The organism is Staphylococcus sp. SUC_1.2 (assembly GCF_026222585.1).
The window spans coordinates 1-48,455 of record NZ_JANJPM010000020.1 but is presented as its reverse complement, the minus strand read 5'-3'; the positions used below and the strand labels follow the sequence as shown (position 1 = coordinate 48,455).

The 48,455-nt window shown below is 30.5% G+C and carries 51 protein-coding genes and 1 other RNA gene; 4 read left to right on the top strand and 48 right to left on the bottom strand.

Annotated elements, in window-relative coordinates:
- The 17 genes from NR218_RS08180 to NR218_RS08100 all read right to left on the bottom strand — a co-directional run.
- The coding region (locus NR218_RS08180) for a HAMP domain-containing sensor histidine kinase (protein ID WP_017176328.1) at nt 1-1,357 on the bottom strand (1,357 nt) is incomplete at its 3' end.
- The gene (locus NR218_RS08175; RefSeq protein ID WP_019835254.1) at nt 1,357-2,016 is read right to left on the bottom strand and encodes a response regulator transcription factor; all 660 of its coding nucleotides are present in this window, start codon (nt 2,014-2,016) and stop codon (nt 1,357-1,359) included. The genes NR218_RS08175 and NR218_RS08180, both read right to left, overlap by 1 nt.
- Nucleotides 2,017-2,340: 324 nt before the next feature.
- Entirely contained in the window at nt 2,341-2,964 is a 624-nt protein-coding gene (locus tag NR218_RS08170; protein WP_049434837.1) for a phosphatase PAP2 family protein, read from the bottom strand.
- A 17-nt stretch (nt 2,965-2,981) separates the two neighbouring features.
- Nucleotides 2,982-4,049, bottom strand: coding sequence for an undecaprenyldiphospho-muramoylpentapeptide beta-N-acetylglucosaminyltransferase (locus NR218_RS08165; RefSeq protein ID WP_017176325.1), 1,068 nt, complete (start codon nt 4,047-4,049; stop codon nt 2,982-2,984).
- Nucleotides 4,050-4,067: 18 nt separating this feature from the next.
- On the bottom strand, nt 4,068-4,571 hold the full coding sequence (locus NR218_RS08160) for a GNAT family N-acetyltransferase (RefSeq protein ID WP_145449207.1): 504 nt from the start codon (nt 4,569-4,571) through the stop codon (nt 4,068-4,070).
- A gap of 17 nt (nt 4,572-4,588) precedes the next feature.
- On the bottom strand, nt 4,589-6,058 hold the full coding sequence (locus tag NR218_RS08155) for a S41 family peptidase (RefSeq protein ID WP_017176323.1): 1,470 nt from the start codon (nt 6,056-6,058) through the stop codon (nt 4,589-4,591).
- 201 nt (nt 6,059-6,259) lie between these two features.
- Nucleotides 6,260-6,481, bottom strand: a complete 222-nt coding sequence (locus NR218_RS08150) for a YozE family protein (protein WP_145428839.1) — start codon at nt 6,479-6,481, stop codon at nt 6,260-6,262.
- Nucleotides 6,481-6,981 (bottom strand): PTS sugar transporter subunit IIA, encoded by a 501-nt coding sequence (locus NR218_RS08145; protein WP_002449797.1) that lies wholly within the window; start codon nt 6,979-6,981, stop codon nt 6,481-6,483. The genes NR218_RS08150 and NR218_RS08145 overlap by 1 nt, the downstream gene beginning before the upstream one ends.
- Before the next feature lie 12 nt (nt 6,982-6,993).
- Entirely contained in the window at nt 6,994-7,422 is a 429-nt protein-coding gene (gene msrB / locus NR218_RS08140) for a peptide-methionine (R)-S-oxide reductase MsrB (protein ID WP_101804154.1), read from the bottom strand.
- Nucleotides 7,415-7,942, bottom strand: a complete 528-nt coding sequence (msrA, locus tag NR218_RS08135) for a peptide-methionine (S)-S-oxide reductase MsrA (protein WP_017176321.1) — start codon at nt 7,940-7,942, stop codon at nt 7,415-7,417. Before msrA ends, msrB begins: the two co-directional genes overlap by 8 nt.
- A 101-nt stretch (nt 7,943-8,043) precedes the next feature.
- Nucleotides 8,044-8,889 (bottom strand): DegV family protein, encoded by an 846-nt coding sequence (locus tag NR218_RS08130; RefSeq protein ID WP_049382036.1) that lies wholly within the window; start codon nt 8,887-8,889, stop codon nt 8,044-8,046.
- Nucleotides 8,890-8,910: 21 nt separating this feature from the next.
- Entirely contained in the window at nt 8,911-9,387 is a 477-nt protein-coding gene (locus NR218_RS08125) for a dihydrofolate reductase (RefSeq protein ID WP_048679885.1), read from the bottom strand.
- Nucleotides 9,388-9,428: 41 nt separating this feature from the next.
- A complete protein-coding gene (locus tag NR218_RS08120) occupies nt 9,429-10,385 on the bottom strand; it encodes a thymidylate synthase (RefSeq protein ID WP_017176318.1) in 957 nt (318 codons plus the stop codon).
- Between the two features lie 181 nt (nt 10,386-10,566).
- Nucleotides 10,567-11,001, bottom strand: a complete 435-nt coding sequence (gene brxA, locus NR218_RS08115) for a bacilliredoxin BrxA (protein WP_017176317.1) — start codon at nt 10,999-11,001, stop codon at nt 10,567-10,569.
- Nucleotides 11,002-11,014: 13 nt separating this feature from the next.
- Nucleotides 11,015-12,130 carry a conserved virulence factor C family protein gene (locus NR218_RS08110; RefSeq protein ID WP_207025517.1) on the bottom strand — a complete coding sequence of 372 codons (1,116 nt, stop codon included), beginning with the start codon at nt 12,128-12,130 and terminating at the stop codon, nt 11,015-11,017.
- A 17-nt stretch (nt 12,131-12,147) separates the two neighbouring features.
- Nucleotides 12,148-12,396, bottom strand: a complete 249-nt coding sequence (locus NR218_RS08105; protein WP_002449746.1) for a NifU N-terminal domain-containing protein — start codon at nt 12,394-12,396, stop codon at nt 12,148-12,150.
- Between the two features lie 11 nt (nt 12,397-12,407).
- Nucleotides 12,408-12,602, bottom strand: coding sequence for a zinc-finger domain-containing protein (locus NR218_RS08100; protein ID WP_002449911.1), 195 nt, complete (start codon nt 12,600-12,602; stop codon nt 12,408-12,410).
- 198 nt (nt 12,603-12,800) lie between these two features.
- Between NR218_RS08100 and NR218_RS08095 the strand changes: the two genes are divergently transcribed.
- Nucleotides 12,801-13,505: a queuosine precursor transporter gene (locus NR218_RS08095; protein WP_049382033.1), complete on the top strand. Its 705-nt coding sequence runs from the start codon at nt 12,801-12,803 to the stop codon at nt 13,503-13,505.
- A gap of 99 nt (nt 13,506-13,604) precedes the next feature.
- On the top strand, nt 13,605-14,006 hold the full coding sequence (locus tag NR218_RS08090) for a ribonuclease HI family protein (RefSeq protein WP_002449811.1): 402 nt from the start codon (nt 13,605-13,607) through the stop codon (nt 14,004-14,006).
- A 63-nt stretch (nt 14,007-14,069) separates the two neighbouring features.
- On the opposite strand, the gene NR218_RS08085 is transcribed toward NR218_RS08090, so the two are convergent.
- From NR218_RS08085 to NR218_RS08050, 8 genes are all read right to left on the bottom strand, one after another.
- The gene (locus NR218_RS08085; RefSeq protein ID WP_048762443.1) at nt 14,070-14,954 is read right to left on the bottom strand and encodes a 5'-3' exonuclease; all 885 of its coding nucleotides are present in this window, start codon (nt 14,952-14,954) and stop codon (nt 14,070-14,072) included.
- A 14-nt stretch (nt 14,955-14,968) separates the two neighbouring features.
- Nucleotides 14,969-18,412: a dynamin family protein gene (locus tag NR218_RS08080; protein WP_049415971.1), complete on the bottom strand. Its 3,444-nt coding sequence runs from the start codon at nt 18,410-18,412 to the stop codon at nt 14,969-14,971.
- A 163-nt stretch (nt 18,413-18,575) separates the two neighbouring features.
- Entirely contained in the window at nt 18,576-19,214 is a 639-nt protein-coding gene (locus NR218_RS08075) for an SDR family oxidoreductase (RefSeq protein WP_002455331.1), read from the bottom strand.
- A 178-nt stretch (nt 19,215-19,392) separates the two neighbouring features.
- Nucleotides 19,393-20,529: a THUMP domain-containing class I SAM-dependent RNA methyltransferase gene (locus tag NR218_RS08070; protein WP_017176312.1), complete on the bottom strand. Its 1,137-nt coding sequence runs from the start codon at nt 20,527-20,529 to the stop codon at nt 19,393-19,395.
- A gap of 117 nt (nt 20,530-20,646) precedes the next feature.
- An RNA gene (gene rnpB / locus NR218_RS08065) (RNase P RNA component class B) lies at nt 20,647-21,033 on the bottom strand.
- 136 nt (nt 21,034-21,169) lie between these two features.
- Nucleotides 21,170-21,508, bottom strand: a complete 339-nt coding sequence (gene gpsB / locus NR218_RS08060; RefSeq protein WP_002449866.1) for a cell division regulator GpsB — start codon at nt 21,506-21,508, stop codon at nt 21,170-21,172.
- 11 nt (nt 21,509-21,519) lie between these two features.
- Complete coding sequence (locus NR218_RS08055; RefSeq protein ID WP_017176310.1) at nt 21,520-22,083, bottom strand: DUF1273 domain-containing protein; 564 nt, start codon at nt 22,081-22,083, stop codon at nt 21,520-21,522.
- Complete coding sequence (locus NR218_RS08050) at nt 22,080-22,433, bottom strand: DUF1798 family protein (RefSeq protein ID WP_017176309.1); 354 nt, start codon at nt 22,431-22,433, stop codon at nt 22,080-22,082. The genes NR218_RS08055 and NR218_RS08050 overlap by 4 nt, the downstream gene beginning before the upstream one ends.
- Before the next feature lie 261 nt (nt 22,434-22,694).
- On the opposite strand from NR218_RS08050, the gene recU reads away from it, so the two are divergent.
- On the top strand, nt 22,695-23,321 hold the full coding sequence (recU, locus tag NR218_RS08045) for a Holliday junction resolvase RecU (RefSeq protein WP_048762475.1): 627 nt from the start codon (nt 22,695-22,697) through the stop codon (nt 23,319-23,321).
- Nucleotides 23,318-25,684 (top strand): transglycosylase domain-containing protein, encoded by a 2,367-nt coding sequence (locus NR218_RS08040; protein WP_265883321.1) that lies wholly within the window; start codon nt 23,318-23,320, stop codon nt 25,682-25,684. The genes recU and NR218_RS08040 overlap by 4 nt, the downstream gene beginning before the upstream one ends.
- 93 nt (nt 25,685-25,777) lie before the next feature.
- Here NR218_RS08040 and NR218_RS08035 read toward each other — a convergent pair whose 3' ends face one another.
- The 23 genes from NR218_RS08035 to der form a co-directional block, all read right to left on the bottom strand.
- Complete coding sequence (locus NR218_RS08035) at nt 25,778-26,113, bottom strand: YpoC family protein (protein WP_019835242.1); 336 nt, start codon at nt 26,111-26,113, stop codon at nt 25,778-25,780.
- Nucleotides 26,106-26,777, bottom strand: a complete 672-nt coding sequence (nth, locus tag NR218_RS08030; protein ID WP_002455326.1) for an endonuclease III — start codon at nt 26,775-26,777, stop codon at nt 26,106-26,108. Before nth ends, NR218_RS08035 begins: the two co-directional genes overlap by 8 nt.
- Nucleotides 26,767-27,453 carry a DnaD domain-containing protein gene (locus NR218_RS08025; RefSeq protein WP_002449719.1) on the bottom strand — a complete coding sequence of 229 codons (687 nt, stop codon included), beginning with the start codon at nt 27,451-27,453 and terminating at the stop codon, nt 26,767-26,769. The genes nth and NR218_RS08025 overlap by 11 nt, the downstream gene beginning before the upstream one ends.
- Before the next feature lie 96 nt (nt 27,454-27,549).
- Nucleotides 27,550-28,842, bottom strand: coding sequence for an asparagine--tRNA ligase (gene asnS / locus NR218_RS08020; protein WP_017176306.1), 1,293 nt, complete (start codon nt 28,840-28,842; stop codon nt 27,550-27,552).
- A gap of 106 nt (nt 28,843-28,948) precedes the next feature.
- Nucleotides 28,949-31,657, bottom strand: a complete 2,709-nt coding sequence (locus NR218_RS08015; protein WP_019835241.1) for a helicase C-terminal domain-containing protein — start codon at nt 31,655-31,657, stop codon at nt 28,949-28,951.
- A gap of 29 nt (nt 31,658-31,686) precedes the next feature.
- Complete coding sequence (locus NR218_RS08010) at nt 31,687-32,658, bottom strand: biotin--[acetyl-CoA-carboxylase] ligase (protein WP_002449737.1); 972 nt, start codon at nt 32,656-32,658, stop codon at nt 31,687-31,689.
- Entirely contained in the window at nt 32,645-33,847 is a 1,203-nt protein-coding gene (locus NR218_RS08005) for a CCA tRNA nucleotidyltransferase (RefSeq protein WP_002449841.1), read from the bottom strand. The genes NR218_RS08010 and NR218_RS08005 overlap by 14 nt, the downstream gene beginning before the upstream one ends.
- Nucleotides 33,848-33,861: 14 nt before the next feature.
- On the bottom strand, nt 33,862-34,980 hold the full coding sequence (gene bshA / locus NR218_RS08000) for an N-acetyl-alpha-D-glucosaminyl L-malate synthase BshA (protein ID WP_019835240.1): 1,119 nt from the start codon (nt 34,978-34,980) through the stop codon (nt 33,862-33,864).
- 22 nt (nt 34,981-35,002) lie between these two features.
- A complete protein-coding gene (locus NR218_RS07995) occupies nt 35,003-35,320 on the bottom strand; it encodes a nucleotide pyrophosphohydrolase (RefSeq protein ID WP_002449913.1) in 318 nt (105 codons plus the stop codon).
- Between the two features lie 201 nt (nt 35,321-35,521).
- Nucleotides 35,522-36,220 carry a zinc metallopeptidase gene (locus tag NR218_RS07990; RefSeq protein ID WP_002449792.1) on the bottom strand — a complete coding sequence of 233 codons (699 nt, stop codon included), beginning with the start codon at nt 36,218-36,220 and terminating at the stop codon, nt 35,522-35,524.
- A 27-nt stretch (nt 36,221-36,247) separates the two neighbouring features.
- Nucleotides 36,248-36,865: a DUF1405 domain-containing protein gene (locus NR218_RS07985; protein ID WP_207025519.1), complete on the bottom strand. Its 618-nt coding sequence runs from the start codon at nt 36,863-36,865 to the stop codon at nt 36,248-36,250.
- A gap of 25 nt (nt 36,866-36,890) precedes the next feature.
- Nucleotides 36,891-37,430: a YpiB family protein gene (locus tag NR218_RS07980; RefSeq protein ID WP_002449704.1), complete on the bottom strand. Its 540-nt coding sequence runs from the start codon at nt 37,428-37,430 to the stop codon at nt 36,891-36,893.
- A 14-nt stretch (nt 37,431-37,444) separates the two neighbouring features.
- Nucleotides 37,445-38,689 (bottom strand): tetratricopeptide repeat protein, encoded by a 1,245-nt coding sequence (locus NR218_RS07975; protein ID WP_019835239.1) that lies wholly within the window; start codon nt 38,687-38,689, stop codon nt 37,445-37,447.
- Nucleotides 38,690-38,695: 6 nt separating this feature from the next.
- The gene (gene aroA / locus NR218_RS07970; protein WP_002449768.1) at nt 38,696-39,994 is read right to left on the bottom strand and encodes a 3-phosphoshikimate 1-carboxyvinyltransferase; all 1,299 of its coding nucleotides are present in this window, start codon (nt 39,992-39,994) and stop codon (nt 38,696-38,698) included.
- Nucleotides 39,995-40,004: 10 nt separating this feature from the next.
- Nucleotides 40,005-41,069 carry a 3-dehydroquinate synthase gene (gene aroB / locus NR218_RS07965; RefSeq protein WP_019835238.1) on the bottom strand — a complete coding sequence of 355 codons (1,065 nt, stop codon included), beginning with the start codon at nt 41,067-41,069 and terminating at the stop codon, nt 40,005-40,007.
- A 35-nt stretch (nt 41,070-41,104) separates the two neighbouring features.
- A complete protein-coding gene (gene aroC, locus NR218_RS07960; protein WP_002449816.1) occupies nt 41,105-42,271 on the bottom strand; it encodes a chorismate synthase in 1,167 nt (388 codons plus the stop codon).
- 229 nt (nt 42,272-42,500) lie between these two features.
- Nucleotides 42,501-42,953, bottom strand: coding sequence for a nucleoside-diphosphate kinase (gene ndk, locus NR218_RS07955; protein ID WP_019835237.1), 453 nt, complete (start codon nt 42,951-42,953; stop codon nt 42,501-42,503).
- Between the two features lie 119 nt (nt 42,954-43,072).
- Nucleotides 43,073-44,029 carry a polyprenyl synthetase family protein gene (locus NR218_RS07950; protein WP_019835236.1) on the bottom strand — a complete coding sequence of 319 codons (957 nt, stop codon included), beginning with the start codon at nt 44,027-44,029 and terminating at the stop codon, nt 43,073-43,075.
- Nucleotides 44,030-44,058: 29 nt separating this feature from the next.
- On the bottom strand, nt 44,059-44,760 hold the full coding sequence (locus tag NR218_RS07945; protein ID WP_002449836.1) for a demethylmenaquinone methyltransferase: 702 nt from the start codon (nt 44,758-44,760) through the stop codon (nt 44,059-44,061).
- Nucleotides 44,760-45,341 (bottom strand): hypothetical protein, encoded by a 582-nt coding sequence (locus NR218_RS07940; RefSeq protein WP_002449710.1) that lies wholly within the window; start codon nt 45,339-45,341, stop codon nt 44,760-44,762. Before NR218_RS07940 ends, NR218_RS07945 begins: the two co-directional genes overlap by 1 nt.
- Nucleotides 45,342-45,529: 188 nt before the next feature.
- Entirely contained in the window at nt 45,530-45,802 is a 273-nt protein-coding gene (locus NR218_RS07935) for an HU family DNA-binding protein (RefSeq protein ID WP_002449794.1), read from the bottom strand.
- A 168-nt stretch (nt 45,803-45,970) separates the two neighbouring features.
- Nucleotides 45,971-46,969, bottom strand: coding sequence for an NAD(P)H-dependent glycerol-3-phosphate dehydrogenase (locus NR218_RS07930; protein WP_019835235.1), 999 nt, complete (start codon nt 46,967-46,969; stop codon nt 45,971-45,973).
- Between the two features lie 14 nt (nt 46,970-46,983).
- Entirely contained in the window at nt 46,984-48,294 is a 1,311-nt protein-coding gene (gene der / locus NR218_RS07925) for a ribosome biogenesis GTPase Der (RefSeq protein WP_019835234.1), read from the bottom strand.
- Nucleotides 48,295-48,455: the final 161 nt, after the last annotated feature.

The window sequence follows — 48,455 nt, the reverse complement described above, 5'->3', positions numbered from 1 at the left end:
ATTTAAAATTGATTTTAAATGTTGTGAATTTATTAAGTTCACTATCTACAGAAATGTAACCTCCATATTGACTCACAATCTTTTCGGCAATTGAAAGCCCTAAGCCATTACCACCTTGGCTTCTTGCTCTAGATTTATCTACTCTATAGAAACGATCGAAAATAAATTCTTGATCTTCTTTTGGTATGCCTAAGCCATGATCGGTAATTTCAATACTTATTTGTTTATTACGCAATTGTGTTTTAATACATATATGCTTTCTCTCTTTATCATATTTCATAGCATTGTCTATAAAAATTAAGATTAATTGTTCAAATTGATGACGATTAATTTGTAAAACTAAAGGTTTTTGTTCTAATTCAATCTCAAATAGATAATCTGGATGCAATTGTTGAAGTGCCTTAATTCGTGATTGAATTTCTTCATTGATATCAACGTCCTCTTTTTCTAAGGATTGCATATTTACTTTATCTTTGGTTAATAATAATAATTCTTCTACTAGCTTTGTAATTCGATTCATTTCTTCTAGTGAAATATTTAAAGACTCTTCTAAAATAGCAGGATCTTTCTTACCCCAGCGTTTAATTAAATTTAAATGGCCTTGAATGATTTGAAGTGGTGTTCTTAACTCATGAGAAGCATCTTCAACAAATTGTCTTTGTTGATTAAAAGAGGCTTCAATTTGATACATCATTTCGTTGAAAGTTTCTATTAAATTGTCTGTTTCTTCATAACTTGTATCAAGTTCTAATTTATTTTGAAAACCATCGCGTCGTATTTGATTCATTTTATTAGACATTGTTACTAGCGGTTTTGTAATATTTTTAGAAATGAAATAGCTAATACATGCAGTAATCACTGTAGCAAGTAGACCAAAAACAACAGCAATAATATAAAGTGATTTTACTAAGTTGTTATAATGCTCAAGAGAATGAATGAGTACGCTATAACCTTTAAAGTTTGGACTATGAAGTGGTTCAGTAATAACTAAATACTCTTTTCCATTATTTCGCATTACTTGAATTCGATCGGTCTTTTGTAAATTATTATTAGGTATAAACTGAATCGTACTTTCATTAGATGATTTCATTATTCTTTGACCTGTATGATTGTAAATAATGACTTCTTCATAATTTTCTAATGAAGCACTTAAATCTAATATCGATATATTATTAATCGGACGCGTTTGAATTAAATTGACAATATCACTTAAACTATGTTCTGCTTCATCCACTTCTCCTTCTCTTAAAGTATCTTTTAAGAAGAATATAATAATAAGACAAAATAAAATAATTGTCGTAAACATAATCAATGTAGTGATAGTCATCCATTTATATTGTAATGTATGATTTTTCATTATCGAATCACGTATCCTACACCACGAACAGTTTCAATGACTTTTTCTTTATTGAAAGGTTTCAATTTATTTCTTAAATATCTGATGTATACATCAACCACATTCGTTTCTACTTCACTATTATATCCCCATACATGATTTAAAATTTGTTCACGTTGTAGTACGTGATTGCGATTCGTTGCTAATAGATACAATAAATCATATTCAGTTTTAGTAAAATCTAATTGCTTACCATCAACAGTTACTTTAAATGCATCAATATCTATTCTGATACCATTAATATCGATAATATCCTTATGAGGCTGACGACGTAATACAGCACGAATTCTTGCAAAAAGCTCCTCAATTTCAAAGGGCTTTACTATATAGTCATCTGCACCATAATCTAATCCAGTCACTTTATCGTAAGTATCACTTTTAGCAGTGATGATAATAATTGGTGTTGATTGCACTTGGCGTACACGTCTACAAATTTCTAGGCCATTTATATTTGGTAACATTAAATCTAAAATAATCAAATCAAAATCGTTATTTAATGCTTTTTCTAAACCAGGTTCCCCATCATATTCGATGTCCACCTTATAACCCTCATGTGTTAATTCTAATTCAAGAAATCTGGCTAAATTTTGTTCATCTTCGACGATTAAAATATTAGTCATTTTTTCAGACACCTCTTTTTTAATAAACGTATGACTTCTCATAACATAACCAATATTCTATCACAAAAATTATTTGTTAATAGAATGAATAAAATAAAAGTAAGATTTTAATTGACAATCGTTATCAATAAGTTATAATATTAATTGAAAATGATTATCAATTAAATCTAAGTTTCCCCCATAATTTAAAATACTTAGAATTATAATCATTTTCAAGCCATTCCCCCCTTAATTTATATGTCCGTAAATACTAATAAACGTTCGTTTTAAAACGAGACGTAAATAATAAATAAGTGCGCCAAATAAGGCGCACTTATTTATTATTTATAAGGTTGTAGGCTCATGTAATCCTTTTAATACTAAAGTTGAAAGAACGATACAGAAAGCACCTCCAATGATTCCTGCAATAATATCAGTTGGATAATGCACGCCTAAATAAACTCTTGAAATAGAAATGAGTAAAATAAGTGCCGCACATAGTCCAATAATGACGCCTTTTGTACTTCCTGATGCTCTACGCTGAGCAATATACATTGCACTTCCAAAAAATGAAGTCGAACCCATTGCATGTCCACTAGGAAAACTAAATCCAGAAATATCAATTAAACGTAGTAATGTTGGACGTTCACGATCAAAAATATTTTTTAGTAAGGGATTTAATATACTTGATAGTGACATTGTGATAACAAAAAATAAAGCTTCAATTTTGTAACGTTTAAGCATTAAATAAGCAACAAGCATTAATGACAAACAAACCATTGCCCATACTTCTCCAATTTTTGTTGCACCTAATAAAATAGATGTAGTAATAAAACTCTCCGATGCATAAATAAATTCATATACTTCATTATCAATCCATTTGCCTAAACGTGATTCATGGAAAAATGCAATGATGCCAAAGATTAATGTAAAAACAATGAGCAATGTAATGTGTTTCGTTCTATTCATCAATTGGTCCTCCTATATTAAAGCGCGTCGTTCAAGATTTTATTAAATAAGTCTTCTTTAGTATAACTTTCTTTATAAGATTCCATTTGATGAGTAATATCAGTACGGTGAGATTCAATTTGTTTTAATTGTTCGAGTAATTTGAATTGTGTAAGTTGATCTTCTGGAATCATTTTTCCATATCCTTTGGATTCAAAATATTTAGCATTGTCAATTTGATCCCCTCTAGATTGATCAAGTCCTAGTGGTATGAGCAACATTGGGATTCTTAAAGTCAAGAATTCATAGATAGCATTAGAACCTGCACGACTTACGACTGTGTCTGTAATAGATAATAAATGCGTTAATTCTTCTTTAACAAATTCATATTGAATATATCCTTTTTGTTTATAAGACTCATCTACTAATCCATGCCCTGTTAAATGAATGATTTGATAATCATGTAGTAAAGCTTCAAGATTTTCTCTAATAATATCATTTAATTTTTTACTACCTAGGCTACCACCCATAACAAGTAATACTTTTTTATCTGAATCAAACCCTGTTATTTCATAACCTTTTTGTTGATTACCTTCTTTTAAATCTTCTCTAATGGTTGCCCCTACAAAATCAGCTTTATCTTTAGGTAGATATTTAAGTGTATCTTCAAATGTTGTATATATTTTTTTTGAAAATTTTAAAGATATTTTGTTTGCTAAACCAGGAGTTAAATCTGATTCATGAATAATAGTAGGAATATTCAATGAACGTGCTGCTATAACAACAGGAACAGAAACAAATCCCCCCTTAGAAAATAATAAATCAGGCTTTTCTTTTTTTAGAACGCGACGGGCATCTAAGATACCTTTTAATACTTTAAAAACATCTTTTGCATTTTCAAATGATAAATAACGACGTAATTTACCACTTGAAATTGGGTAATATTTAATATTCGAAAGTTGTGATTCAATCATTTCTCGTTCAATTCCGTTTTTAGAACCAATATAAAAAACTTGATGTCCTTTTTCTAATGCAGTTGGAATTAAACTTAAGTTCACAGACACATGGCCTACTGTGCCGCCTCCGGTAAACGCAATTTTAGACATGATTATTAACCTCTATTCTTATATGTTTTTATAATATGCATAGAATGGTGCGCCTCTATCGAATGGATGATAGTCAATTTCTGTTTCTCCTACTTTTTGGAAACCAAATTTCTCGAATAAACCTTGAGCGGGTTTATTTAATGCAAAAGTATCTGTCAGAATCACATGGATATGATGTTCTTCTGCTAATTTAACTGCAAAATCAAATAATTGAGTTGCTGCACCTTTATAATCTTTAGAACCAGCTAATCTATGAATAACATAAGCGTTATTTCTATTAACTGGCCATTCTAAATCATCATACCACTCTGATTGTTGTTGGTCGACAACAATAAATCCATAAATAGTGTTATTTTCTTCTAAAACATATAACGTCTCTGTATCAATATCTTCCTTAAAATGTTCAGTAGCTGGGTATTTATCGTCCCACTGATTATTCCCAAATGATTTCATTAAATCTTTTGCTTCTGACACTAATGTTTCGATTTGATTAATATCTTCATGTTTACCTAGTCTAATCATATAATAGTTATTCCTTTCTATTTTATTAATTTTAATAATTTGTCTAAGACTGTGTCTTCTTTATTTGATTTTTCAACTAATAATTGAGTGAATTTTTCATTTGTTTTGGTGTCAAATTTTCCCGTTTCAGATAGTTGATTATCTGATTGGAATAGTTTAATAGCATTAGCTAATTGATTATCAAATTGGTTTGATTCATCTCCGTTATAATAACCTAAAGCATCTAAACCAATTTTTATCGATTTAACGTTTTTATTATTATCGCCAACAGAATATGTTTTATCAGACGGAATAACACTTAATGATTGATACTTAGGAGAATCAATTGTAACATCTGGTCTAATACCTTTTCCATGAATATAATGATCATCAGGTGTTAACCATTTCATTTGTGTATATTTTAATAATGACCCATCTTTAAGTTCTCGTGTGGTTTGAACGATTCCTTTACCAAATGTTTTTGAACCATACACTTTAGCTTTATGGTGATCTTTCATTGCCCCTGTAAAGACCTCTGACGCACTTGCGGAACCTTCATTTACTAAAATACTCACTTTCATATCTTTAACATCTTTTAAAGCATCATTTGAAGTTTTAATTGCTTCTTTATCATTGCCTTTTTCAAGTTGAACAACAGTTTGACCTTTATCAATAAAAATATTAGCCATTTTAACTGCTTCATCTAATAATCCCCCTGGATTATTACGCAAGTCTAAGATGATATTTCGAACACCAGCATCATGAGCTTTTATAATTGCAGATTTTAATTCACCCGCAGTATTTTGTTGGAATTTAGTAATCGTAAATACAGCTATGTTACCTTTTTTCTTATACTCCACACTTTTGACATGAATTTTACCACGTTTAATATTAATATCTTTTTCTTCAGAACCGCGTTTAATAGTTAACCTAACATTTGTGCCTTCTTTACCTCTTACCACTTTAACAACTTGATCTAAAGGTTTACCTACTACAGACTTACCATTAACTTTTGTGACAACATCTTTAGGTTGAAGGCCAGCTTTTTCAGCAGGAGAATCTTTCATAGGACTTGTAATCATAATATCTTTATTTTTCTTTTGCATTTCTGCACCAATACCTACAAAATCTCCAGATACATCTTCATTAAAGCTCTTTGTTTCAGACTTTGTCATGTATTCAGAATATGGGTCTTTTAATTCTTTTACCATACCATTAATTGCAGCTTCAGAAAGTTTACTTGAGTTTTGTTTTTTGTAATAGTCTGTATCTAACGTTTTATATGCAAATTCTATTTTTTTCATTTCTTGACGCTCTTCTTTAGTTAAACCACTTAACTTATGACTGATTCCTATCGTTGCAAATACAGCTATAATTGTTGTAATGATAATAACACTTAATAAAATTAAGATAAACTGCCATATTTTCAAATGCATCTTTTTTTTAGGAGATGCATGTCTTTTTTCATCTGATTGTCCGTCATGGTGCTCCTCAGAATGATTATTCATAAAATCACTTCCTCTAATTACATCTTGTCTCTTATCATTTTATATAAAGACATACCTAGTATGTCTTTATTTTTAAGCAAACGCAAATTATAAGAAATTGTATTCTTAATTAGATAAAAATAAAAAGAGTGGCATATAAATCTAAAATTAAGATTTTATAACACCACTCCATATCATATTTAGACATAAAATGAATTTAAATTAGAATTTTAACCATTCTGTATATTCTTCATATAAATCATCAAATACGGACATAGGTAACGTAATGTCACTTTGCATTTCGATATAGTCTGATAATACGTTGAAGTCACTTTCATGTTTTGGAAACGATAAGTCATTGAAAATGTCTTTGGCTAATTCACCTTTATCATCTTTACGTCCTCTAGCCGTTAAGGCAAATTGATAAAATGAATGATCTTTCATTAGCTCATTGTCACATCGACAACTTTAGTTTCGCCTTTAATAACAGCTTTAACATCATCGAGTGAAATAGATTCTGTTTGATCAGAATTTGTAATAATAATAGGTGAAATAACTGATTTGGCATTATTTCTAATAAATTCTAAATCGAATTTGAGTAAAGGGTCGCCTACTTGTACTGTGTCACCACTGCTAACCAGTACATTAAATCCTTCTCCGTCTAACTGAACAGTATCTAATCCAATGTGTACTAAAATTTCAAGACCATTTTTAGTTTTTAAACCAATTGCATGTTTTGTTGGAAAAACATTATCAACTTTTCCAGCAACTGGGGAAACCACCTCACCTTCAGTAGGATTAATACCGAAACCTTCACCCATCATTTTTTGGGCAAATACAGGATCTGGTATATCTTCAATTTTGACATATTCACCTGTTAATGGTGCATATAGTTGAGTTTCCTTATTGACTTCTTTATCTTTACCAAATAATTTTTTAAACATTATTCATCGCTCCTATTTATTAAAATGTTGTATCAAATCGCCATATCCTAATTCTTCTAATTTTTCGTATGGAATAAATTGAATAGCTGCAGAATTAATACAATAACGCAATCCGCCACTTTCTTTTGGGCCATCATTGAATACGTGACCTAAATGACTGTTAGCATCTTCTGATCTAACTTCAGTTCGAATCATACCAAATGATTTATCTACGAGTTCAACAATTTCATCATCGTCTAATGCTTTTGAGAAACTTGGCCAACCACAATCAGATTCAAATTTCTCTTCAGAAGTAAATAAAGGCTTACCAGAAATTTTATCTACGTATATTCCTTTGTCAAAATGATTCCAATATTTATTTTGAAAAGGAGGTTCTGTACCATTTTCTTGAGTAACGAGATACTCCATATCATTTAATTCGCTTTTATCTTTTTTAATCATTTTGAGACCCCCAATGTGATTCTATAAATGCTTTTCTACCAGAACCGCGTTGATATTGCTCATAATGCATAGGATTTTTTTTATAATAGTCTTGATGGTAATCTTCCGCTGGATAAAAGTTTTTGTAAGGAAGAACTGGTGTGATGATTGGTTTTTTAAAAATACCTTCTTCATTTAGTTGTTGGATTTTTAATTCAGCAGCTTTTTTTTGTTGTTCATCGTGATAAAATATTGCTGGTTCATAGCTTTCGCCTCTATCAAAAAATTGCCCTTTATTATCTGTCGGGTCAAATAGTTTAAAGTAAACATCCAAAATATTTTCAAATGACGTAATATCTGGATTATAAGTAATTTGAACTGCTTCTCTATGACCAGTTTGATTTGAACATACTTGTTCATACGTTGGATTTTCTATATTTCCGCCACTATAACCTGATACGACATCTTCAATACCTGGGTAAGATGTAAAGGGTTTAACCATACACCAGAAACATCCTCCTGCTAAAGTTGCATATGCCATTATATTACCTCCTCTATCTTTCTTTAAATTTACGATATAATGATATGAAATTAAAGTAATTAACTCAGAGGTCAATAACTTAAGTCACCTATTATTATCCATTATCCTCTAACTACGACAAGACCGATAGCGCCTTGACCAGTGTGTGTAGAAATGACTGGTGTCGTTACATTAACATCATAATTTTGTTGTCTAAATGCTTCATTAAATTGATGTTTTACTTTTTCAACGAATTCAATCGTATTTGCATGTGCAATACCAATCGATTGAATAGTATGATTTTCAATAAATTTAGCAATTTCTTTTTTTAGATATTGAATACTAGAGTTTTGTGTACGAGAATTATGTACGATTTCTAAATATCCCTCTCTAAGTGTTCCTATCGGTTTTATTTTCATAATATTTCCGATTAAACCTTTTGTTTTACTGATGCGTCCACCTTTAATTAATTGATTGAGTTGGCCAATAACAACAAATAGTTTAATATTTTTCTGCAATTCTGAAATATGTTTAATAATTTCTGCACTTGAAAGATTAGTGTTTACAAGTTCTACTAAACGTTGAATTTGGTATGCTAATCCAAAAGAAATTGATTTTGAATCAATCACATTTACTTTTGCTTCAATCATATTGCTCGCTTGTAAAGCAGTCTGATATGTTCCACTTAATCCTGAAGACATATGAATGCTAAAGATTTCTACATCGTCATTGTCTTTATCAAGTTGTTCATATAATTCAATAAATTTACCAATTGATGGCTGACTCGTTTTAACGTCAGCGTCTTCTTCAATACGTTTAATGTACTCCTCGGATGAGATATCTACTTGATCTACAAATGATTCTTTATCAATGGTTAAATTTAATGGAACAACATGGATGTTATGTTGATTTAAATATTCAGCTGATAAATCTGAGGTAGAGTCTGTAACGATTACTTGTTTAGTCATAATTTCTCCTGTTAATTTATTTTATTTTCGTACTAAATGTAAAAAGGTATGTGGAATAGTATTTTTTCCATCAAGTTGACCCTCTTCAGAAGATACAACCGTCCAATCTTCAAATGTATAGGGAGGGAAAAATGTATCACCTTGATGTTTTCCATCTACTACAGTGATATACATATCGTCAACTTTATCAATCATTACTTCAAATAATGTTTGGCCACCGAAAATAAATACATGACCCTCTAAGTTGTAGATATCATCAATTGTGTGAATCACTTCAACGCCATCAGGTTTAAAATTGTTATCACGAGTTAAAACTACATTTTTTCTATTTGGTAATGGTTTGCCAATGGACTCAAATGTTTTTCTACCCATTACAAGTGTATGGCCAGTTGAGAGTTGTTTTACATGTTTTAAATCATTTGGAATATGCCATGGTAGAGCATTTTTATAACCAATGACACGTTGTTGATCATGTGCCACTAAAATTGATAAGGTCATTTATCATATCCCCTTTTAGTTTATTTTTAATTAAAGATAGATTACACAGCAATGGGCGCTTTAATTGCTGGATGAGATTGATAGTCTACAAGTTCTAAATCTTCATAATTAATATCAAAGATTGAGTGTTCAGAATTTATTTTTAATGTAGGAGGTGCAAAACCTTCTCTAGAAAGTTGAGTCTTAATTGCCTCTATGTGATTAGAATAAATATGTGCATCTCCAAAAGTATGAATGAATTCTCCAACTTCTAAGTTACATTCTTTAGCAATTAAATGCGTAAGTAATGCATAACTTGCAATATTAAAAGGCACACCTAGGAAAATATCTGCACTACGTTGATAAAGTTGACAACTTAATTTGCCATCTTGTACGTAGAACTGAAACATTGTATGACATGGTGGTAATGCCATAGTATCAATTTCAGTGGGATTCCATGCTGAAACTATGTGTCTTCTCGAATTAGGGTTTGTCTTAATTTGCTGAATAACTGTTTTAAGCTGATCGAAATGATTACCATATTGATCTACCCAATCACGCCATTGCTTTCCATAGACATTTCCTAAATCACCATATTTTTTAGCAAAAGTATCATCATTCAACACTTTCTCTTTAAATTTTTTCATTTCCTGTTGATACATTTTATTGAAATTTTCATCTTCTTGAGAACGATGTCCAAAATTTGTCATATCTGGACCATGATAATCTTCAGATTGAATATATTTTTCAAAAGCCCATTCATTCCAAATATTATTATTATATTTTAATAAATACTGAATATTAGTATCTCCTTTTATAAACCACAATAACTCAGTAGCAATAAGTTTGAAAGATATTTTTTTTGTAGTGAGTAAAGGGAATCCCTTCGTTAAATCGAAGCGGATTTGATGTCCAAATTTAGAAATGGTACCTGTATGTGTTCTATCATCACGTTGATTACCAATTTCTAAAATGTCATTACATAAATCGTGATACGCCGAATCAAAAGGATTGAGCATATGTACATCTCTCCTAAATTTTATATTAATTATCATTATACTAGAAAATAGAAAGATATTGAATGAATTATATTATTTCAAAACATTTTTATATTTAAAAATCTCCAATAATAAATTATCAAACTGAGATAATTTATTATTGGAGATGCATATTAAGATAGATTAATTTAATATAATCATATTAACAATTTTCGTCGAAAGCATCTTTAATATCCATACAAATATCTTGAATATCTCTACCTTCAATATGTTCACGCGGAATAAAATGCTTTAATTCTGTACCTTTAAATAAAGCATACGAAGGGCTTGAAGGTACTTGTTGGATATAATCGCGCATTGTTTGCGTTGCTTCTTTATCTTGTCCAGCGAATACTGTGACTTTATGTGTTGGCTTTTTATCATTTTGATCAGCAACTGCTACAGCAGCAGGTCTCGCTAAACCAGCAGCACAACCACATGTAGAATTAATAACAACAAATGTTGTTTCGTCATCTTTAACATTGTTCATATAGTTTGATACATCTTCACTTGATTCTAAACTTGTAAAACCATTATCAGTTAATTCAGAACGCATTTGTTGTGCTAGTTCATGCATATATTGTTCATACGGATTCATATAAAAAACTCCTTTAATGTTTATTACGATTAGCAATTTGTTTCCATACGGAACCTAATGCTTCATCGCCATTTTCAATTCTAGAAATTGCCATTTTCACTTGAAGTTTTACTTCGTAAGCATTGTCGTTTGCATGCGCTCTTAGAGATGCTAGTTGCGCTTCGCCACCTTCTTCAAATAAAAACATTGCAGCTCTCCAACGAACAATTTTTTGTGGATCATCAAGTGCTTTTTCCATTTCTGGCAAAGCTTCTTTATAACCTAAATCACTGATACAGTCTCCAGCTGTACGTCGAATAGCTGGATGCTGATCATTTAATCCTTTATACAAATATGGCAATGTTTCTTTACTTTCAATCATACCAAATAAAACAATCGCTTGACGTCTTAATGGTAACTTATTTTCATTTAGGGCTTGCTCTAAGAGTGGAATATCCTCAAGTGTTGGTGTTGGAAATTCTGTTAACATTCTGAGGCGTACTTTCCAGTCTGATTCATTCAAGTACTCCTCATATGAAACATGTTGATAAAAATGAGATGTACTTTTCGTTTGTGTAGATAAAGCTTGAACGACTAATTGTTCCAATCGACTTTTTGGATATAATGCAATGATTTCTTCATAAACTTCTCCCATAACTAGAGAAAGTTCTCCATAACGTAAACCAAGCTCTTTCCATTTTCTAAGAAAAATAACATTATCATCATCTTCTTGTGCTTTAAGCATACTATTAACAAAGATATCAGGTAGTTGTTTACGTACTTCTTCATGAGCATTTGTTAATTTAATTTGATATGGGATATTTTTAAAAGTGAGTATCTCTGCTTTCACTTCTCCATAGTGTTCATCAAACTGAGATGATTGACTGATAGTTTCCTCTTTTTGAAGTGACGCAGTAATTTGAGGTAATACCTCTTCCCAATGTGCTTTCGGATACTTATCAATAGCTAAAAAGTCAATTACATGAAATATAGATTTAACATCTTTAATTTGTAATAAGTCATTAATAAAATCAAGTTGAGATGTTTTGACTTCTGTATATGTGTTCGACTGATTATCAGCACGCTTTTCACTTAAAACGATTTTCATTGTATTTGGGCTTGGTGTTGGTTCAATTTTTAATATTTCCACTACTGTTCCTCCTAAAATTAAAATGTGTCTTCAATTTTAGGTACAAGATCATCCCAATTGGCATATTCCTCTTTATCTACTGAAATAAAATCCATGACATAAAAAACTGACTTTACTCCTTCGATATCAAATAATCGATTAATAAAATCAGGTTGACCATCTTGAGCAGATGTATACGTATTTGATTGATTATCTTTACGTTTTTCACTTAAATTAATTTTAATCGTATTATAATTTGGTGTGTCTTCAATTGACTTTATATGCATAAAATTCCCTCCTATTGAAGTTCATTGCCTAATTGCTTAATTTGCTTACCTATTGAACATTCAGAAATACAAAAATGATGTGCTTGTGTTTTTCCTTCTGTTTTTCTAATGTGTGTTTTCAGTAAACATTTATCACAATAAGTATTCATTAATTCATCAATTTTTTCTATTGCATTTTGTTCGGAATGTGTAAGTATAACTTTCACTCCTTATACTTAATTTTATAAATATGGAGTTATTATAACTTATATGATGATCATTTTAAAATAATCGATTTTATTTTTTATTATTTATAATATGAATTGATTAATGAGTATTGAATTTGAATTACTTTTACTATAAAATATTAAAGTTGCTTAGCGGTTTCTAAACACCCGCATTATCAAAATTTAGGAGGATAAATGATGTATAATGAATTTTTTGGCATTGCTACTTTTTTTGTAACATTTATTGTAATGGTTTTAATGTATCGTTGTTTTGGTAAACAAGGTCTTATCGCTTGGGTAGCTATCGGTACAATTATTGCTAATATCCAAGTCATCAAAACGGTTGATATTTTTGGTATCTCAGCAACTTTAGGTAATGTAATGTTTGCCTCTATCTACCTAGCTACAGATATTTTAAATGATATTTATGGACGAAAAGTTGCTAAACGTGCTGTATGGTTAGGCTTCTCATCAACTCTTGTTATGATAATTGTAATGCAAATGTCATTACATTTTATACCCGCACCAGAAGATATATCTCAAAAAGCATTATCTACGATTTTTGATTTAGTGCCGAGAATTGCTTTAGGTTCAATTATTGCTTATATTATAGGGCAACATGTAGATGTGTTCATCTTTTCAATGATAAAAAAAGTTTTCCAATCAGATAAAACATTTATTATTAGAGCTTATGGAAGTACGGTATTAAGTTCAATTATTGATACTGCATTATTTGTAACTATCGCATTTATCGGTACATTGCCTGCAAGTGTTGTATTTGAAATCTTTATTACTACGTATGTTTTAAAATTAGTCTCAACGATTTTCAATGTTCCATTTGGTTATATTGCGAAGTCTTTCTATCGAAAAGGAAAAATTCAAAAATTAGACGAAGGTTATTAAAACAATCATACATGCATATTGTTTAGGTTTACTAAGCAATATGCTATTTTTAAATAGACAAATAGTGTTTAATTAATGCTTAAACTAGAGGTGTTTTTAATGGCTAAAATATTTTTTGATGCTGCAACGAGTGGCAATCCGGGACGTAGTACGTGTGGGATAGTAATTAAAGAAAATGATATTAAATATACGTATACACATGATTTAGGAGAATTGGACAACCATAGTGCTGAATGGTCTGCATTCATTCATGCATTAGAACATGCTCGTGAATTAAATGTTTCAAATGCTTTATTGCATACAGATTCTAAATTGATAGAAGATAGCGTGAATCAAGGTTATGTAAAAAATGCGCGTTTCAAACCATTTTTTGAAAATATGGAGATTTTAGAAGCAAGTTTTGATTTGCTATTTGTAAAATGGGTTCCAAGAGATAAAAATAAAGAAGCAAATCAATTAGCACAACAAGCTCTATACAAATTAATTAAGAATAAACAATAATAATGTAAAAAAGAAGATAAAAGAATTTATGTTGAATTCTTTTATCTTCTTTTTTTATCTGTTTTACATTAAAATTTTTGAAGCAAGATATTTACCAGAGACATAAAGTTCGTGTTCATTACAAATTGAAAGAATATGATTCAATGAATGTGTATATTCCATTTCTTTATATAATGCAGTTGTATCGATAGGCACATCCGTATAGATTTCCGCTAATTGTTTGGATAAAATCAAATTTTCTTTATCAGTTGCAATTTTTTTCTGTTGACCAGGTGTAAGTGATTCGATATGGTCTAGTACGTTTTCAACGCTACCATAAGATTGTATTAATTTAATGGCGGTTTTTTCCCCAATACCTTTAACACCAGGATACCCATCTGCTGAATCTCCCATAAATGCTTTAATATCAATAAGTTGAAGTGGATGTAATGCATACTCTTCATTAAAACGATTAAGAGTATAATGATGATAAATATTAAAACCTTTTCTGATTAACCAGACTTCTACTTGTTCATTGATACATTGTAAAATATCTCTATCTCCAGTTACAATATGTACTTCATTATCTTTTGAATATATTTTAGCGAGTGTTCCTATGACATCGTCTGCCTCATAATTTGCAACACCGATATTCACAAAACCAAATTGTTCTGAAATGTCTTTTACGTAATCGAATTGAGGTATCAATTCTTCTGGTGGCGCAGGTCTATTTTGTTTATAAGAAGTATACATAGCATTTCTAAAGGTCGCTTGCCCCATATCCCAACATATCGCAACATGGCTTGGTTTAATATCCTTAATTGCCGTAAAGATATGTCTAACAAAACCTTGAATCCCATTGGTTGGCATACCTTTAGAATTATACATAAATTGATTGTGTAGACTTGTAGCATAAAAATGTCTAAATAAGAGTGCCATTCCATCTACAAGTAAGACACGTTGAGTCATATTAATCCTTCTTTCTAATTTAAAAGTGGTTCCAATTGTTGATTTACTGTTTCTAATTGTTCAATGAGTGAATTATCGATACGTTTAGATAATAAGTCATTGATTTGCTCTAAAACATTATTATTTAACTGATTAAGTTCGATGTTCGCGTCGTGAGTTAAGTTAGATACATAATAATTTAATTGTTGTTTTAATACGTTTAGTGATGGTTGTAGCAGTTCTAGTGTATTTGTACAAATCATTTCTTGCAGTTCTCTTTGCGCATTTGCATTTAAAATTTTACGTTTAGACAACTGTTTAGGTAAAACTGAAAGCATCTCTTCTAAACTAATACGTAATAGTGCATCATCAGTAAACGGCGCTGTTATTTTAAAATGAGGTTGGATAAGTACATGAACTGAGTTTAATTTTTGAATTGTTGGTGCTATTTGTTGATCTAATTGAGAAGTAAAGTATGTTTTTATTCTTTCGACTAATAAAGTTTGTTCTAAATATAATCGTTGATGAACTTGATCTAAGTACATTTTCGTAGCACGTTTCTTTTCATCATTAAAATCATTATTTTGTGTCATTTGACTATTATATACTTTTTTAACCTCATCTAATAATTGAAGCTGTAATCGTTTATTTAAATGATAGATTTGTTCTTCAACCTCATTTTTAGTATGCTGCTCACTTGTATGAATAATTTGGTTAGTTAATGGTGTTTTATTTTTATAAGTTTCAAGTTGTTGTTGTTGTTCTAACATACGTGTTTGATTTGTTTTAAATTCATAGATGATTTGATTAAAGTTATCGCGCATTTGCTCGATTTGATGAATCATTTGCTTCTCTAAAATCGTTTTCGATTCAGTTTCGACAAAATGATTAATACTTTCTTTTAATTTAAGAATGCCTTCATCTTTAGTCTCCAATGCACGTTTACTTGATACACCGAATAATTCAGATGGCAGATTCACTTGAGATAGAGCATCTTTTACATACTGCTCCACTGCTATTAAATCTTCATTAGTTTCAGCTAAATCTATCGCATTAATAATCATTTTAAATGTCTGTGCTTCATTTAATTGGTTAATATCTTTCATATGTTCAATAAATGCTTTGTCATTATCAGTAAATGAGTGATTAAAATAGCTCACATATAAAATTAGGTCTGAAGAAGTTAAGATGCGTTCAGTTTCATTTGTATGTCGTTGATTATTAGAATGTAACCCTAATGAATCAACGATAATTTTGTCTTTTAACCAATCCAGTGGAAGTTGTATATGAACGGTTTTAACAAATGTAGCGTATTCGTCTTCAGCACTCCATTGCTTAATTTCATTTTGTGAAATAGTATGTGTTATACCTTCTGTTAGCATATCTTGGTACATTGAAAAGTGCTTCTCTACTGATGTTATAAAAGCCAATTGATTTTTTTCTAATTGTTGTTTTAAAGACTCAATATTACTATTCATAAATTTTTCTAACGAGTTAAAAGAAACGTTTTGATATTCAAGTAATTGGTTTAATTCATTTAACAATTGCGTATTTGTTTTCAAAGTAATTTGACTATCATGACCATATGAGATTTCAGTCGTAGCTGCTGTTGTTGGATTAGGTGAGCTTACAAGATAATGATCTCCAAGTAAAGCATTAATCAAGCTACTTTTTCCTGCACTAAATGTACCAAAGACGCCTATTTTTACAATTTTATTATCTATGCGTTGCAATGTTGCTTTGATGTCTTGCTTAGTTTTATTGAATAAAGGAACAGGCTCAATGATAGCCAGAGCTTTCTGAATATCAAAGTGATGAGTTGTCGTATCCTTAGTTGATGTAATATCTTCGTCTAAATCATTTGTTGAAGATATGGTTGATTGATTAAGTTTATAATGTGTTTCTGTTCGATCAATTAATTTATCGAGTGAGTCATTTATATGAATATAATAATGTTTATAATTTTCAGTTGTTAATGACTGTTTTAAATTCTTGAACTCAAGATACTGTTCATATAAATGTGCATCATTATCTTCTATGTTAGATAATTCCGTTGCTTCAGTATGTTCAATAATGTCTTTAAATAATGAATCTGATTGTTTTTCGATAGCACGTGCAATTGCTTTTAAAACGTCATCACTAAATGTGAGCACATAGGTATTATTAATGCTTGTTTGTACTTGATATAAATTAGAAATTAAAGTAGGTTCAATTTCATAATGTTGATTTAAAATTCGTTGATTTACTTCAGAATGATGAATAAAGCGAGTTACAAAAGATAAATCTTCACGCATTGGTTGACGAATGTGTCGATTCACTTTTTCTTGTAAACGGTCTACAACAATTTGTAAACGTTTTGCTCTCTCTTCTTCCGTTTTCTTTTTTTTATTTAGAAGACCGCCCACTTTGAAGTCTAAAGCCATGCTTTCAAGATAATAACGAATATCTTCTCGCATATCATGAGTCATAATATAAGCATTATCTAATATATTTTTCCGTTTTTCTTTTAAGTACGTTAATAATTGAGAAGAATGATTTAATAATTGTGCTTCTTCACTTATAGCTTGATTCTGTTGAAATTGTTTATAGGATTCTTCAAATTCGGATTCATTGATATTTAAAGCGTCAAGTATATTTTGCATATGCTCTTGAATATATGAAAGCTGAGTACGATGTATAAATTCAATGATACGTGTTACAAAATCTTCAATAGGTTCACGTAGTTTATCTTGTTCTACTAAAAACTCTGAGAATAAATGAAGTTGATTGTTTGGATGATCAAATTTACTAACATAAAATAGTTGAGCGACTTTAATATCCCAATCTTGTATAGATTGTTCTACTTTTTGTTTAAATGTATCAAAAGAAATTTCATTCTCATTATGCTTATCAATTTGATTGATAACAAAAATAATAGGTATGCCTACTTGATTCATGCGTTTCATAAATTGGAAATTGAGCGCAGACTGAACATGATTATAATCAACTATATACACAATCATATTGCTTGTATATAAAAATTGTTCAGTAGTGGATTGGTGTGTAGAAACATTTGAATCTACTCCTGGAGTGTCTTGTAATGTAAAACCAAGATTAAACTTATTTGAAGGAAACTTTATTTCAATAGATTCCACATCAATATTTAATCGGTTCATTATTTTTACATCATCATACGTTTTTAACTTAGCATATTTTTGATATTCTAAATTAGCAATAATTTCTTCTTCTTTTGAAACAGAAACTATAGCCGTATTACTCGTTGTTGGTACAGGTGAGCTAGGCAATATATCTTGTTCTAATAATAAATTGATTAATGTTGACTTACCAGCTGAAAAATGTCCAACAAATGATAAAGTATATTGATTTAAATATACTTTTTTAATCACTTGATTTATTGTATGTACTAATGCTTCGTTATTCGATTTTTCTATTTCTTTTTTTAATTTGTATAATACATCTAATTGTTCATTATTTTGCATAATGCTATCCCCTTTATTTCACTCACTCTAAAATATAAAAAAATTAAGGTTATAAAACTAAAAAGAATTATAACCTCACTTTTAGGGTGATAAAACTAAAATATCTTTAGCTATGTTTATTAAATTTTATCATAAGAAATAATAAAAACCTATATAGAATGAATTAGTTAAACCAAGCTGGTTTATCGCCATCAGTATTTGGTTTATTTACTCCAATATTTTGTCTAGAATAAAGTTCAGGTTGTTTCGCTATACGCACTGCTAAATTGGCTACACTTCTTCTAGAAACTTCTGTTCCTTTAAAGGTATCACCTTTTTGAGTAATTTCATAATCTGATTCATTTTTAAATGTTAACCAAGCAGGACGAATAATTGTATAATCTAAATCAGACGCTTCAATTAAATCAGCTGCTTTACGATATTTAGTTAATTTTTCACCAAATTGTTCTTTGTTAAATGTATTGAATTTATCTGGTAATTCGTCATAAATACCAGGAGCTGCCACAAATATTAAACGTTTAACATTCTTTTTGTTCATGGCATCTATAATGGCTTGTGCTTCTCTATCTAGTGATCCTGATAAACTTGCAAAAACAATATCTACTTGATCTAATGCTTTTTCTAAATCTTCAACATTTTTAGCATCACCTTCAAAGACAGTGATACGATTAGATGCGTAATCAGGAATACGGTGGGCATTTCTTAAAAATAAATCAACGTTAAAACTAGAATTCTCTAAGAAAATTTTAGTTGCTTCAATTGATACTTTTCCGTTAGCCCCTACAATTAAAACTGTTTGCATAACTTATTCTCCTTACTATACTGTTTAAATGTGCTATGTTTTTAACACGCTTACTAATAACTTTACAATAGTCACTATTATAGTGCTAATAAATACATAAATTTTAAATAAATATTATCCAATTTATTAAGAAAAATTTACAAAATTAATTATTTTCAAATAAATCTTCAAGTCAAATTTATTTATCAATATTAGGCTTTTTTCCCCAGTATTGATAATACGTACATTCGATATAACCGTTAAAAAGTTTTCGACGTTTAGTTGCTTTACGATCTACTAAATACTCAAATTCTTTATTACTTGTAAGGATATATGTTGATAAATAAGGATGTTGTTTCATTAGTTTACCTACATATCGATACATTTCTTCAACTTCAGCTCTACCTCCAATACGCTCGCCGTAGGGCGGGTTACCAACTAACGCTACAGGTCCTTCTTGGTCGATAGTTAATGTATTAACATCCTTAACACTAAATTGAATAATATCACCTAGGCCTACTTCTTCAGCATTACGTTTAGCAATTTCAACCATTTCTGGATCGATATCAGACGCATACACTTGAATGTCTTTATCATAGTCAGCTTGTTGATCAGCTTCGTCACGCATGACGTCATAAATATTAGGAGGCATAATATTCCATTCCTCTGATACAAATTCTCTATTAAAACCTGGCGCAATATTTTGAGCAATTAAACATGCTTCAATAGCAATGGTTCCAGAACCACAAAATGGATCAATAAAGGGTGTATCACCCTTCCAATTTGCTAAACGTACTAAGCTAGCTGCTAATGTTTCTTTAATAGGTGCTTCACCTTGTGCAATACGATACCCTCTACGATTTAGTCCTGAACCTGACGTATCAATGGTAAGTAGGACATTATCTTTAAGAATAGCTACTTCAACAGGATATTTCGCACCACTTTCGTTTAACCATCCTTTTTCATTATAAGCTTTTTTAAGACGTTCAACGATAGCTTTTTTAGTAATGGCTTGACAGTCAGGAACGCTATGAAGTGTAGATTTTACACTACGACCTTGGACAGGAAATTGTCCTTCTTTATCGATAATTGTTTCCCAAGGTAATGCTTTTGTCTTTTCAAAAAGTTCATCGAATGTTTTAGCATTGAAGCGTCCTACTACTATTTTTAATCGGTCAGCTGTACGTAGCCATAAATTACATTTTACAATGGCATTAGCATCACCTTCAAAGAAAATGCGTCCATTTTCAACTTGAGTATTATAACCAAGTTCTTGTATTTCTTTAGCAACTACGGCTTCAAGACCCATTGGACACACGGCTAATAATTGATACATTATTTCATCTCCTTTGTCTCATATCATATTAGTATATTAACAAATATTAAAATAATTATGTATACAAAATAAAAAAAGCTCTCCATAAAAAGGGAGAGCTAAACTAGTCTGTGATATCTCTATAAGCCATGTTCTGTACCATTGTACTCATAACGTACACTAGTTGTACTGGTACTTTGGTGGTAATCATCTGTCTACAGATCTTTACTATGCGAGTAAAGATGTCTCGTTTATACGTTGAATTCCGCTAAACAAGTGCTCCTACCAAATTTGGATTGCTCACTCGAGGGGTTTACCGCGTTCCACCTTTTATATTTCTATAAAAGCTACGTCACTGTGGCACTTTCAAACTATTTTAACCATATCAATGAATGACTTAGGTTATTTCATTGCCGTCAAATTAATGCCTTGACTTATTGTTTCATCAAGCACGAACACTACAATCATCTCAGATTGTGTGAGCATGGACTTTCCTCTATATTTCTATAGCGATTACCCAAAATATCACTTTTGTGAGTATAACATAATTTTAAAATATTTAATAGAATTTTAAATAGATAAATAATTAGCTATCAAAATCAAACATAATAGCAATCAAACATGCTTCGTAACAAGCTTATATCTTTAAGATATCAATGTATTATTTGCCAAAAACAGCTTTTTCAAGATTAGAAATTCTTTTTAAAATGTCTACGTTGTTATTCGCTGATTTCGAATTGCTTGAAGCAAATGACTTATTATCAGAAGGACGTGAAGTTGCAACTCTGATTCTCAATTCTTCAACTTCTTTTTTAAGTTTATTATTTTCTTCAGATAGTCTGACTACTTCATTATTCATATCAGCCATTTTCTGATAATCAGTAATGATATCATCTAAAAAAGCATCAACTTCTTCACGACGATAACCGCGAGCCATCGTTTTTTCAAAGTCTTTTTCATAGATATCTTTTGCTGAAAGCTTTAAAGAAACATCTGCCATTAATTTCCACCTCATTCAAAACTTTGGTCTTGTTGCCATTGTAAATCGTTAATAAAGTCAGTAAGTTCATCAAATGTCACAATATCACAATTATAAGTCGTTTTTTCCATAAAATCAACTAACATCCTCTTAAAATATTTTGGACTTCCCTCTTGTTCATCATCATAAATTAATAACGTCATATCTGTATGATCTAATATAAATTGGTCTGTTTGTTTAAATTGAAAAGGTCCTTGATATTCAGAATGAAATACACTCTCTAGAAATTGTGCATTACTAGCAATAGATTCATACTTTGCTATATTGTGTTCATTCCATTTGGAGGTATGACCATAAAATGGTGTGATAATACCTAATTTTAACTCAGGATATGTGTCTTGTAATTTTAATACTACTTCAGCTGCCCATAATTCAATACCAATTTGTCCTTGAATGAGTACCCATTCTAGCCCTTCGTCAATATACTGTAATAATTTATGTTCTATAAATTGTTTAAGATAATCCACTTCTTTCATATCATCTTTAAATATATTTAACTCAAATGATTTATATCCAGTCACATATACTGTTTTCAATGTATTGATTCCTCTTTATCTTTTATATGTTTAAGCAAATTGGTAAGATCATAATTAGCAGATTTCAATTTTTCATTAAATAACTTCTTACTTGTTTTATTGTAGTGACACTCTACAGATAATTCCTTAATATGTTTAACTAAAATTTCTAATTTTTCCTTATTCATATAAGGAAATTGAATTAGTTCATCATGATAATGAGATAATTCTTCAGTTAAACCATCAATTTTTTTTACATAAGGAACAACATCTCGATGAAATTGCTTCTCTGACTGTGTCAATTTTATTTCATTATAGCTTGACGCCATGTACTGTAGTTCTTTAAGTATTTCATTAATTAATGTGTACATAACGAGGCCTCCTATATTCTTACAATTTATTACAATTATTTTATAGTATTGTTTAGATATAAATTTTACATTATTACAAATTTTTAAACATATTGTTTTCACTGTTAAAGCACGTTAAAATAGAATAGATAATTAATGAATATATTTAATTATGTGTAGTATAATATAAATATTATGCTCATTTCATTATTATCGTATTATAGTTTAATATTATTCTCTGAGAAATTGAAAGTGTAATATTAAATTTGTGTGGTGAGTATGATAAATTATCCAAATGGAAAACCATTCAAACTAAATCCTACTAAGGTTGGAAGTAATCAAAGTGATGCTTCTAGTAACATTAAATATGGTGGACGAGGTATGACTCTCGAAAAAGATATTGAACAATCTAACAATTACTATTTTAAGCATGGTGTGGCTGTTATACATAAGAAACCTACTCCTATTCAAATTGTAAATGTTCATTATCCTAAAAGAAGTAAAGCTGTAATTAATGAAGCATACTTTCGAACACCTTCTACAACTGATTATAATGGCGTTTATCGAGGCTATTACATTGATTTTGAAGCGAAAGAAACGAAAAATAAAACGTCTTTCCCTTTAAATAATATCCATGATCATCAAGTAGAACATATGAAAAGTTGTTTTCTACAAAAGGGACTCGTCTTTTTACTGATTAGATTTAAAATGCTTGATGAGGTATATCTATTACCTTTTTCGAAGTTTGAACCTTTTTGGGAAAGATATAAAAAGGAAATAAAAAAATCAATAACAGTTGAAGAAATCAAAAAAAATAGTTACTATATTCCTTATCAGTATCAACCTAGATTGAACTATCTCAAGGCTGTTGATAAGTTGATATTAGATGAAAGTGAGGACCGCGTATGACGGAAAATAAAGGATCTTCCCAACCAAATAAAGGTAAAAATGGGAAATCCAAATCAAAAAAGAATAAGAATGTAAAAAGAACGATTATTAAGATTATAGGCTTTTTATTCATTGCCTTTATCGTGTTACTTCTACTCGGTATACTTCTATTTGCATATTATGCTTGGAAAGCTCCAGCATTTAATGAGTCTAAATTACAAGATCCAAAGCCTGCTGAAATTTATGATAAGAACGGTGACTTGGTTAAGAAATTAGACAATGGTGCACGTAGAGAACATGTTGATTTGAAAGATGTTCCTAAAAATATGAAAAATGCCGTGTTAGCAACTGAGGATAATCGCTTCTATGAACATGGTGCTTTAGACTATAAACGTTTATTTGGTGCTATTGGTAAGAACTTGACTGGCGGTTTTGGTTCCCAAGGGGCATCTACTCTAACACAACAAGTAGTTAAGCGTTCGTTCCTTTCAGAAAAGAAATCTATTGAACGTAAAGCGCAAGAAGCTTATCTATCTTACCGTTTAGAGCAAGAGTACAGTAAAGATGATATTTTCCAAATGTACTTAAATAAAATTTATTACTCAGACGGTGTATATGGCGTTAGAGCTGCAGCTAAATATTACTTTAATAAAAATTTAAATCAACTTAATTTAGCTGAAGAAGCCTATCTAGCTGGGTTACCACAAGTTCCTAATCTTTATAACATTTATGATAACCCGAAAGAAGCTGAAAATCGTAAAGAAACTGTTTTATACTTAATGCACTACCATCATAGAATCTCTGATAAACAGTGGAAAGAAGCTAAAGCTACTTCATTAGAAGATAATTTAGTGAAACGTACAACAAAAGAACGTCAAATATCTAATAATGATTCTGATACTGAGTATGATTCTTACGTTAATTTTGTTAAAGCTGAATTAATAGGTAATAAACACTTTAAAAATAAAAATTATAGTGATTTAATGCAAAGTGGTATTAAGATTTATACGAATATGGATAAAGACGTTCAAAAAACGCTTCAAGATCGTATTGATAATGGTAATTACTATAAAAATGATGACCAACAAGTAGGCTCAACCATTCTTGATAGTAAAACTGGAGGCATTGTAGCCATTTCCGGTGGACGAAATTATAGAGATGTCGTTGATCGTAATGCTGCTACAGATACTCACTTGACTGGTTCATCACTTAAACCATTCTTATCATACGGTCCAGCAATTGAAAATATGCAATGGGCTACAAACCACGCAATGCAAGATGAATCAAGTTATTCCATTGATGGTGGTACATTCCGTAACTATGATGGGCAAGGTCATGGTACAGTATCTGCATATGATGCATTAAGACAAAGTTTTAATATTCCTGCCCTAAAAGCTTGGCAGCAAGTATCATCAAGTGCAGGTAAAAATGCTCCAAAAGATTTTGCGTCTAAAGTTGGTTTAGATTATGAAATTGATTTAGGGCCATCTGAAATTTTAGGTGGCGGTGCTTCTGAATTCTCACCTACTCAATTAGCATCAGCATTCGCATCAATAGCTAATGGTGGTACTTACAATAATGCGCATTCAATTCGCAAAGTTGTAACATCTGATGATGAAACTATCGAATTTGATCATACAAGTCATAAAGCGATGGAGGATTATACTGCTTATATGCTTGCAGAAATGTTAACTGGTACATTTAAACCATATGGGTCTGCTTACGGTCATGGTGTTGCTGGCGTTAATATGGGCGCTAAAACAGGTACAAGTACTTATGGTACAGAAGTTAATAATCAATATAACTTACCTGACAATGCAGCAAAAGATATTTGGATGAATGGTTTCACACCTAAATATACAATGTCAATTTGGATGGGCTTCAACCAAATTAAACAAGGCGGTGAAGATTCATTCTTAGGACATTCTGAACAAGAATATGCACAATATCTATATAAAGATGTGATGTCAGATATTACTTCAAGTAATGATGGGGACTTCAAAAAACCTGATTCAGTTACTGGTTCAGGTGCAAGTACACTATCTGTTAAAGATCATCCAGATAATAATACAACATCAGGAAGTAAATATGATAACATGTCTACTAACAATTCAGATAGTAGCTCATCAAGTAATTCTAGTAGTACAGGAAATAGTTCAAGCAATTCTAATTCTACCAGTGATAACAACTCAAATACTACATCAACAACGAACACAGGTAATACAACTGATAACTCAGCAAATAATTCAACTACGAACAACAGTGCTAACAATAGTACCACATCAACTCAACAAAATAATAATAATGATAATACAAATAACAATAGTAGTTTATCTAACATATTTAAAGCAAACACGATTTTTAATTTTAGAAAAGCGTCGTAATAGCTTTAAAAACGACATAGTCTTTTATAAGGCTATGTCGTTTTTTTAATTAAAAAAAGCCTAGAACAACTTTGCTCTAGACTATCTTTCATATTAATTATTATTTTGATTTTTTCTTCTAATTTGATATGAAGCGTTCATTTTAATAAGCTCATTTTTTAATGTTTTCATTTGACTATACCCCATAAAGTGGTATTTTCTTTTTAACATATATTGATATCGTTCTAAAAAATTCATAGGAACAACTGGATATTGGTCTAAATGATTTAAATCAATAGACTCTATTTCATTAATTTGTTTAAAGAACAAAAGAAGCAGTTCAAAATAATCATCGATATATTGTTTTGCTAAATCAGAATTTAGTTGTCTTTTCTTAGCATAGACATCAAGTTCATTTTCTAGCGATTTAAATTGTGATTTATTAATCATTTGTTCCGACTTCCTTTTTCATTGCTTTCATGCGTTTTTGCCCTTCTCTACAATCCTCAAGTAATGGACAAATATCACATTTTGGTTTTCGAGCAATACAATGATAACGTCCAAAAAAGATAAGTTGATGATGACTTTTACTCCATCTTTCTTTTGGAATAATATCACACAAACGTTCTTCTACTTGTTTAACATTATCTTTCCACTTATTAATACCTAGACGCTTTGAAACACGTTCAACGTGTGTGTCTACTGCCAAAGAAGGCTCATCAAAAGCTACACTCATGACAACGTTCGCTGTTTTTCGTCCGACTCCAGCTAAGCTTTCTAAATCTTTATGTGTATGAGGAACTTGTCCACCGTACTGGTCGAGTAAAGATTGGCATAATTTTTTAATATTTTTTGCTTTATTACGATATAAACCTATTGATTTTATATCATTCTGCAATTCTTCTATATCTACTTTTAAATAATCTTCAGGAGTTTTATATTTTTTAAAAAGTGAACGTGTCACTTTATTAACTAAATTATCTGTACATTGAGCAGATAATAATACAGCTATTGTTAATTCAAAGGGATTATCATGTTTTAATTCACATTCTGCATCAGGAAACATATCTGCAATAACGTCAATCATTTCTAATGCTTTTTTCTTACTTACCATCTAGATTCTCTCCATTTAACCAGTCAAATTTAGGTATATGTTTTACAGTATGAGTTAATTTAGGTTTATTGAATTTTTCTCTCACTTTGTTAGATTCTTCTAAAGTTGTTACATTGTTTTTCTTCCAATTTAATAAGATACGATCAACATATTTAAAACTTAATTTATCATGACTATATGCTTCATCTAATGCAGCACGTATTAAAGTGTAATCATGTTGGTCTACATCAATCCATTGGTTGAGCGTTTCGATTTCATATGGTGATAATGGTCTCGAAAACAACTGTTCAATATATTGAAATAATTCCTTAAAGTTTTGTTGCGTTTGATGATGTGTAGTTTCATTTTTTTCTTGAGTTAAAATATCACTTAACTTTTCGTAAAAACGATTTAAATTCATATATTCAGTAAATTTTCCTTCCTCATCTTTACTTACATGTAGTGCAAGTAAATCACGCTGAATTAAATTTTGAATAATTGATGTTATTTCTCTCGGCTCCATATTTGAACCTTTTTGCAAAAATTCTATTGAGGGTTGTTTATTAGAAACTTCAGCGGCATAAATCAACTTAATCAAAATGACTAAATCTTTTTCATTTAAACCTAATTCATTGTAATGATCGAAAAGTTCCCTTCTAACTACAACAGGACGAGTTTTAAGTTGATGTGTGTCCATGATACCCCTCTCTTTCTTATTTTAAAAAGTGGGAGTGAGACATGAATAACATCATTTAGTCTCACTCCCCATGTATGATTTATAAAACGTGATATTTTATGGATATAAACGATTTAATAAACGTGGGAATGGTGATGTTTCTCTCACGTGTTCAACGCCTGAAATCCATGCAACTGTGCGTTCTAAACCTAAACCAAAACCACTGTGTGGCACACTACCATAACGACGTAAGTCTAAATAGTAGTTATAACTTTCTGTATCAAGTTGATGTTCATCGATACGTTGTTCTAATAATTCTAAATCATTAATACGTTCAGAACCACCAATAATTTCACCATAACCTTCTGGTGCAATTAAATCTGCACATAAAACTGTGTCTTCGTTGTTAGGGTTTGGCTGCATATAGAATGGTTTAATTTTAGTTGGATAATTTGTAATAAATACTGGTAAATCATAATGATTGGCTATAGCTGTTTCATGTGGCGCACCAAAGTCTTCACCCCATTCAATGTCATCAAATCCTTCTTCTTTTAAGAACTTGATAGCATCATCATAAGAGATGCGTGGGAATGGCGCAGATACTTTTTCTAATTTACTCGTATCTCTATCTAGCGCTTTTAATTCTAATTTACAATGTTCTAATACAGATTTTACGATATGAGATACATATTGTTCTTGAACTTGTAAACTTTCTTCGTGATTTGTGAATGCCATTTCAGGTTCAATCATCCAGAACTCAATTAAATGACGTCTTGTTTTAGATTTTTCAGCTCTAAATGTTGGTCCAAATGAGAAGACACGTCCATGTGCCATAGCTGCAGCTTCCATATATAATTGACCACTTTGAGATAAAAATGCATCTTGATCAAAGTATTTAGTATGGAATAATTCACTAGTACCTTCTGGTGCACTTGCAGTTAAGATAGGCGGATCAATTTTAGTAAAGCCATTTTCATTAAAAAATTCATATGTTGCTCTAATGATTTCATTTCTAATTTTCATTACTGCATGTTGCTTTTTAGATCTTAACCATAAGTGACGATGATCCATTAAGAATTCTGTACCATGGTTTTTAGGTGTGATTGGATAATCGTGAGCTTCATGAATGACATCAATTGATTTTACTTGCATTTCATAGCCTAAATCAGAACGATTATCTTCTGTAATCGTACCTGTGACATAAAGTGATGATTCTTGTGTAATGTCTTTAGCAAGTTTAAATGTTTCTTCATCGACTTCTGATTTAACGACAACACCTTGCATAAATCCACTACCATCACGTAATTGTAAAAATGCGATTTTACCGCTTGAACGTTTATTTGTTAACCAAGCGCCAATTGTGACTTCTTGATTAATGTATTGTTTTGCTTGTTTAATTGTTGTTTTCATAATCAAACTCCTACTTTATTTTCTTTTTATACAATACTTATTTATTTTATCAAAATAGAAAGTGAACTTCTAGCACCTGAATAGTGTTCTCATTATTTAAAATAAACTATTTTTTTCTGTTTTTCAGTTTACTTGCCTGCATGCGGTAAAGTAATTTACTAAATTGTTGAATATCCCCTTTTTTTTGGGAATAAGATTCTAACGATTGTTCAAAAAAATGCTTATAGTTACTATTTGTTAAACGATCGTCAAAGGAAACAATGAGCCCCTTGTCATCTTCGTTACGAATCAATCTACCTAGACCTTGTCTAAAACGCGTTACAGCATCAGGTAAGACATAATCTTTAAATGTAGATTCAAATTCTGAATCCATTAACCAATGCTTTGTATTATATTTATTCATGAATGGTAATTTAGCAATCATCACACATTTAATACCATTAGATTGATAGTCAAATCCTTCAAAGAATGTTGATGTACCTAACAAAATAGCTTTATCAAAATGATTAAATTGTTGAACAATTTTATAGTTTTGATTTTGTTGTTGGGTCAAAATAACATAATCGTCAAATATCGGTAATTCATTTAATAGCTCTTGTATCATATGCATCATTCGATAACTTGTGAAAAGTACGAGACATTTAGATTGTGTTACAGTGACGTACTCTTGAATATAGTCTACAATAGATGCTACATAATCTTCTGTATTTTTAAAATCATAAGAAACAACATCGCTTGGAATGTAAATATTTGTTGATTTATGATTTTGAAGTGATGACTGTACTTCATAAGTATTAAATTCTACATCTTCTTTAAACCAGTTTTTAAATGCCTCAAACGAATGGTTGAATGTAAGTGTGCCTGAAATAAATGTTAATGATTTAAATTTCTCGAGCACTTGCTTTGTTAAAATATCACGGACTTCATAATCTTTTACAATTAGACGTATGGTCGATTTTTGATTCAAATTTTTGATAGATATGAAGGCAGTATGATTTTGTTTTAAACTTAGTTCTATATGTCTGTAATTATCGTTAATGTAAAGTAATTGCTTACGTATAGATTTGATTGTTTTATGGTTAATACCATTAAAAAATTCTAAAGTTTTGTTGATTTTGTCTACAATTGCATGCAAATCTTTTAGAATACGTGTAGCATCAAAGTCGAATACATAATGATATCGATGTACATCATCATCATGTACGTCTGAGTGTTGAACAATATCAAAAATATGATTAAATAGGGTTTCATTTAGTTCGTGTAAATCAGAAATATTAGATTTTAGACCAAACACGTCAATAGGTGGAATATCTAATCGTTCTAAAATACGTTGTTGCTCTAAATGATCTACTAATTTAAGAAGCTTTTCATTTTCATTTTTCCCTATTAAACCTAACTGATATTTGATATCAGAATAGTTTAATTCATTGGTCACTTGATTAAGAGCATAATCAGGTAAACGATGTGCTTCATCAATGATACAATCATCAAATAACTGATAGATTGAATTCTCTTGATCTGAATGAATAAGATGCGCATGATTAGTAATACCAATTTGAATATTTTGAGCATTACGTTTTATATAATTATAGTAATGAATATCGTGCCTTACTGGAACATAAGTTTCTAATTTTTGGTCAAAATACATTTTCTGACCACCTTTTAAATTTAACTCTTGTATATCTCCAGTATTTGTTTCTAATATCCATATAAGTAATTGCATTTTTAAAATATTCACTTCATAGTTAGCTGTATCATCTTTTAAAATTTGACTTATCAATCCTAGTGAAATATAGTCTGTTTTACTTTTAATAAGTGCAGCATTAATTTTGAAATCTAGCGCGCGATTAATACTAGGAATATCTTTTTGAAGTAATTGATGTTGAAGTAATTTCGTGTTTGTTGAAATCATTACATGTCTGCCTGTTTCAATGTTATACATCAATGCAGCTAATAAGTATGCTAATGATTTACCACTTCCTAAAGGTGCTTCAATAAGTGCCTTATCATTATGCATTAACTGCTCTAAAATAATTTCTGACAAATAGAGTTGTTGTGGGCGATAAGTAAGTTCAAGTGCTGTTGTAACTTCTAGATATAAATCTTTTAATGAACCTTTAAATTCAATTTGTGGCACTTTTAAGTCTTGTTGTTTTTTATAGATAATCTGTTCAAATTGAGCATACTGATAATCTATATCATGATTATGATGTTGTCTGACCATTTCAAATAAAATGTTAAATAAATCATATTTTAAATGCTTACTTAAATAATATAATTGTTTTAAGGTATCTATAGGTAATGACTCAAACTTTTTAAAAGCTTTAATCATTAAATAGGCCGTTGTTGTTGCATCCTCATCTGCTCGATGTGCATTTGTCAGAGGTATATTATGAGCATTTGCTAATTCACTTAATTGGTAACTTTTTTCAGTAGGAAATGCAATTTTAAATAATTCTAGGGTATCAAGCACCTTTTTAGGTTTAAAATGAATATTACTTTTTTCAAATGCTTTTTTAATGAAATTCAAATCAAAGTCAACATTGTGGGCTACAAATATACAATCTTTGAGTTGTTCATATATATCATCAGCAATTTCATGAAAATACGGTGCTTGTTCTAGCATAGTTTCTTCGATAGAAGTCAAAGCTTGGATAAATGGTGGGATTTCCAAATCAGTACGAATCATTGAATGATAAGTTCCTGATATTTTATTATCACGTACAAATGTAATACCAATTTGTATAATTTCATCATGTTCAAGTTGGTTTCCGGTTGTTTCTAAATCTACTACCGCAAAACTTGTATATGCCATATCTATCTCTCCTAATTCTATCCGTATGCTTATATATCTATATCTGCGCTTATAAGTCGTCTCGTTTGATTATCTTCATCTTTGACAATTAAAAAGCCGTCATTATTAATATCAATAGCTTCACCTATAAATTGTTCTCCATTTTCAGTAAATGTTAACTTACGATGCCAAATATTAGATGTACGAATGTATTCATCTCTAATCGTTTCAAATGAAGAGTTAAGAAATTGATGGTAACGCTTTTCAATTTCCTCAATTAAACGTTTCAAAAATTGATATCGATTGATTTCTTCTGAATGGTGCAAGCGAATGCTTGTAGCACGATGACGTATCATATCAGAAAAATCTTCTTCTTGATGGTTTAAATTAATACCAATACCACATATTATGGCCTCAACTGCATCAGCATTTGCTACCATTTCTGTTAAAAATCCACATACTTTTTTATCATTAATATAAATATCATTTGGCCATTTAATCTCTACTTTGTCTCTAGAAAATGCTTGGATAGCATCTCTAATTCCTAAAGCTATAAAAAGATTAAATTTTGGAATCATTGCAAATGAGACATTAGGTCTTAAAACAACAGACATCCATAACCCTTTTCCTTTTGAAGAAGACCAATTACGATTGAAACGACCACGACCTTTTGTTTGTTCATCACTTAAAATTAACATGGTATGCTGATTATCAACAAGACCTTGTTTAGCAATAGTTTGAGTAGATTCAACACTATCATATACTTCAATTTTGGATACTAAATGATTAGACTCTAGTACTTTATTGATAATGCCTCTATACCAACGATTTGGCGATGCATTAAGCTTATGTCCTTTATGATTAATTGAGTCAATATCACATCCATCTGCTTTTAATTGATCAATTACTTTTTTCACAGCAGCTCTCGATATATTAAGCTGATTTGCAATGTATTGACCAGAAATATATTCTGATTGATGCTCATATAACATTTTAACGACATCTTGACTATATTTTGACATTTTCATTCACCCATTTCAAAATTTCTTCTTTGTTATTTTTGATTTTATCAGTAACTATCGCACATTCTATTTCTCTCAATACATTTTTTAACCAAGGGCCACCATTTTTATTAAAATGTGCAAGTAAATCTTTTCCATTCACATCCATTTCTTTACGTTCATGTAATTGAAGGTGTTGAACGACTTGTTTAATAGAAAGAGAATTGATAATAAGTTCTGAAGCGGTAGGAATTTGATTATTTTGAAGTACAGAATAAATATTTAAAACCTTTAAGATATAATAGTCACTATAATCATAAACAAATAATTTCAAAGCATCTTTAGTAGTAATTTGAGGTAATGTTTCAATGATAGCAATATATGTATGTATATCTGATTTTTCTTTATTACTAATTTTTAATTGCTTTAAAGAAGGAAGATTATTATTTTTTATAAGTAAGATGGCTAACCATTGTTCAAATTCAAGAGGTTCATTGATGTAAACACATGTCATATCTAATTCATTAAAAAATGGAATATAATTAAAAATTTTTAAAGATAATAAATTATGATAACTCTGTTTAACATTACTTCCTAAGATTAATTTTTTAAATTCTACAACAATTCGCTCGATTGATAAATATTTAACGTCCGAACAAGTTAATTGCATTGCTTCAAAGGTTTCAGTATGAATATCAAATGTAAGTTGTGACTGAAATCTAAGGCCACGAATAATTCTTAATGCATCTTCTTTAAATCGTTCACTTGGATTCCCTACCGTACGTATCAATTTTGATTGTATATCCTTTTGACCACCAAAGTAATCAAATATTTTATAATTTTTATCCATAGCAATAGCATTGATAGTGAAATCTCTACGTTGTACATCTTCATAGAGATTTCTCACAAAATTAACTTCACTTGGACGACGGTGATCTAAATAATCACCTTCTGATCTAAATGTTGTCACTTCGTAATTTTCATTGTTGAAAACAACATTGATTGTGCCATGCTCTTTTCCAATTGGAATAGTGTGTTCAAATATATCTTCAATTTCGTCTGGCATCGCACTTGTAGTGATATCAATATCATGAATTGTACGATGCATAATGTAATCTCTGACTGCCCCGCCTACAAAATAAGCTTCGAAATGATGTTTTTCTATTTGATTTAGAATTGGCAAAGCTGTTTCAAATAATTCATTACCCATATTAATCCTCTTTTTTAATTCAACATTTTTTTATAGTAATATTCATATTGATCGACGATAAGTTCAGAACTAAATCGTTGTTTAATATCTTTAAGCATATTACTTTGTAATTTTTGATAAAGTTGCTCATCTGTTAATAATTTTAGTGCATAATGACTTGCTTGTTCACTATCTCCTACATCTACAATATAACCTGTTTCACCATGTTTGATGACTTCTTTGATACCACCAGCATTTGAACCTATAGGTACGACTCCTGTAGTCATTGCCTCTAATAGTGTAAGGCCAAAACTTTCTTTTTCACTTAACAGCAAAACTAAATCAGCCATTTGATAGAATTTACTAACTTGATCTTGTTTACCTAAAAATAATACATCATCTTCGATATGTAATGACCTTGCTATTTTACGCATATCTAAAAGTTCTGGACCATCACCTAATAAGATCAACTTGCTTGGTATATGTTTATGAACTTTAGCGAAAGTTTCTAAAATAGTGTCAATACGTTTGACTTTTCTAAAGTTTGATACATGTATAAGAACTTTTTCCTCAGGCTTTATATCGTAAAGCGCTTTATATTGATTTTCATGTTGTGTAGGAAATTCTTTTTCTCGAACAAAATTATAAATAGGAATAATCTCTTTATCTGTTTCAATAATTGACTGTGTTTGTTTAGCTAATGAATGACTGACACTAGTCACGAGGTCACTTTGTTCAATGCCAAATTTAATAGCGCCTTTAAGTGAATGATCATAGCCTAACACTGTGATATCAGTACCATGTAATGTTGTCATAATTTTTATATCTTTTCCAGACATTTGACGTGCTAAAATACCACATACAGCGTGTGGTACAGCATAATGCATATGCAAGATATCTAAATCATATTCTTTAATAACTTCAGATATTTTTGTGCTCAATGTAATATCATATGGTGGATATTGAAATACTGCATATTGATTTACTTCGACTTGATGGATAGTAATGTTAGGCAAAGGCTTACGAATTCTAAAAGGAATATTTGACGTAATAAAGTGAACTTCATGTCCCCTTTCTGCCATTTTTATACCTAATTCAGTTGCTATGATACCTGAGCCACCCATTGACGGATAACATGTAATACCTATTTTCATAAAATAACCCCCTTTCTATCCATTATTTACGTTCAAATCGATTTTTATCTCTAGTATTAAATTTATCCATTGTATCATTAAAACTTTCTGTCATATCAATACCAAGTGAATTAGCAATGCAAAGTAAAACAAATAAATTATCTCCTAATTCAGCTTTAACAGAGTTTTCTTCTTCCGTTGGTTTCTTTTGCTTTTCACCGTAATAATGATTGATTTCTCTTGCAAGTTCGCCCACTTCTTCTGTTAGACGGGCTAAATTAGCTAATGGAGAAAAATAACCCGCTTTAAATTGACTAATATAGTCATCTACTTCTTTTTGCATTTGATTTAAAGATTTCATCATCATTCTCCTTTTTTCCGTTTCTTTCTAAGTATATCTCAAATTAGTTGTTAATGCATTTTATCAATTCTATTCTATGAGATATAAAAAAAGAGCGAAACAGAATTCATTTTTGAATTCATATTTCGCTCGATATAACTCCTTGAAAATCTTAAATGTTGTTACACAAGATTTAAGATTAAGTTAGTTTATAAAGGTAGTTTAGTTATCACTTGCACGTGCCAGTAAAATAATTCTAACAAGTTCGGCTACAGCTGTAGCTGTTGCTGCTACATAAGTCATAGCTGCTGCTGATAATACCTTTCTCGCATGTTTATATTCTTTTTCATTCACAATATTAAGTGCAGTAATTTGTTTCATCGCTCTTGAGCTTGCATCAAATTCAACTGGTAATGTCACGATTGAGAATAAAACTGCTAATGACATTAACCCAGCACCAATCCATAATGCAGTTGAGCCAAAAGCACTACCTAATGCTGTTAAAAAGATACCAGCCATAATAATGATATAGCTTAATGAACTACCAATATTTGCTAAAGGTACTAAAGCAGTTCTAAAACGTAAAAACGCATAACCTTGTTGGTGTTGAATAGCGTGTCCAACTTCGTGTGCCGCAATAGCTGTACCAGCTACTGAAGGACGATCAAAGTTTGCAGGAGATAAACAAACTACTTTCTTATTTGGATCATAATGGTCTGTTAAAAAGCCTTCGCCCTTAACTACATCTACATCGTAAATTCCATTAGCATGAAGAATTTCTTCTGCTACTTCACGACCCGTCTTACCACTTGTTGATCTTACCTGTGAATATTTTTCATAATTTGATTTTACTTTGTGTTGAGCCCACATTGGAATGAGCATAATAATGACGATATATATAATATAAGACACTATAGACAATCAATTTCACTCTCCTTTAATCATATTCTACTGACTATCGAATTTTTTATCAAATAATTTAACCTTTATTAATTTATTAAAACTATAATAAAGGATAAGTGACATAATACTTAGCCATAGCGCGATAAAAGCAACTAAATGAACGTGTTGCTGTATAAAATCATAATAAGGATATTTCTTTAATATATAATCTACATAATCATTGTTAAATATCCATATCATAGAAATAAACAAACTGAGTATAGAAATTTTGAATCGTGGATAAAAATAGATACTTTCAAGTACCATAATTCCATGACTAATAATTAAAAGTACATTCATAATAGTTATATCGTTATTATTAACCATCATTATCAAATTCATAATGACAGCCCATAAACCATATTTAAATAATGTTACAAATGCTAGTCCTTCAATAATACTATTTTGTTTATTTAAAATAATTAAACAAATTGATATACATAACAATAGCGATGCAATAGGACTATCTGGTACAAAAATTAGATAATGCCATTGTGTCTTAAGTAATTGATCACCATACCATATAAAACCATAAATGGTGCCTAAAACATTACATATAAGCAATATTACGAGTATGGAACGTTGATATAATGATGATTCCCATAGTTGTCTTAAAGTAGGCATAAGTTATAATTCCTTTAATTTTGATCTATGAGTGATGAGTTAATACACTCAAAATTTGTGATAATTGATAAAAACGTTGTTGATCTTTCATTTGTAAACTTACATCGATATGATGTTCTAATTGTTCGATTAGTGAATACTTTTTATTTAGATCAAGACTTAAGTGATATATATTATTAAGATATGCAAGATATTGATCAGAATATATTAATTGTTGAATTATAAGCTCATTTAATCGCCCATCTTGCTTATCGTTGTATTCAAAGTGAATGAATATATCAATACAAATATCTTTAGAAGCTATATAATTGAATATTTCATTTGTATTAATTAATGTTTGATCGTCTTTTGTTAATTTAATCGCAGAGAAATTGGAGTGTTTTAGGCCAATTTCAAGGGTTATATGACTTTTAATTTTCTTATTTACAAAATGACTACAATTTAATTTTGGCGGTGAGGCTTTTAAATAATTTAATAGCCACACACTAATTCTGGACTTAAAATGATAATGAAACAAAGCATATTCAATATAGCTTTGTTTCATTTTAACTAATGTGTCATTCAATTTTAACACCCACTCTAGTCATTCAATCTGCTCAATTCTTCATTCCAAGTTTCATTAGTTGGATCGATAATTAATAATTCGTTAAGTAATACTTTAGCTTTATCTTTTTGGCCAATTTCAATTAAATAGAAATAATAATCGCTTAAGAATAGACTCTGAGATTTTAATGTTGGATAAGCCAATTCATAGAAATGTTGGGCTTCAGTATCTCTTTCTTCTTCCCCATATGCATGTGCTAAATGCCACATAAAGACAGGGTCAAGATCTTCTTCATCTACATAAGATAGAAGTGAAATGATGGCTTCATAGTCTTCTTCTTGACGGAATAAATCACTTAAGATAAGTAAAGGTTCATGGTAACCATTATCTACTTCAAGTGCTTTTTTAAGAAGTTCTACCCCCTCATTCGCATCTCCATGTTCAATTTCTAAACTACCGGTAGAAACCATGAGTTCTTTATAAAATTGATTAAGACGTAACCCTTCTTTACCTGTTTCAATCGCATCTGGATAATTTTTTTCATTTTCATATAAAGATTGTAAATAAAAGTAACCTTGAATAAAGTCTGGGTCTTTAGAAAGAAGTGTAGTCATAATTTTTATAGCTTCTTGAGTTAGATCATTTTTTTCATATGCGATGGCTTTTTTGAAAAAGTCATCAGAGATCATTTCATCTTCACTAATCTCATCAAATAACTGTATAGCATCACTATAATTTCCACTTTGTAACGCACAATCAGCCATTCTTGAAAATAAATTAATTCCATTTATTTCATATTCGCCTGTATCTAAAACAACTTCATATTCTCGTGTAGCACGAAGGTATTGTCCATCAAAATAAAGTAATTCTGCTAAAGCAAAATGAATAATTGGGTCATTAGGTTCTAATTCACGCGCTTCAGTTAACTTATCAATAGCAACTTCAGTCATATTGATTTGTTGATATAAGTCGGCTTCTAACATTAACTTTTCAGGTGATAATTCAACTTGATTTAAATATTCTAATGCTTCGTCTGTTTGATTTTCAGACATAAGGCCTTCGATAAAATAAATTAATAGTTCACTTTCATCTGGATACTTATGATATAACGTTCTAAACACTTCAAGACCTTGAGGTGTTAATCCAAAGTTATATAATGTTTCTCCTAAAATAAATAAAGCATCATCATTATTGGATGTTAATGCTTCATTTACACGTGTATCTAAATGATCTAATTTTTGAAGATTGATATCGTCTATTAATTTATAGATATCTTCCATAATATTTTATCCCTCATTTTCTAAAAGCTTTAATTTCGGCAAGAAACCAGGGAATGATACATTTACTGCATCAAACTGACGTATCGTTAATGGCGAATCACTTAAAATAGATGCGACTGCAAGCATCATGCCAATTCTGTGGTCAGTTAAGCTATCTACTATAGCATTTCTAGTTAATTCAGAGGGATGAATAATTAATCCATCCTCTGTAGCTTGTAATTTAAAACCTAGTAAATTAAGCATATCTGCAGTTGTATCAATACGATTAGTTTCTTTTACCTTTAATTCCTCTGCGTCCTTAATCATACTTGTACCAGAAGCTTGAGTGCATAACAAAGCAATAATTGGCAATTCATCAATTGCTTTAGGAATTAAATCTCCTTCAATTGTGATTGGTTTCAAGTTGTTCGTATACTGAACTCTAATCGACGCAGTTGGTTCTGAAGACTCTGTAACATTAAATAATTCAATGTTACCATTCATTTGTTCAACGATATCTATAATACCTGAACGTGTAGGATTGATGCCAACATTATGAATTGTAATATCACTTCCTGGAGAAATCAAAGCAGCTACAATAAAGAAAGCAGCTGAAGAAATATCTCCTGGTACTACAAAGTTTTTAGGTTGAATATTGCTTATAGCATAAGGAGATGTTGTAATCACTTTTTGATTTACTTGTATTGGAATTTGATAATGTTTAAACATCGTTTCAGTATGATTTCTACTTATGTCTAATTCTGTAATTTGTGATGCTTCTTTTGAAAATAGACTTGCAAACAAAATTGCACTTTTAACTTGAGCACTTGCGACTTCCATTTGATAATTGATACCATTAATGGCTGAAGGCTTAATAATAAGTGGTGTATAGTTATTTTCAATACCATTAATATTTGCATTCATTAATTTTAAAGGTTTTAAAATACGATCCATAGGTCGTTTTCCTATCGATGTATCTCCAGATAAGACACACTCTATGCCCAATCCACTTAAAAGACCAGCAAGTAAGCGCGTTGTTGTACCAGAATTTCCAGTATATAACGTTTGATGTGGTATATTGAAATGTTGATATCCTGGAGAATTAACAATAAGACGATGTTCTTCAATTTCAATCTCAACACCTAAGAGTTTAAAAATTTCAATTGTACGTAAACAATCTTCACCTAGAAGCGGTTGTTCAATAATTGATTTACCTTTAGCGAGTGACGATAGCATAATTGCTCTATGCGTCATAGATTTATCTCCAGGTACTTCTATCTCACCCTTTAATGGACCATGAATATCTATTGTTTGACTTGTTGTCACAGTATTTCACCTACTCTACTAATAATTGTAGTTGTTTAAATGATTGCTTCAATATATTTTTTTCTACATGATATACATTAGGTTTACCTAATTTCTCGAGTAGAACCATTTGAATACCTTCACCATTATTTTTTTTATCTGATAACATATATTGATACATTTCTTCAAAATCAATCTGCTGGATTAAATCCAGCGGATAATTTAATTGATTCATATAATTAATATAATGTTGAATATCAAATTGTGTGCCAAGAAGATGATTTGCCACAATAAACTGATAAATCATCCCAATCATAATGGCATGACCATGAGGTATTTTATACTTATATTCTACTGCATGTCCAAAGGTATGGCCTAAATTTAAATATTTTCTAACATTACTTTCTTTTTCATCTTTTATAATAATGTTTAGTTTTGTTTTTATACCCTTAAAAATAAATTGATCTATATCTTTAAGTGATTCAAGTGTTTTCCTATCTGAAAAGTGTTTTTCAATATCTTCTGTAGCAACTGTGCCAGTCAATAAAGCATGCTTATACACCTCAGCGTATCCACTTAAAATTTCATGATAAGGTAAAGTTTTTAAGAAATCTAAATCATATATGACTGCTTTAGGTCTATAAAATGCGCCTATAAGATTTTTACCATGGGAAGAATTTATTCCAACTTTACCTCCTACACTTGAGTCATGCGCTAATATCGTTGTAGGTACTTGTATAAAATCAACACCTCTTAATAATGTAGAAGCTAAGAATCCTGTGAAATCTCCTGTGGCCCCACCACCTATAGCCACTAAACATGTATTACGAGTAAGGTTCATTCCTAGTAGTTGTTCCATGATTGATTGATAATGATTAAACGTTTTCATTTTTTCACCGGCAGGAACGATAACTTTTTGAATGTTTGAATTGTGACATAATATTTCAAATTTATCTCTAAAATTAAAATCAACAAATTCATCTATAATTAAGAATACTTTATCGTAATCTTGAATATAATCGGATAAATATTTAAATGCATGATGTTCTACAATAATTGGATAATTATCACTGTGATATGTGGTTTGTAATTGCATGATATACCTCATTTCTAAAGGTTAATTAAAGATGTTTAAAATTCTATATTTAACTTTCTACGTTCTTCAATTTGTTCTTTAAGTTGATCGATATGATTAGATTGGAACTCTTCTAAAAGAGCTTTAGCAACTTCAAATGCAACGACATGTTCGCAAACAACGCTTGCTGCTGGAACTGCACAACTATCTGAACGTTCTATAGTTGCTTTAAAATCTTCTTTAGTATTAATATCTACTGAATTTAAAGGTTTATATAAAGTTGGAATAGGTTTCATAACACCATTTACAATGATAGGCATACCATTAGTCATTCCACCTTCAAAGCCACCTAAATGATTAGATCCTCTATAATAACCTCTTTCAGAATGATATAAAATTTCATCTTGAATTTCGCTTCCAGGTTTTTCAGCAGCTTTAAACCCTTCGCCAAAGCTGACACCTTTGAAGGCATTAATACTTACAACACCTTGTGCAATGCGTCCATCGAGTTTACGATCATAATGCACGTAGCTACCTACTGCAACTGGCATATTTTCAACCATAACTTGAACTACGCCACCTATAGAGTCGCCTTCCTTTTTAGCTTCATCGATTTTATCTCTCATTTTTTGAGCAATCGATTCATCAATCACACGTACATCATTTTTATCGATATTTTGTTTAAATGTTTCTGTATCGTATAACCCTACATCTTTAATTCCACCAATTTCTACAACACGACTATACATATGAATGTCTAGTTGAGAAAGTAAAATTTTGGACACTGCTCCTACAGCTACACGTGCAGCTGTTTCTCTTGCAGAAGAACGTTCAAGTACATTTCTCAAATCACGATGATTATATTTCATTCCGCCAATTAAGTCTGCATGACCAGGTCTTGGCTTTGTAATTGTACGTTTCATATTTTCACGTGCCTCGTCACTAATTGGTTCAATACCCATAATATTTCTCCAATGAGTAAAATCATCATTTTTAACTACAATTGTAATTGGACTACCTAAAGTAAAGCCATTTCTTACACCAGAAACAATTTCTACCGCATCTTTTTCAATTTGCATTCGACGTCCTCTACCGTATCCACCTTGACGCTTAAACATTTCTTTATTTATTTCCTCAGCTCTCATTTCTAAGTTAGCTGGAACACCTTCAATAATCACGGTTAGTTGTGGACCATGTGATTCTCCTGAAGTTAAATATCTCATGATTAATAGCTCCTTTCCTTTACCACTTTAAATAGTATTATGTATTATTTGTTATCATATCATATTCAATGAAATTACATAACTAGTGTAGAATAATTGGTGTTTGAAAATTCAAATAATTTTATATAAAAAAGTACCTAAGACAACTGTTGTCTTAGGTACTTTCTAACATGTCGGCAGTCAATGGTTGAATTGAAAATAAATTCCAATTTATTCTAATTTTTAAAAATTATTCTTCATAAAGCCAATTTTCTCTATTAGCTTCGTAGCTATATATTTCATCATCATTAAACCATAAATTGATTTCTCTTTCAGCAGATTCTACAGAGTCTGATCCGTGAATAATATTTCTCCCTACTGTTAAACCATAATCGCCTCTTATAGTACCGGGATCGGCTTCAGTGGGATTTGTTTTTCCGATAATATGTCTAGATACCGCAACTGCGTCTTCTCCTTCAACAACCATGGCAAACACAGGTCCAGAAGTTAAAAAAGAAACAAGTTTATGAAAAAACGGCTTCTCTGTATGTTCAGCATAATGTATGTTAACAGTATCTTTAGTTGGAATTATAAATTTACCGCCAACTATTTTTAAACCTTTTCTTTCAATTCTAGAAATAATTTCTCCTATTAAATTACGTTGTACTGCATCTGGCTTAATCATTAAAAAAGTGCGTTCCATTATACAAATCCCCCTAATTAAAAAATTGATTTAATATGTATAAATACATTTAATAGCAAACAACCTACTACTACTAAATACTAACAGGTTATTAAAGCGCTTTCAACTTTTTTCTATTCTTATGTATTTCTAGAACGCATTCTTTTAATAAGCTTTCTAAATAAATTTTGAGAATTTGGTTCCTCTAATTGATCAATTAAGTCGAGTGCTTTATTTAAATAATGATCGCTCACTTCTTGAGATTGTGTGATACTATTTGAATTCTTGATTTGATCAATAAGTGGGTCAAATTGATGTTTATTTGTCAGGTGTGATAACTCAACAATTTGTTTTTTGAAAACCGGGTCTTTTTTCATCTCTAATAAAACTGGTAATGTAATATGACCATTCATTAGGTCACTACCCACAGGTTTACCTAATTTTTTCTCAGTACTTGTAAAATCTAAAATATCATCTACAATTTGAAAACTCATTCCAATATAATGACCAATCATTTTTAATTTTCGAATCGTCTCATTATCAGCTTGTGATGTTATTGCACCAACTTCTGTTGAAAGTTGAATAAGCAACGCCGTTTTTCTATTAATACGTCTCAAATAGTTCGTAATATTTTGATGACTATTAAATTGGTCTTGGAATTGGAAGAGCTCGCCTCTACAAACATCAACAATTGCGTTAGAAATAATAGTATGAACACGATGATCTTCAATTTTAGAAAGTTGTTTTAAACCTAAAGCTAGTAAGAAATTGCCAGTTAGGATAGCAGTAGTGACATCCCATTTTTTTTCAATAGTCAATTTACCACGACGTTTGTCACTTTTATCAATCACATCATCGTGCACAAGTGTTGCCATATGAATTAATTCTAAAGCTACTGCAACATGATACGTATCTTCAGTAATTTTCTTTGGTCCAAACTGACTACTAAGAAGAACAAATGCTGGACGCACTCGTTTGCCACCCGAAGATAATAAATGAAATGCTGCTTCTTGTAATACAGAATCATTACTTTTAATAGCATTTTTTAAACGCTTTTCAACATTTTTAATTTCACTATTCATATTTAACTTTGCCACATTAATCACCTTTTATTTAGTAGAACTTTCTATTTATAGCCAAGGTGCATTGCAGCAACGCCACCTGTAAAGCTACGAACTTTTACATGACTGAAACCAGCCTGCTCAAATAAACGCTTTAATTTAGTTTTATCTGGAAAATTGAATGTAGATTGTTGTAACCATTCATATTCTTCCCTAGATTTAGCAAACAATTTCCCGAAAATAGGCATCACAAATTTAAAGTAAAGTTTATAAACTTGTTTAAATACGGGTAATGTTGGTTGACTTGTTTCTAAACATACAATCATACCGCCTGGTTTCAATACGCGATTTAATTCTTTTAATGTTGCTAAATAATCAGGCACATTTCTTAAACCGAAGCCAATGGTTACATAATCGAATGTTTTATCCTCAAATGGTAAATTCATAGCATCGCCGTGCACTAAGTGAATATTAGGCATTGATTTAGTTTTTTCTTTACCAACTTCAAGCATATTTTCACTGAAATCTAAACCTGTAACTTCTCCATTAGGTCCTACTGCTCTACTTAAAGCAATAGTCCAATCTGCTGTACCACAACATACATCAAGTGCTTTACTTCCAGGTAACACATTCATATCTTTCATTACATGTTTACGCCATATTTTATGTTGTTCGAAGCTTATTATATTGTTCAATCGATCATATTTTTTAGAAATATTTTGAAAAACCGTATGAACTTGTTCTTTTTTTGCATTATTTTCAGTCATTAATTATTACCTCTACTTTTCTCTTTATCGCTTTGCTTTATATGTTTAATAAATTGGTTTATTTCATCTTCATCATATTCACTTAAATAAGAGGGATAATATTGATGTACCCCACTAAATAATTTTTCAAATATTTCATATTGAGAGATCTCAATATCTGTAAAATGAGAAATAGTTATAAAAGGGAAAAGTGTTTCTATATCTAACACAGCCTTATATATATCATGACGCTCGAGTGAATGATGATGCAATGAAGTTTTAAGCTCATTAGATTTTATAATCGCTTCACTCATTAGCTTTTGATATGACACATCACCAATTTCAGATATTAAAGTATAAAAATGAGCACTTAATAAGTCACCAATTAGAATTGATTTCTTAGATAATTTATTTTTAGAAATATCATCTAGATGCTTCATTGAAGTATCAATAGTGAGGCAGGCAAGTTTAGCATTTTCTGGAATATTAAAATGATCTAAAACATCACTTAATCCTTTATTAATGTGAATTGCTTCATATTCATTAATTCCTTTAAGCCTTTGAGTAATTTGTCTATTTAATTTGCTTAATGTTCTTTCCATGTTCACACCTCACGTTAGTATCAATATACATATTAACATTATATTCATAAAAATAAAATATAGTGCTTATGACGAAAATAACTTCACAGACGCTTCACAGTGAATTGTACAATTATAAATAAAACATATGTATTTAGAATTAAACAATATATAAAATAAAAAGCCCTTATAGGGCTTTTTTAAGTAAATTATTTTACAGCATCTTTTAATGCTTTACCAGCTTTGAATGCTGGAACTTTACTTGCAGGAATTTCGATTTCTTTACCTGTTTGAGGGTTACGTCCTTTACGTGCAGCACGTTCACGTACCTCGAAGTTTCCGAAACCAATTAATTGAACTTTTTCACCTTTAGAAAGTGAGTTTTGAATTGATTCGAAAACAGCGTCTACTGCTGAACCAGCTTCTTTTTTAGTTAAATCAGCTTGTTCTGCAACCGCATTGATTAAGTCAGTTTTATTCATTATGAGTTCACCTCCAGATGAATGATAATGATAAATTTATATCATTATGGTATGACTTTAACACAATAATTCCCTTTACCGCAACGATTTATATACTTAAAACGTTGAATTATCAGTATTTCGTGAATAATTTTATAAAATATTTGCGTTAAATAGCAAAATTACACTTTATTCAGCTTTTTTATCTCGTCCCATTAAATCCTTCACACTATCTTTCACTGGTTTATCTTCAAATAATACTTTGTATAAAGCATTGGTTATTGGCATATCAATATTTTGAGCTTTTGCTAAATGATATACTGAATTTGTTGTATAAATTCCTTCAACAACCATATTCATTTCGTTAAGTGCTTCTTCAGTCGTTTTACCTTTTCCTAATTTATATCCTAAAGTATAATTTCTTGAATGAGTAGACGTACACGTTACAATTAAATCACCAATGCCACCAAGACCTAGAAAAGTCATAGGATCAGCCCCTAGCTTTTCACCTAGTCGACTAATCTCAGCTAAACCTCTTGTCATTAAAGCAGCTTTAGCATTATCACCATAACCCATTCCAGCAACAATACCACTTGCTACAGCAATAATATTTTTAAGTGCACCACCTAGTTCTACACCTATCAAATCATTATTAGTATATACTCGTAAGTAATCATTCATGAATAAATCTTGAATAAGTTTACTTATGTGTTCATCTTTTGACGAAGCTGCAACAGTTGTAGGTTGCTTAATTACAACTTCTTCAGCATGACTTGGTCCAGATAGTACCCCTACACCATTTTTATGGTTCTTAGATACTGAATCTTCAATCATTTCTGATACACGTTTAAATGTTTCATTTTCAATACCTTTTGCAACGTGAATAAATGTTTTTTTAGTTTTAATATGTTGATTAATTTCAGTCACAACGTCTCTAATTGCTTTTGTAGGTAAAGCAATTAAAAATATATCTGAAAAATTAACTGCTTGTTCTAATTGATTTGTTGCTTTAATTGTTTCAATTAATGTTACGTCTTTCAGGTACCGTTTATTTTGATGAGATTGATTAATTTCATCTACAGTATTTTCATTTTTTCCCCACATTAAAACTGAATGGCCATTCTCTGCTAAAACATTTGCTAATGCAGTACCAAAACTTCCTGTACCAAAAACTGTAATCTTAGTCATCTTAATCTCTCCTCTTAGTTTCTTCTTCTAGGGATGATATGAATAGGCGTTCCTTCAAAACCAAATGCATCTCTAATTTGATTTTCAAGATAGCGTTTATAAGAAAAATGCATTAACTCAACATCATTTACAAAAACCACAAATGTTGGTGGTTCAATAGCCACTTGAGTGGTATAGAAGACATTTAAACGTCTACCTTTATCTGTAGGTGTAGGATTCATTGAAATTGCATCCGTCACCACCTCGTTAAGTGTTGAGCTTTGAACACGTTTTTTGTGATTTTCACTTGCTTCTCTTATATAAGGGAAAAGTGTTTTTAATCGTAGTCGCTCTTTTGCCGATACGAAAGCGATAGGTGCATAATCTAAAAATTGAAATTGATTACGTACATCATCAGCAAATTTTTTCATGGTATTAGTATCTTTTTCTACAGCATCCCATTTATTTACAACAATCACCATTGCTTTTCCTTCTTCATGAGCATATCCAGCAACGCGCTTATCTTGTTCAATAATTCCTTCTTCGGCATCAATAACTAATAACACCACATTTGAACGCTCAATTGCTTTTAAAGCTCTTAATACAGAGTATTTCTCAGTTGACTCATATACTTTACCTTTTTTTCTCATACCTGCTGTATCTATTAACACGTAATCTTGTCCATCATAGCTATACTCAGTATCTACAGCATCTCGAGTTGTACCTGCTACATTTGATACAATAACACGTTCTTCACCTAAAATGGCATTTACTAAACTAGATTTACCCACATTTGGACGGCCAATAATAGATAAACGAATAGTGTCATCATCATATGGATCACTATCTTCTTCTTTAAAATGTTTAACGACTTCATCTAATAAATCACCTAGACCTAAACCATGTGAACCAGAAATTGGATAAGGATCGCCAAAACCTAAAGAGTAAAAATCAAAAATATCACTTCTCATTTCAGGATTATCTACTTTATTTACTGCTAAAACAACAGGTTTTTTTGATTTATAAAGTAATTGAGCCACCATTTCATCACTTTGAGTGAGACCTTCCCTCACATTTACCATAAAGATAATAACGTCTGCTTCATCAATAGCGATTTCTGCTTGAGCTCTTATTTGTGTTTGGAAAGGTGCATCTCCGATTTCGATGCCTCCAGTATCAATGATATTAAATTCATGTGTTAACCATTCGCCTGAAGAATAAATACGATCACGCGTAACACCTGGAGTATCTTCAACAATTGATACACGTTCACCTACTACTCTATTAAAAATTGTAGACTTCCCCACATTAGGTCTACCTACAATTGCTACAATAGGTTTAGTCATAAGCTAACTTCCTCTCTTTCTAAAATCTCTATAATTTTATCATACGCAATGATGATTTAAAAACAAGTATATATTGTTATACGATAGATAGTGAGTAAAGATAAATAAAAAAAGAGCAAGAAAGAATTCTATTTGAATATCTTTTCTTGCTCTCATCATTA

Coding starts and splice junctions, on each gene's coding strand:
- NR218_RS08175 (WP_019835254.1), bottom strand. CDS start 2,016: ATGACTAATATTTTAATCGTCGAAGATGAACAAAATTTAGCCAGATTT.
- NR218_RS08170 (WP_049434837.1), bottom strand. CDS start 2,964: ATGAATAGAACGAAACACATTACATTGCTCATTGTTTTTACATTAATC.
- NR218_RS08165 (WP_017176325.1), bottom strand. CDS start 4,049: ATGTCTAAAATTGCGTTTACCGGAGGCGGCACAGTAGGCCATGTGTCT.
- NR218_RS08160 (WP_145449207.1), bottom strand. CDS start 4,571: ATGATTAGACTAGGTAAACATGAAGATATTAATCAAATCGAAACATTA.
- NR218_RS08155 (WP_017176323.1), bottom strand. CDS start 6,058: ATGAATAATCATTCTGAGGAGCACCATGACGGACAATCAGATGAAAAA.
- NR218_RS08150 (WP_145428839.1), bottom strand. CDS start 6,481: ATGAAAGATCATTCATTTTATCAATTTGCCTTAACGGCTAGAGGACGT.
- NR218_RS08145 (WP_002449797.1), bottom strand. CDS start 6,981: ATGTTTAAAAAATTATTTGGTAAAGATAAAGAAGTCAATAAGGAAACT.
- msrB (WP_101804154.1), bottom strand. CDS start 7,422: ATGATTAAAAAAGATAAAAGCGAATTAAATGATATGGAGTATCTCGTT.
- msrA (WP_017176321.1), bottom strand. CDS start 7,942: ATGGCATATGCAACTTTAGCAGGAGGATGTTTCTGGTGTATGGTTAAA.
- NR218_RS08130 (WP_049382036.1), bottom strand. CDS start 8,889: ATGACTAAACAAGTAATCGTTACAGACTCTACCTCAGATTTATCAGCT.
- NR218_RS08125 (WP_048679885.1), bottom strand. CDS start 9,387: ATGACCTTATCAATTTTAGTGGCACATGATCAACAACGTGTCATTGGT.
- NR218_RS08120 (WP_017176318.1), bottom strand. CDS start 10,385: ATGCTCAATCCTTTTGATTCGGCGTATCACGATTTATGTAATGACATT.
- brxA (WP_017176317.1), bottom strand. CDS start 11,001: ATGAATCCGTATGAACAATATATGCATGAACTAGCACAACAAATGCGT.
- NR218_RS08105 (WP_002449746.1), bottom strand. CDS start 12,396: ATGCATATAAAGTCAATTGAAGACACACCAAATTATAATACGATTAAA.
- NR218_RS08095 (WP_049382033.1), top strand. CDS start 12,801: ATGTATAATGAATTTTTTGGCATTGCTACTTTTTTTGTAACATTTATT.
- NR218_RS08090 (WP_002449811.1), top strand. CDS start 13,605: ATGGCTAAAATATTTTTTGATGCTGCAACGAGTGGCAATCCGGGACGT.
- NR218_RS08085 (WP_048762443.1), bottom strand. CDS start 14,954: ATGACTCAACGTGTCTTACTTGTAGATGGAATGGCACTCTTATTTAGA.
- NR218_RS08080 (WP_049415971.1), bottom strand. CDS start 18,412: ATGCAAAATAATGAACAATTAGATGTATTATACAAATTAAAAAAAGAA.
- NR218_RS08075 (WP_002455331.1), bottom strand. CDS start 19,214: ATGCAAACAGTTTTAATTGTAGGGGCTAACGGAAAAGTATCAATTGAA.
- NR218_RS08070 (WP_017176312.1), bottom strand. CDS start 20,529: ATGTATCAATTATTAGCCGTGTGTCCAATGGGTCTTGAAGCCGTAGTT.
- gpsB (WP_002449866.1), bottom strand. CDS start 21,508: ATGGCAGATGTTTCTTTAAAGCTTTCAGCAAAAGATATCTATGAAAAA.
- NR218_RS08050 (WP_017176309.1), bottom strand. CDS start 22,433: ATGTACACATTAATTAATGAAATACTTAAAGAACTACAGTACATGGCG.
- NR218_RS08040 (WP_265883321.1), top strand. CDS start 23,318: ATGACGGAAAATAAAGGATCTTCCCAACCAAATAAAGGTAAAAATGGG.
- NR218_RS08035 (WP_019835242.1), bottom strand. CDS start 26,113: ATGATTAATAAATCACAATTTAAATCGCTAGAAAATGAACTTGATGTC.
- nth (WP_002455326.1), bottom strand. CDS start 26,777: ATGGTAAGTAAGAAAAAAGCATTAGAAATGATTGACGTTATTGCAGAT.
- NR218_RS08025 (WP_002449719.1), bottom strand. CDS start 27,453: ATGGACACACATCAACTTAAAACTCGTCCTGTTGTAGTTAGAAGGGAA.
- asnS (WP_017176306.1), bottom strand. CDS start 28,842: ATGAAAACAACAATTAAACAAGCAAAACAATACATTAATCAAGAAGTC.
- NR218_RS08015 (WP_019835241.1), bottom strand. CDS start 31,657: ATGGCATATACAAGTTTTGCGGTAGTAGATTTAGAAACAACCGGAAAC.
- NR218_RS08010 (WP_002449737.1), bottom strand. CDS start 32,658: ATGTCAAAATATAGTCAAGATGTCGTTAAAATGTTATATGAGCATCAA.
- NR218_RS08005 (WP_002449841.1), bottom strand. CDS start 33,847: ATGGGTAATGAATTATTTGAAACAGCTTTGCCAATTCTAAATCAAATA.
- bshA (WP_019835240.1), bottom strand. CDS start 34,980: ATGAAAATAGGTATTACATGTTATCCGTCAATGGGTGGCTCAGGTATC.
- NR218_RS07995 (WP_002449913.1), bottom strand. CDS start 35,320: ATGAAATCTTTAAATCAAATGCAAAAAGAAGTAGATGACTATATTAGT.
- NR218_RS07985 (WP_207025519.1), bottom strand. CDS start 36,865: ATGCCTACTTTAAGACAACTATGGGAATCATCATTATATCAACGTTCC.
- NR218_RS07975 (WP_019835239.1), bottom strand. CDS start 38,689: ATGGAAGATATCTATAAATTAATAGACGATATCAATCTTCAAAAATTA.
- aroB (WP_019835238.1), bottom strand. CDS start 41,069: ATGCAATTACAAACCACATATCACAGTGATAATTATCCAATTATTGTA.
- aroC (WP_002449816.1), bottom strand. CDS start 42,271: ATGAGATATTTAACTTCAGGAGAATCACATGGTCCACAACTAACCGTG.
- ndk (WP_019835237.1), bottom strand. CDS start 42,953: ATGGAACGCACTTTTTTAATGATTAAGCCAGATGCAGTACAACGTAAT.
- NR218_RS07945 (WP_002449836.1), bottom strand. CDS start 44,760: ATGACTGAAAATAATGCAAAAAAAGAACAAGTTCATACGGTTTTTCAA.
- NR218_RS07940 (WP_002449710.1), bottom strand. CDS start 45,341: ATGGAAAGAACATTAAGCAAATTAAATAGACAAATTACTCAAAGGCTT.
- NR218_RS07935 (WP_002449794.1), bottom strand. CDS start 45,802: ATGAATAAAACTGACTTAATCAATGCGGTTGCAGAACAAGCTGATTTA.
- NR218_RS07930 (WP_019835235.1), bottom strand. CDS start 46,969: ATGACTAAGATTACAGTTTTTGGTACAGGAAGTTTTGGTACTGCATTA.
- der (WP_019835234.1), bottom strand. CDS start 48,294: ATGACTAAACCTATTGTAGCAATTGTAGGTAGACCTAATGTGGGGAAG.